This window comes from Naasia lichenicola, from assembly GCF_004801885.1.
Lineage (GTDB): Bacteria > Actinomycetota > Actinomycetes > Actinomycetales > Microbacteriaceae > Naasia > Naasia lichenicola.
The window spans coordinates 115,093-172,763 of record NZ_SSSM01000006.1 but is presented as its reverse complement, the minus strand read 5'-3'; the positions used below and the strand labels follow the sequence as shown (position 1 = coordinate 172,763).

Sequence of the window (57,671 nt, the reverse complement as noted above, 5' to 3'; positions counted from 1 at the left end):
TGTCGAGACTGCCGGATTCCTCGAGACCAGCGCGCTGTTCGCGCAGTCGGTCACCGAGGTGCACGGCATCGCGGTGATCGAGCCGGAACGCGCACGCTCGCTGGTGATGGCGATGATGCTCGGCACCGGCGGACAGGACCTGGTCAAGCAGTTCGCGGGGTCGATCGGCCGTGGCGGTCCGGGCCGCTCCATCTACTGGGGAGAGATGATCACGAGCAGCCTGCCGAAGGCGCTCGTCGGACAGCTCACCGATCGGCTCAAGAACACCTTCCTCAAGCACTTCGTCGTGCGTCAGGGCGGATCGGTCATCGGCCGCCTCGTCCCGTTCGGCGTCGGAGCGGTCATCGGCGGTGCGGGAAACCACATCCTCGGGCGTCGGGTGATCAAGAGCGCACGGACGGCGTTCCCCCCTCCCCCATTCGACTTCCCGTCGGAGCTGGCGCCCGTCATCAAGCTGCCCCATGAGCCGAAAGCGGTGAAAGCGCCCAAGGAGCCGCGAGCTCCACGCGAGGGTGGATCGCGTCTGCGGTCCCTCGGCCAGGGCGCCCGTCGGGCACTCCCGGGTGGGAAGGCGAAGACCGACTCGGCGGACTCCTCCAACGCGTCCGCGGACCAGCCGTCGCTCGATCGCTGACCATCTCGGCCTCCGTGTCGAGGGCCTCGATACGGCGCCGGCGCGCCTGCTCGACCACCGATCCGCGCCGTCGCCCAAAGCGCCGTGATGGTTGGTCCAAGGCTTGGGCCGACGGCCTCGTCCCTCAGGTGGCGGAGCGGATGCCTGCGACGGTCATGAACTCGGAGACGGCCTCGCGGTTGTACGCGACGTCGTCGAACTCGGCGGCCTCGACCTCACCACGGAGGTAGGCCATCATGCCCTCGGCCAGCGCCGAATCCGTCTGAGCCACCACCGTGGCCGCTCCCGCGGGAAGGGCATCCCGCACCGAGGGGAAGTCGACCGTGACGATGGGCAGCCCGAGGACTGCTGCCTCCAGGAGCACCATCGGCTGACCCTCGTAGTCGCTGGAGAGCACGAAGCAGTCCCCGGCGGCGAGGAAGGAATAGGGGTTCGCCTGCTGGCCGATGAGATGCACGCGATCGGCGAGGCCGAGCGACGCCGCAAGGTCCGACAACGACGCGCGCAGCGGTCCCCCGCCGACGATCACCAGACGCGTATCGGGCTGTGACGCATGCACCCGCGCGAACGCCCGGATGAGTCGCCCGAAGTTCTTCTCCGGCGAAAGACGTCCAGCCGCGATGAAGATCCGTTCCGACGCGGAACTGCGCGGCACCCCGAGGCCGGGCGGCGCCGGCACGGAGTCATCCATCCACTCGATCGGCAGTGAAGCACCTGCGCGGATCCCCGCACCGTCGATGCAGTTGCGGGCATAGCGGAACTTGTCCGCCGGAGCGCGATCCGAGAGGCTCCGCCGGTTGATCTCGGAGAGGGACTTCGAGACCGAGACGAGATTGTCGTAGGAGCTGTAGTGCGCGAACACCGCGCTCAGGCTCCGGAAGTGGATCAGCCTGCCGTGCACGGATCTGCGCGCGTCCGCCGCCATGTCGTTGTGCAGCCAGATCGAGCGCGTCGCCTGTGGCGAGTGCAGCAGCAGTCGCGCCCAGAGCGGGCCGTAGCCGCTGAAGTCGATGACGTCGTCGAAGCGGAAGTCGCCGAAGCAGCGCGTCCACTCGTCCTCCCAGACCTGCTGCTCGGCGGGGTCGGTGAGGTCGAGCTCGCCGCGTCCGCGCCGATCGGCGATGGTCCTCCGGAGGTGCTGGGTCTTGGACCCGTTGAGCCCGCCCACCCTCGGCATGTGCCGGACGGATCGGTTCATGAACCGCGTCTCGAGCATCTTGGTCGCGGCAGGGCCGCCCGGGTAGGTGACGGTGACGTCGAAGTGCTCGTGGTCGAGGCTGTTGACCAGGTTGAACGCCGACGTCGTGATGCCGTTCGGGCGCATCGCTCCGAGGTGGAGCAGCAGGCTCGGACGTCGCTGCTGCTCACGGTGGATACGATGCCCCGCGGTGTTGCCGCGGAAGACCACATCGATCACCCGATCGCTCGCGCCGCCGTCGTCGAACGGGGTGAACTCCTTCTGAGCCGCCGCGTATCGGGCGACCTCGTCGGGGTCGCCGAGACCGTCTGGATCGCCGAGGCCGTCGATCGCTCGGCGCACGGCCTTCGCCGCGTCGCCGGCATCGATGAACTGCGGACCGGGCAGCTGCTCGGGCGAGCGGTAGAGACCGCGTCCGAGCGCGTATTCGGTCTGGTCGGGCGTGTAGAAGACGATCGGCCGACCGGTGGCCAGGAAGTCGAAGAAGATGCTCGAGTAGTCAGTGACGAGGACATCGGCGAGGCCGAGCAGCTGGTTGGTCGGCAGCGAGTTCGGCACCAGGATGTCCGCCACCCCTGAGCGCCGAGCGGCGAGGGCGTAGGCGGCCTGATGCACCTTGAGCAGGACCCGCCACCGGTCGGGGTCGAGAGCGCGAGCGAACTCGTCGCGCGCCTCGAGCATCTGGTCGATGTTGTCGTCCGGACGTTGGAACGACGCACCTCGCCAGGTCGGCGCGAACACGACGATCCTGCGGGCATCGGGCTCGAGATCGGCGCCGACGCTGGGGTCGAGCGCCCTCCGCACGTCCCGGACCTGCGTGTCGGACAGCGTCTGCCGGTCCACCCGCGGGTAGCCCTCTTCGATGATGGCGCCGTTGTAGAGGCCCTCGAGCTTGTAGGCGCTCCGATACATCGTCTGCGTCATGAACGGGTTCTGGGCGAGCAGGTAGTCGGCGGCCGCGAAGTTGCGCATGGTGTTCGCCGAAGCGGACGGGCCGTCGGGCGTATCGAAGCCCATGTGCTTGAGCGGAGTGCCGTGCCAGGTGTTCAGGTAGATCTGTCCCGGCCGCTTGCTGAACTGCGGGGGGAAGGTGGCGTTGTTGACGAGGAAGCCGCTGGTCGCGAGTGCCCGGTGGTAGTCCGACGATCCACGGCGCACGAATCGCACATCGGAGCGGCCGGCGAACTCGGCCAGCGTGCCGGCGTAGTCCTCCGGGTGGGCGATCGCCCAGATGTGGGTGAGGTGCGCGAACTCGGGCAGCTCCAGCAGTCGGCGGAAGATCGCCTCGGGGTTGCAGAGCATGCCGTTGCCGGCGAACGACTCGTAGAGCACGGTGTCGGGCTGGATCGGCTGACGCCGCCAGTGCGCGTGCACCTCGGACATGCCGGCACGATGCAGTCTGCGGGCGAGCCCGCGAACGGGCAGTCTCATGATCCGCTCCCCCGGTCGTCGTCGTTCTGCTGCTCGCCCGTCGGACGTGACCCGTCATGCGATCTGCCGGATGGCTCCGTGCTGGCACCACGGCCGAGGTAGGCGGAGAACCGTGCCGACGCGACCTTGCCGGCCGAGATCGACCACTGGTGCGCCCGCTTCTCGAAGGCCCACCAGAACAGCGTGCCGACGATCAGCGACACGACGATGCCCACCACCTGGGCCACGATCAGCGGCCGACCCTGCAAGGCGTAGAAGAAGAAGATCACGATCGGCGCGTGCACGAGGTAGAGGCTGAACGAGATCTTGCCGAGGAAGCGCGGCACCGGGGAGCTGAAGAACGCTCGCAGAGCGGTAGAGCCGATGACCGACAGCACGATCAGCATCGCCGCGAGCGGCGTCAGACCGCGGAGCAGGAATTCGAGTTCGGGCACCGTGTCGAGCACCGGGGAGGCGAGCCAGCGGCCGACGAGCATGAGTCCGCCGAGCACGCCGATCCCGGCCCAGGTGGCGCGGCCCTTGGCGGTGCCGCTGAGTCGGGTCGACAGCTCACGGACGCGATCGAGATTAACGGCGAGCAGGGCGCCGAGCAGGAAGGCGGGCAGGTAGCTGAGCGATGAGGCGCCGACCCGTTCGCCCAGCCAGGTCAGCAGCACGACCGCGGCGGTGACGAGCACCCAGCGTCGGGCGAGCACGACGGCGAGGATCACGAAGACGGGCAGGAGCAGGGAGAAGATCATCTCCCAGCGGAGGGTCCAGAGCGGGTTGTTGATCTGCCCGTCGCCGCCGAACAGGTCTCCGGCCTTGACGATCCACTCCCAGGAGAAGTCCGGTGTGCTGGAGGAGCTCAGCCAGGTGCCCTCGTCCTGCGGACTGATCTGCGGCAACGCCATCACCCAGATGGCGGCCAGCACGACCGATCCGAGAACCGGCGCGAGCAGGCGCACCGCCCGTCGTGGGTAGTAGGCGATCCAGTCGAACGGCTTCGGCCGCAGCACGGGGAGCGTCACGACGAGGCCGCTGAGCACGAAGAACACCATCACGGCTTCAGTGCCCGCCGAGAGGAGCTTGAGCGGCGTCTCGTTCGCCCACCAGATGAAGGAGAACGGGGGGGCCGCAGCGGGCGCCGCGTTGCCCGGCCAGAGGGGCGAGAGCAGGGCCGCGTGGTGGATCAGCACGACGAAGGCCGCGCAGCCGCGGAGGCCGTCGAGGGACTGCAGGCGTCCGACGGGCGCGGGCTGAGCCGCGGGAGCACTGCGCACTAGGCGGGTGTCTTCGGTCATCGCGCCACGCGCCATCGCGACGAGGACAGGGAATCCACTGCCGGGGTCGGCGTTCGATTCACGTCGACCTCATCCTCACGTCGGGTGTCTCAGTGGCCGGCGGAGCACGTGCTTTCCGCCCGCGCGGTGCGGGCCACTGACAGGTTCTGGCCACCCCCGGCGGTCAGTATGGTCCAGTGTACGCAGGCGCCCGTTCCGCAGACCGGGCTGCGCAGCGCCCTGCGGAAGGTTCGCAGGCAATCGTTATCGCTCCGATGCAGAGGCGCTCCGACGGCTGCGAGACGGGGTGACGGGCGCCTCCACCCGGACCATGGCCGCCGTTGCGGGTCTCGTCGCGACGATCGTCAGCGTCTCGGGATCGTGGATCCCGTCGTTCTGGGGCGATGAGGCGGCGAGCATCATGTCGGCCCGTCGCCCACTGTCGACCCTGCCCGAGCTGCTGCACACCGTCGACGCGGTGCACGGCAGCTACTACGTGCTTCTGCACTTCTGGATCGATCTCTTCGGCTTCTCGCCGGTCATGGCGAGGCTGCCGAGCTCCATCGCCATCGGAATCGTGGCGGCCGGGGCCGTGGTGCTCGCCCAACAGCTGGCGGGTCGACGGGCGGCGCTGTTCACCGCAGCGGTGGTCGTGCTGCTGCCTCGTCTCACGCTCGTCGGAACCGAGACCCGCTCGTTCGCCCTGTCCGCGGCGCTGGTGATCTGGGCCTCGGTGCTGCTCGTCGCCATCCTCGGCTCGGCTTCACGACCGTCCGCGCGACCGATCCGGCATGGCCTCCTCTGGCTGCTGTACGCCGCCCTGATGACGGGCGCGTCATACCTCTTCCTCTTCGCCGTCCTCGTGCTGCCCGCCCATGCCGTGGTCGTGGCGCTCCAATGGCGTCGGGCGCGCGCGAAGAGCACACGCGGAACGCGAGATCGATGGATCGCCCCGCTGAGCTTCCTCGCCGCTGCGGTCGGCACGCTGATCGCGCTCGACCCGCTGATCCGACTCGCGATCGAGCAGCGGAACCAGCTCGACTACCTCTACGAGCGCGATGCGGCGAACCCCTATGCCGTGCTGGTGACGACCTGGTTCGGCAATCCGGTCTACGCGGCGCTCGCGATCGCGGCGATGCTGCTTCCCCTGGTCGCCGTCCTTGTCCACCGGGCGGGCGGCCGACCGTGGCTCGAGTCGGCGCGCGACGATCGGGGCGGACCGGGCATCGCGGCCGCCGTCGCCATCGCGCTCACGCCGATGGCGCTCCTCCTGTTGCTGAACATCGCCGTGCCTGTGTTCACTCACCGCTATCTCGTCGGATCGGCGCCGGCCGTCGCCGTCCTCATCGGGGCGACACTCGCCCGGCTGCGCCCGCGAGTGGCGATCGCCGGAGTGCTTCTCCTGACCCTGGCCGCGCTGCCGAGCTACGTGCAGCAGCGCACGCCGTTCGCCAAGGTCGGCAGCGACTGGGCGCAATCCGCGGCGATCATCCACGCCAACGCATCGCCGGGAGACGCGCTGGTGTTCGACGAGCTGACGCCGGTGTCGGCGCGCCCACGGCTCGCCCAGAGGGTCTACCCTGCGGAGTTCACCGGGCTGCGCAACATCCTGCTGGACGTGCCATACGACGAGAACGACTACTGGTGGGACCGTACCTACAAGGTGCCGACCGTCGCGGGTCGGTTCGCCGACGTCGACACCGTCTGGGCCGTGCAGTATCGCGCGCCGGGGAGCCCGCCGGACCAGTACCAGATGGCGGAGCTCGCCGACCTGGGCTTCGCCGTCGAGCAGCAGTGGGACTGCCACAGTTCGGTCGTCTACAAGCTGACCCGCCAGCTCTAGCTCTAGCTCCCTGCCCCTGCCCCGAACTGCCCCGAATTGCCACAAATGGCTCGCAAACTGCCGTGTTGAGAGCCATTTGTGGCAATTCGGCGCTGTTCAGACGATGGGTGGGCGGCCGGCCAGGGTCATCCGGAGGATGGTGCGCCACCGGAGGGGGCGGCGCACGCCGGGATCGGCGCGCCAGCCCTCGAGCCAGCCCGCGATCCACGGTCGGAGGCCGCCGCGGTTCCGGGCGAATCGCAGCGCCTGGATGCCCGTCCATGACGCGACGTAGAGCGGGATGAGCGGGGCCGGCAGGTTGCGGCGCGCGAGCCAGACCCGGTTGCGGGCGTTCAGCCGCCAGTAGTACTCGTGTCGGGTCTGCTGGATCACCGGGTGATGCGCGACGAGATCGCCGGCGTACCAGGCGCGGTGTCCGGTCTCCCAGACGCGCCAGGCCAGATCGATGCCTTCATGGGCGTAGAAGAACTCGTCCGCCCAGCCGCCGGTCTGATCGAAGACCTGCCGGGGCAGCACGACCGCCCCCTCCCAGAGCGAGAAGACGGCGCTCGAGCGGCTCGGATCGCCCTTGCGGATCCGCGGGATCCAGCGCCGCGGCGAGGTCAGCCCGGTCGGATCGTCGACTCTCGGCTGCAGAGCTCCGATGGTCGGATCGCGCTGGATCACCGCGATCGCATCGAGCACGAATCGGGCGGAGGGCAGGGACGCGTCGTCGTCGAGGAAGACGATCCAGTCTCCCGAGATGACGTCCGCACCCGCGTTGCGTCCGGCGGGGATGCCGAGATTCTCCGGCAGCGCGACCACGCGTGAACCCGCGGGCAGCCCCTCACCGAGCTCTGCCGGATCCCACCCGTTGCCGACGACGGCGAGGTCGAGCTCGATCCCGTCCTGCGCCGTCAGGCTCGCGAGCGCCGCGCGCAGGTCGTCGAGCCGGGTGCCTTGGGTGAGCACGACGGCTCCGACCCGCGGCAGCGGGTTCACGAGGGAGGTCATGCCCTAAGCCCGGACGCGGCGCGAGGCGAGGATCGCGACGAAGTGTCCTGCGAGCGCCAGCAGCGAGAGCGGAGCGAGGATGCCGACGAGCCAGCGGTCGGCGATGATCTCGCCGTCCGCGACGCCGGCGAGTGCGAGCACTCCCCCGATCACCGCGGTCACGAAGGCGAGGATCGTCAATTCGACGGAGTGGTACAGCCGGTGGAACGGCACGAAGCGCGCGGCGCGACGGAGGCGGGCGACGAGGCGCTGCGACGGAACGGACTCCTCCTTGCGATCGGCGAGCTTGACCAGTCCGGCGTTGGCGCGGGCGACGTGCACCATGTCGTTGAGCGCCTTGTTGAGCACGATGGTCAGGGCGAGCGCGAAGCCGATCGTGGTCCACAGGAAGTCGGCCGGCGCCTCGAACGGATAGCCGGCCGCGCGGATGCCGAGGGCGATCGGGATGAGCGCCTCGGTCGTGTAGTGGCCGACCTTGTCGAGGAAGACCCCGGCGGGCGACGACTGGTTGCGCCAGCGGGCGACCTCGCCGTCGCAGCAGTCGACCAGCATCTGCAGCTGGCCGAGGATCAGCGCGAGCACGGCGCCGCCGATCCCGGGGATGAGCAGCGCGGCGGCGGTCGACCAGCCGACCAGGATCATCAGCCCGGTCACGCCGTTGGCCGAGATCGAGGTCTTGAGCAGGAACCAGGTCAGGTAGGGCGACAGGTCGCGGAGGTAGAGCGACGCGGTCCAGTGCTCGGCGTTGGCGCGTTGGCGCACCTCGGGAGGCTGTGCGACGCGGCGGAGTTCGGCGATCGAGGTCGGATGGGCGCCATGGGCGGGCACGGGTGTGCCGAAGCCGCCGGATGCCGCTCCATCCGGATGGCGCAGCGGGGCGGTCGGGTCGAGCGAAGGAGGGGAATCCCCTTCGTCAGGGGCGCCGAGGGACACGGGTCACCTTCCGGTGTAGGCCTGGATGTTGCTGGTGAGCTTGGCGACCCCGAAGAAGAAGCCGATCCCCCAGCAGAAGTGGATGCACGGCAGCACGACGAGGAACTGCAGGGCGGTGCGGAGGCCGTGGGGCAGCGCGACGGTCACCGTCGCGAAGACGAGGAAGCCGAGGTAGAACAGGGGCGCGAACAGGCCGAGCAGCAGCCATGGCGGATTCTTGGCGATGGCCTGACCGACGCCGAACAGTCCCAGCACGAAGCCGACGACGACCGAGAGCACCATGACGGGCGGCACGTAGTAGCGGATGCTGTTCTGCGTCGGGTTGCGGCGGGCGAGCTCTCCACGCCAGAGGCCGGTGCTGAGGAACTGCCGGGCCAGCTGGCGCAGCGTCGAGCGCGGCCGGTAGGTCACCTTGAGCGCGGGGTTGAACCAGATGGTCTCGCCCATGGTTCGCAGCCGGCGGTTGAGCTCCCAGTCCTGTCCGCGTCGCACGCCCTCGTCGAACAGTCCGGCGGCCTCGAGGCGATCGCGACGGAAGACGCCGAGATAGACGGTCTCCGCCGGCCCCTCCTGTCCGCCGACGTGGTGCGGGGTCCCGCCAAGCCCGAACTTGGAGCCGTAGACGAGGGCGACGGCCTGCTCGAAGGGGGTGACACCGACCGCATCCATCACGCCGCCGACGTTGGCGGCCCCGGTGCGCTGCAGAGTCTCGACGGCGATCCGCGCATAGTCGGTCGGCAGGGCGGAATGCGCATCCACCCTGATCACGACCGGATTGCTGGTGGCCTGGATGGCGAGGTTGAGGCCCTCGGGGGTGGTACCGAGCGGATTCTCGACGCTGCGGACACGCGGATCGGCGGCCGACATCGCCTCGACGAGCTCGGTGGTGCCATCGGTGCTGGGGCCGAGCGCGAGCATGATCTCGAAGTCGCCGGAGTAGTCCTGGGCGGTGAGACTGGCGACGGCGGCGGCGATATGGGCCGCCTCGTTGAGCACCGGCATGACGTACGACACCGCCGGAAGGGCCTGTCCCGAATCAGGATCCCCGGGCATCGGTGCAGGCGCGGATCCGAGGTGCTGTGCCATCGTCCGGAGTGTATCAGCGGCTCCCCCGGCGGCTCGGTCGACCAGCGGCCGCTCGGCGATGCGACAGGTGGCTCCCTGCTCCGAACAATCCCGGAGCAGGGAGCCGCTTGGTACCGCGGTGAGGCTGGGACTTACGGGGTGTAGGTCCCGAGGGTGACGTCGGCCTCGTAGGTGGTGCCGTTGCGGACGTAGGTCAGCGTCGTGGACGCGCCTCCGGCCAGGAAGCGGATCTGCGCGGTGAGGTCGGTCGCCGATCCCACTGCGTTGCCGTCGACGGCCGTGACGATGTCGCCCGCCTTGATGCCCGCGTCCGCAGCCGCGCCTCCGTTGGAGACCTGCGCGATGTACGCGCCGGCGATGCTGGAGGTGTTGTCCCCAGTCGAGGCGTCCTGCACGCTGGCGCCGAGCAGGCCGTGGGTGGCCGATCCGTCGGCGATGATCTCGTTCGCCACGCGCTTGGCGAGGTTGGACGGGATCGAGAAGCCGACGCCGATGCTGCCGGACTGGCTGCTCGAGCTGCTCGAGCCGCCGGCGCTGGCGATAGCGACGTTGATGCCGATCAACTCACCGGCGCTGTTGAGCAGCGCGCCGCCCGAGTTGCCGGGGTTGATCGCTGCGTCGGTCTGGATGACCGGCAGAGAGATCGATGCGGTGGCCGTGGTGGTGCCGCTCTGGCCGGGCAGGTCGAAGTTCCAGAAGTCGTTGCCCGAGCCCGAGTCTCCGGAGTCGGTCGAGTCGCCCTCGGTGGTCTCGGGGACGGCCGACGAGGCGACCGTGATGCTGCGGTTGAGCGCGCTCACGATGCCGTCGGTGACGGTTCCGCTGAGGCCGAGGGGTGCGCCGATCGCGATGGCGCTGTCGCCGACGTTCAGTTGGCTGGAGTCGCCCCAGGTGACCGGGGTGAGCCCGCTGGCATCGGTGAGCTTGATGACCGCGAGGTCGACGATCGGGTCGGTGCCGACGACGGTGGCATCCCAGTACTTGCCGTCGCTGGTCTGCACCTTGATGGTCGCGTCGGCGGCTGCGCCGTCGAGGGTGACCACGTGGGTGTTGGTGAGGATGTAGCCGTCGTCGCTGAGGATGACGCCCGATCCGGTGCCGGCGGAGCTGCTGCCGCTCACCTCGATGGTCACCACGGACGGCGAGACGGCTGCCGCCACCGCCGTGACAGTCGTGGCGTCCGACGCCCGGTTGACGACGACGTTGGACGACGAGCCGTCCGATTCGCTGACGACCCGAGTGCTGCTGGAGTCTGCGCCGGTGGCGAGGACGACGCCGGCGCCGGTGGCGCCGCCGATGATCGCTCCGACGGCGAGCGCCGCCACGAGCGGGACGATGAGTCGGCGTCCGCGGCGTGCCTTCGGAGCACCGGGACCGGTCTGCGCGGAATCGGTGGTCGGCGGAGCGGCGACCGCTGCCGGGCCGAACGAGGCGCCCTGGGGAGCATGCGGCGCGATGTGGGCTGCGTAGACGGCCGTCGGTGTCGCGTCTGCGGCGCTCGGTGCTGCAGGCTGCGCTGCGGGTGCGGCCTGTGCGGCGGGGGCCGCGAAGTTGGTGGGGTTCGTGGGCGTTGCCGACGCCTCGGTAATTCGCGCATCGCTCGCCGCCGTGTCGCCGGCGGCGGGTGCCTGCGCGGGAGCGGCCTGGGGTGTCGCGGGCTGCGTGGTGCTGTCGCCGGTAGCCGAGCCAGCCGCGGATGCGGCGGAATCGGGGCTGACGCCCGGCTGACCCTCGGGGTTCTGCGGGGTCTCGGTCATGGTGGTGCTCCTTCCGAATGGACCAAGCATCCCGGGTGAAACTGACCGAACAGCTAAGCAGCGCTGTAGGCGTGCTGACCGTTGTCTATGACTCGGCTAGCAGCCGAGGGACGAATCCTCGCCGCACGAACCGCCCACGAGGACGGTCGATTCCGTGGCGACCACGATGGCCAGCGGGTCGTCGGTGACATCCAGGATGCCGACCACGGGGTTCCAGGTCGGCCCGCCGAAACGATACTCGGCCTGGTAGGAGATGGTGAGGACCGCCGAGACCGCGCCACGCGATTCATAGCTGTGGCTTGTCGAAGTCACAGCGAACCAGTCGAGGCCGAGTGCCTCCCACGTCGATCCGCCCCCGGTCGATCGTGCGCTGGAGCCGTCGCCGTAGTCCCACAGGTAGCCGGTCGGAGTGAAGCGGACTTCCGCCGGGAGGCCGAGAAGCGTTCCGGGAACGACATGCTGTCGGGCGTCGGCGACGAAGTTGGCCGGTAGGCCCACGATGGCCCAGCCGTCGGGCTCGGCGGCCTGCTCGGGGTCCTCCGGCAGGAAGCTGGCGATGTCCGCGAGCGTGATCTCCTGCCACGGCAGGTCGGTTCCAGCGAGGTTGATGATGAACTCGTCTCGACAGGCGATCAGGCCCCCCTGTGGGTCGCAGGGCGCATCCTCCTGCACGGGGTCGAGCGGATCACCGTTCGAGTCGTCATCGAGGCCCACGTTGGGCTCATGCTCACCCGTATCGCCGTGCACCCCGGCGGAGAGGTCGACGTGGTCGTCGTCGACGCTGCCGGAGGCGGCGGGCGGGTTTGGAAGGTCGCAACTGCCAAGCTGCGCGTCCACCGCGTTACATGAAGTTGGCCACGCGGACGCTGGTTGCGGTACTGCGAGCGCCAAGAGCGCGAACGCCATCGCGCCGCTCAGCAGAAATTGTCGCCGGACCATACGGAGCTCTGAGAAATCAACAAAGACTCGCCTTCCGACGCGAAAGCAACCTGCAGAGGAAGTCTGTCCATCCTGTCGACCGGAGTGTTGTCTACTCCGGCGTCATCCATCAGACGAACTTCGCTGACATCGAGGCAGAGGTAGATAGACACATTTCCGACAACCAAATTTGCCTGTTCTAAACGCTCCGAATCGACTTGGGATGAACCCTCCGCGTGCAGACCACGTTCGGTGAAGCCCAAAAAGGACTGTTCCTGGCGTTCGTATTCCTCCACGGAGACCAGCGGCTTAAGTGCTGTTGGGTCTGCTCCCCCATCCGCGGCGATCTGGTCACTGACCTCCAGATACGACTCATACGCAGCGGTCGCGGCGGCCAGGGCCTCCTCGTCGCTCGCGAAGAACGGGGTCGGGGCGGTCGATGACGCCGTGGGAGTAGGCGCCTCCGCCGTCGGCGCGCAAGCCACGAGCACCAGCACTGTCGCCAGCCCCGCGATGAGGACGGCGGCCGTCCGGCTCCGAGAGCGCTCGCTCATGGCTTCACCGTAGACAACTCCGCGGCACAGCGGGGAAGTTATCCACAGGCGAGGCGCCTGTAGCGTCTCTTCCGTGACGATCAGCGGTTCCTGGCAGCGCGCGGCGCGCGGCGCCCTCCTTCTCGACGCGGACGGCTCGGTGCGGTCCACCATCTTCGCCGAGATGAGCAACCTCGCGACCCGCACAGGGGCGATCAACCTGGGGCAGGGGTTTCCCGACTACGACGGCCCCGCCGAGGTGCTCGACGCGGCGCGTGCGGCGATCTCCGCGGGAGCCAACCAGTACCCGCCAGCGACCGGCATCCCCGCGCTCCGTACCGCGATCGCCGAGCACCAGCAGCGCTTCTATGGGATCGGTCTCGATCCCGACCGGGAGGTCCTCGTCACCGCCGGCGCCACGGAGGCCATCGCCGCCACGGTCCTCGCCCTGGTCGACGAGGGCGACGAGGTGCTCACCTTCGAGCCGTTCTACGACGAGTACGGCGCCGTGATCGATCTCGCCCGCGGCACTCATACGACCGTGCCGCTGCGCCGTCCCGACTTCCAGCCCGACCACGACGACCTACGGGCTGCGGTCACGGATCGCACCCGCCTCATCCTGGTCAACGACCCGCACAACCCGACCGGCGCCACCTTCTCCCGCGAGACCCTCGCCCTGCTCGTCGAGCTGGCGCATGAGCACGACGCGATCATCGTGACCGACGAGGTCTACGAGCACCTCGTGTACGACGGCACCATCCACACCCCGATCAGCACCCTGCCGGGCGCGCGCGAGCGGACCGTGACCATCTCGTCCGCGGGCAAGACGTTCAACACGACCGGCTGGAAGATCGGCTGGATCACCGCTCCGCCGGCCATCCTGCAGGCGATCATCGCCGTCAAGCAGTTCCTCACCTATGTGAACGGGGCGCCGTTCCAGCCGGCCATCGCGCTGGGCCTCCGCCTGCCCGACGAGGTGTTCACCGGCATCGCCGCAGAGCTGCAGTCCAAGCGGGATGTGCTCGCGAACGGACTCACCGCCGCCGGCTTCACCATCACGAAGCCCAAGGCGGGCTACTTCATCGTCGCCGATGCCGCCCCGCTCGGCTTCGATGACGGAGCCGAGCTCTGCCGCACCCTGCCCGAGCTCGCGGGCGTCGTCGCGGTGCCGATCTCCGCCTTCTGCCATCCCGAGCTCGCGGGCGAGTACCGATCGCTGGTCCGCTTCGCCTTCTGCAAGCGCCTGGACGTGCTGGAGCGCGCCTCCGCCCAGCTGAGCGCCCTGCGCCGCTGACGCGCACGCCCAGCCGCTCAGAAGCATCCGCGCGGATCAGGCGATCGACCGCCGATCAGGCCGACCGGATCATTTCGACCGCGGATCAGGCCGGTGCGACCTGATCGACGCGGGCGAGCCTGATCGGCGGGACTAGCCGATCGGTTCGACCTTGAACCGGCGCAGCTTCAGGGCGGGGTTCTTGGCACGCACGTCAGCGAGCCGCTGGGTGGAGATCCATGCGACGGCCACATCGGTCGCCTCGCCGATCTCGACCATGTGCACGCCCATCGGTCCGACGATGAGGCTGTTGCCGACTCCGATGGGTGGCGCGTGATCGGCCGCGGCGACGTAGATGGTGTTCTCGATCGCCCGCGAGGTGACCAGCGTCCGCCAGTGATTCTCCTTGAGCGGCCCGCGCACCCATTCGGCCGGGACCAGAACCAGGTCGGCGCCCGCATCGACGAGCACGCGCGTCACCTCCGGGAAGCGGATGTCGTAGCAGGTCTGCATGCCGACCCTGATGCCGCCCACCTGGAAGATCTCGGGCGGGGTCAGCTCGCCCGGCACGACCCAGTCGCTCTCCCGCTCGCCGAACGCGTCATAGAGGTGCAGCTTGCGGTAGGTGGCGAGGATGCCCGTGCCGTCGACCGCCACGAGGGTGTTGGAGAACTTCTGGCCCTGAGGCATCTGCTCGACGAAGCCGGCGACCAGGGTGACCTTGAGGCGCGCGGCGAGCTCGATGAGGCCGGTGACGAAGCGGCCCGTCAGCGGCTGGGCGTTGCGCGAGTAGCTCGCGTCCATCGGGGTGGAGAAGTAGGACGAGTACTCCGGGAAGACCACCAGCTGGGCGCCGCGCTGCACCGCAAGCTGCGCGAGACCCCTGATGCGGTCGAGGTTCTCCACGGCATCGCGGCCAGGCGCGAACTGCGCGACTGCGACTCCCAGCTGCGCGTCCGTCGTCATCGCGCCAGCCTAGCTTCGGCGATGCCCCCGACACAGGGTGCATGACCGTTCTCCGACCGGGTTCGGGTGTCGGGGGCCGGCACTAGGTTCTGCCTATGGATGCGGGATACGCGAGCACGCCGCTATGGAAGAAACTGGGCCTGAAACCCGGCACCTCTGCGCAGCTCGTCGATGCGCCCGACGGCTGGACCGTTCCGAATCCGCCTCCGGAAGTCCGCTGGCTGGACGAGTCGGGGTCGTCCGCCGATGTCGTGGTCGCCTTCTACCGGACCGCGGTCGGGGTGATGCCAGGCCTGGTCGACCTGGGTAAGCGCGTCTACCCCAACGGCGCGGTGTGGGCTGCTTGGCCGCGCAAGGCAGCGGGCCATATGAGCGATATCGATGAGAATCTGCTCCGAAACTGCGCACTGGCCCTGGGCATGGTCGACGTCAAGGTGGCGGCGCTCGATGTCGACTGGTCCGGTCTCAAGGTCGTCTGGCGTCGCGAGAATCGACGCGACTGGGCACTCACCGCCAAGCGCCCCTGACGGCACGGCAGTCAGGAAAGCGTGTGGACGATCGTCTGGCTCACGTCGAGCCTGTCCAGCGCCTCCTGGGTGGCCGGCTTGGTCTTGCCGCAGCCGTCCACTGGCCAGGCCATCCGCACCGAGTCGCCCGACGAATCGACGATCCACAGCTCGGGCACGATCTCGTAGTCGGCCGAGCACGCTCCTGAGGTCGGCGCGTCGCTCCGCACAGCGAGGGCCGCCCGAAGCTCGGACATCGGACCGGAGAGGTGCCTCTCGGTGACCGAGAACGAGCCGTCGACGACATCGCCCGAGCAGAGCACCGCCGACGCTGGGACGAACCCGGGCGGCGTGCGACCCGCCTCGGGCGCGGGCAGGTGGGCCGGGTCAGGCGATGGCGTGGGAGTCACTGTGTAGTCGGCGAAGTAGCGCATGTTGGGCGCCAGGCAGTCCACGGCCGAGACGACCTCGCCCGTCGGGGTGTTCGGTCCCGCGGACGAGCAGCCGGTAAGCGCAGCCGTGATCCCGACCACACAGGCCAGGACGATCCCGAGCCTTCTGGCTCCTGGCCTCAGCGTCACACGGGCATGCTACGTCGCCCAGGCGTCCTCCGGCCGAATCACGGCGGGTTGGGATGCGAAGCGCTGGACGAGGCGGACGCGCCGCGCGGTGCATCGAGCGCGACGCACTGCCCCGACCCGCGAACTAGCCTGGGCTCGGAGGCACAGATGACGCACGCAGCCCGATGAGCACCATCTCTGCCATCCCGGCCGCCCGTCGCATCCAGCGGACCTACCTCACCCTGATGCTCGGCAACACGTTGGCGTCGTCGTTCATCTGGGGCATCAACACCCTCTTCCTTCTCGACGCTGGCCTCAGCAACCTCGAAGCGTTCGCCGCGAACGCCTTCTTCACGGCCGGGATGGTGATCTTCGAGATCCCGACCGGAGTGGTCGCAGACACTGTCGGCCGACGCGCCTCGTACCTGCTCGGCACGGTCACCCTCTCCGGAGCGACGGTGCTCTACTGGCTGATGTGGCTGTGGCACTCGCCCTTCTGGGCGTGGGCGCTGGTCTCGGTGCTGCTCGGCCTCGGATTCACCTTCTTCTCGGGCGCGGTCGAGGCGTGGCTCGTCGACGCGCTCCGCGCGTCGGAGTACGACGGTCCGCTCGAGCCCGTCTTCGCCAAGGGAACGGTCGTCGGTGGGGTCGCGACGCTGCTCGGCTCCGTCGCCGGCGGCGCCATCGCGCAGGCGACCAACCTGGGCGTGCCCTTCCTGCTCCGCGCCGGGATCCTGCTGGTGATGTTCGTGGTGGCCTTCCTGGTGATGCGCGACATCGGATTCACGCCCGACAAGTCGGAGGGGCCGGCCCGAGCCGTCCGAACCCTGTTCCGCTCGTCGATCACCCATGGACTCGGCAATCCGCCGGTGCGGTACCTCATGCTCGCGTCGCCGTTCACCGCAGGTGTCGGCGTCTACGTCTTCTACGCGCTGCAGCCCTACCTGCTCGAGCTGTGGGGCGATCCCAAGGCCTACTCCGTCGCCGGGTTGGCTGCAGCGATCCTCGCGGGGGCGCAGATCGCCGGCGGCGCCCTCTCCCCCGTCATCGCCCGCCGGTTCCGGCGCCGCACGACCACCATCCTGCTCTCGGCCGGACTCAGCACCGTCCTGCTGCTCAGCCTCGGCGTCACCGGATCGTTCTGGCTGGCGCTCTCCCTGCTCGTCCTCTGGGGGCTGGTGTTCGCGATCAGCGGTCCGGTCCAGCAGTCGTACATCAACGACCTCATCCCGTCGAAGCAGCGCGCGACGGTGCTGTCATTCAACTCCCTGATGGGCAGCGTCGGCGGAGTCGCCCTGCAGCCGCCCCTCGGTCGGATCGCCGACCTCAACGGATATGCGTTCTCGCTCGCCGTGAGCGGGGCGATCAGCGCGGTCGCGATCCCCTTCCAGGCGCTGAGCAGGAGGCAGAAGGCGCCCGCGGACGTCTCGGGCAGCACCCCGGCGCCCGTGCCGGCAGCCGAGGCGACCGCGCCCCGCGAATGAGATGTGAACTGCCCACTTCTGCCGCCTGAAGCGCCTCTCAAGCGGCAGAATGGCAGTTCATCCACCTATCGGCACACGCAAGAAGGCCCCCACCTTGCGGTGAGGGCCTTCTCTTCTGTTGCGGGGACAGGATTTGAACCTGCGACCTCTGGGTTATGAGCCCAGCGAGCTACCGAGCTGCTCCACCCCGCGGCACGAAGAGAAACGTTACCAGACTTCCGGCGGCCTCACGACCCGAGCTCACCGGGCGACCGACCCGACGGCCAAAGGAAATGGACGCGGATCAGGCCAAATGCCTGATCCGCGTCCATCTCGAAATCACTCGCCCGAAGGTCAGCCGGCGGAGGCCGCCAGCGCTGCGGTGATGGCTGCCTGGAGACGCTGGTCAGCCTGCGCGGCCGCGACCAGGTCGTTGGCCGCATAGGCCGCCTGACGGTCCTGCAGAGCCTGGTTGGCGTCGGCGAGAGCTGCGGTCAGTGCGGCGTTGGTCTCCGGCGTGGTTGTACCGCCATCCGTTCCGCCGTCCGTTCCGCCATCGGTGCCCGTGTCGGTGCCGTCGCCCGGAGTCGTGTCCGAGGGCACGCCCGTGTCACCGGCATCCGCGCCGGAGTCTCCGCCGAACAGCGAATCCAGCGCGAGGTCCAGAGTGTCCTCGAAGGCGATGTTCTCGCCGAACGACACCAGGACCTTGCGCAGCAGCGGGTACTGCGTCTCACCGCTCGACCTGACGTACACCGGCTGGACGTAGAGCAGACCGCCACCGACCGGAAGGGTCAGCAGGTTGCCGTAGTCGACCGTCGTATCGCCTCGCGTCAGCAGCGCCAGCTGGTTCGCGACGCTCGTATCCGACTTGAAGATGTTCTGCACCTGACCGGGGCCCGGCACATCGTTGTCCGCCAGGGAGAGCAGCCTCAGCTTGCCGTAGCCGGCAGACTTCTCCCCCGCGGTCGCCCCGGCATCGGAGTCGACCGCCAGATATCCGGTCAGGATGCTCCGGCTCGCCGAGCCCGACTGGTTCGGGATGAACGTGGAGTACAGCGAGTACGACGGATCATCCGCCCCCGGCACCTTCATCGTCAGGTAGTACGGCGGCTGGAGAGTGGGATCGGTCTGCGGCGACGTCGGGTCGTTCGGCGCGCGCCACGAGTCGTTCTTCGAGTAGAAGGTGCCCGGATCGGTGACGTGGTACGTCCCCAGCACCGTGCGCTGCACCTTGAACAGGTCGGCCGGGTACCGAACATGGCTGATCAGCTGAGCGGACATGTCGCTCACCGGCTTGATCGTGTTCGGGAACACCTTCTGCCACGACCGGATGATCGGATCCGTCGGGTCCCACGCGTAGAGGGTGACCGAGCCGTCGTACGCGTCGACCGTGGCCTTGACCGAGTTGCGGATGTAGTTGATGTCATCCACCGCATAGGCGGGCTCGGGCGTGTAGGTGTCGGCGATGGCCGAGCTCAGCGACTGCACCTCGGAGTACGGATACGACGACGAGGTCGTGTAGCCGTCGATGACCCACTGCAGACGGCCGTCGACGACCGCCGGATAGGCGTCCGAATCGAGCGTGAGGTACGGCGCGACCTTCTGCACGCGGGTCTTCGGATCGCGGTCGTAGAGGATCTGCGAGCTCGAGGTCACCGCGTTGGAGAGGAACACCTGCTCCGACTGGAACTTGAGGGCGTAGACGAGCCGGTTGAACCAGTTGTCGAGCTTGGGGCCGCCGTCTCCGGTGAAGGTGTTGTAGATCTGGGAGTCGCCCGTACCGCCACCCGACGGGTAATCGAGCTCGATCGGATCGGCGCCCTCTGGGCCGCCGACGATCGAGTAGGCGGGCGAGTTCTCGCCGAAGTAGACGCGCGGCTCGAAGTCTCCGAGGGCGCCACTCGAGGGGATGCCGCTCTCGATGAAGACGGGCTGGCCGTCGGCCGAGCGCTGGTTGCCGTAGGCGGCGACCAGGCCGTAGCCGTGGGTGTAGACGACGGTGCGGTTGTACCAGGTGGTGCCGGCGCCGAGGCCGTCCTGGTTGAGCTCGCGCACGGCGACGACGGCGTCGGTCGTCTTGCCGTCGATCGTGTAGCGGTCGACGTCGAGATCGTTGGAGAACAGGTAGTACTGCTTGAACTGCTCGAGCTGGCCGAACGACGGCGAGACGATGGCGGGGTCGAGGATGCGGATGTTCGCCGTGGTCTCGGCGTCGTTGCGCAGGGCGCCAGCTGTCGCGTCGGTGCTCGCCTCGTAGGTCGTCTCCTCGACGCCCGCGATGCCGTATGCGTCGCGCGTGCCCGCGATGTTCCGCTCGATGTAGGCCTTCTCGAGCGTGGCCTCGCTCGGGTCCACCTGGAAGCGCTGGACGACCCAGGGGTAGATCGAGCCGACGACGATGCTCGCGATGACCAGCAGCGCCGTGCCGATCAGCGGAAGCCGCCAGCGGCCGATGACCGCGGTGACGATGAAGAGGATCGCCACGATCCCGGCGGCGAGCGCCAGGATCTGACGTCCGGGGATGACCGCGTAGACGTCGGCGTAGGTCGCTCCTGTGACCAGCTTTCCGGCGCCCTGGGTGAGGGTGAGGAACTGGTCGAGGTAGATGCTCACGGCCTGCAGCGCCGCGTAGAGCGCGGCGGTGACGGCGACCTGAACGCGAGCGCCCTTGGAGATGCGCACCTCGCGGCCGGCGACGCGGAGGGCGCCGTAGAGGTAGCTCGTGCCGAGGCCGGCGAGTCCGGCGACGAGGACGATCGCGGAGGCGAATCCGACCACTCCGTGCCAGAACGGCAGATCGAACAGGTAGAACGAGACGTCCATCCCGAACTGCGGATCCACCGTGCCGGTCTGGGTCCGGTTGAAGTAGAGCAGCACCGCTTCCCAGCGGGTGGAGGCCGAGACGCCCGAGAAGAGCCCGATGACGATGGGGACGCCGAAGGTGGCCAGGCGGCGCAGCGGCTCGATGACCTGCTGGTAGCGATCGAGTTGAGAGCCGAGGCGGGCGTAGATGGGTCGGAACCGGTACGCGGCGGAGATGCTCACGAAGACGGGGATGGCCATGCCGAGGAAGCCGACGAAGAAGAGCGCGATCCCCGTGCCCCACTGGGTGAGGAGGACTCCGAGGTAGTGCAGCTGGTCGAACCAGAGGATGTCGGCGTAGAGGCCGGCGAACACGAAGAAGAGGATGAGGAGTGCTGCGACGATGCCGGCGGCGATAGCCAGAGTGGCCCGATTACGGCGACGTGGCGCGGTTGCTGTGGACGTCACGGAGCAGAGCCTACCCGGCGGTGCATGTGGGAAGTCCGGACGCGTCCCCGCCATCTCCGAGCGTATCCAGGACGTCTATGGAGTCCTGAAGGGTCCCCACTGCGTACACGCTGAGTCCGGCTGGGATATGCCCGACGACCTCGTCGCAGTTGGACTCCGGCGCGAGGAAGATCGTCGCGCCCGCATCACGGGCGCCGTAGAGCTTCTGGCGGATCCCGCCGATGGCTCCGACCTGGCCCGCGCCGTCGATCGTGCCCGTTCCCGCGATGGTCGCGCCGTCGGTCAGCGATCCGGGCGTCAGCTTGTCGTAGATGCCGAGCGCGAACATCATCCCCGCGCTCGGGCCGCCGACGTCGGCCAGGTCGATGTTGACGTCGAACGGGAAGGTGTAGTCGGCCGCGACGCCGACGCCCAGCACCGTGGCGCCGTTGCTGTCGAAAGGAGTGACCTCCTCGGTCACCGGGTCGCCGTCGCGGAGGATGCCCACCTCGGCAGGGCTGCCCGTGCCGTGCTCCTTCAGCGCGGCGCGCAGCTCGCTGAGGTTCGCCACATCCTCGCCGTCGACGCTGACGATCTGATCGTCGATCTCGAGGACATCCGCCGCAGACGTGCCGTCGCTGATCGCGAGCACGGTGATCGTGCTGGGAATGTCGTAGCCGAGCTCGGTGAGGGCGGCGGCCACGGCTTCCTTCTGCGAGTTCTCCATCTGGATGCGGCTCTCCTCGCTCCGATCCGTCGAGGAGACGCCGACCGGATAGATCGACTCGAGCGGCTGGATGGACTTGCTGGGGTCGAACCAGGCGAGGGCGAGGTCGAGCAGCCGAGGCGTGCTCCCGGGAGATCCGACGATCGACACGGTGAGCAGATCGAGCGACCCCGTGGTGTCGTAGGTGGTCTCGGAGGGGATGTCGATCAGCGGGACGGCGTCGCCCGAGTCGTCGTTCGAGACGCCGAGGGTGTCGAAGACCGGCCCCGGCTGTTCGATGACATACGCGGACGGCAGCAGGGCGAGCACCAGCGTGATCACGAGTGCGACCAGCACCATCACCCATCCGATGCTCACGGTGTCGAGCGGGCGTCGCTCGCGAGGTGCGTCGAGATCGTCGGTCGATGGCAGATCGAGGAGGCTCACACGAGTCTTTCTGGCAACGGGGCGGTCGAGATGCGGGCGCATCCCCGCGCATCCATGGCCCGCCGTCCGGATGCACGCGGCGATCCGGACCGGTGCGGAGATGTTCGCCGCGGGCAGAAGAAGCAGGCCTCACTGTAAGCCGAATAACCTCTGAGCCGCGTGAAGCGGCGACTACCGTAGGAATTCAGCGGGCGACACGAGAAGGAGTCCACTCATGGCGGAAGGTGCGGCGGACGACGCCGAGCGCGATCCTCGCGACCAGGAGGAAGAGCTGCGCGAGATGCTTCGCCAGATCATGAGCGGCGAGGGCGGCATCGATCCGTCCAAGCTCGTCGGACTTCCCGGCCTGCCCGGCGACGCTGCGGGGATCTCGAGGCTGATCAGCCAGTTCCAGGGCGCCTTGGCGAACGCCGGCGACGGGATCAACTGGAAGCTGGCCACCGATCAGGCGGTGGAGTTCGCGAAGCAGACCAGCTTCACGCCCACCGACCAGCAGCGCGGCGATCTCGATCAGGCGATCAACGTGGCCGGCCTCTGGCTCGACGAGTCGACCGTCATCTCCCAGCTCGTCGAACCCGCCAAGCTGATGACCCGCGTGGAGTGGATCCAGCAGACCATGCCGTTCTGGAGCCAGCTCGCCGAGCCGGTGGCCACGGGCATCTCCGATGTGCTGACCCGACTCCTCCGGGAGCAGGCTCCGGAGGAGCTGAGCGAGATGGGCGGCATGTTCCAGGACGCCAGCCGCCTTGTCAAGGGCGTCGGCGGCACGCTGTTCGCCTTCCAGCTCGGCCAGGTCGTCGGCCAGCTGAGCAGTGAGGTGGTGTCGGGCGGCGACGTCGGCATCCCTCTGCTCGAGGAGCGTGCGGCGCTGCTCCCCCAGAACCTCGGCTCGTTCGGCGAGGGACTCGACATCCCCCAGGACCAGATCGCGCTGTACCTGGCGGTTCGCGAGCTGGCGCATGCCCGACTGTTCAAGCACGCGCGCTGGCTCCGGCTGCAGCTCATCACCTCGATCACCGAGTTCGCCCGAGGGATCAGCATCGACACGTCCGCCGTCGAGAGCCTCGTGCAGAGCTTCGACCCCAGCAATCCGGAGGAGCTGCAGGCGGCCCTCACGCGGGGCGACCTGATCATGCCGAAGAGCGAGCAGCAGCTAGCCGCGCTCGCCCGGCTCGAGACCATGCTCGCGCTCGTCGAGGGGTGGGTCGACGTCGTGACCGCGCACGCCACCGCGCGACTGCCCAGGTCGGACGCGATCGGCGAGTCCGTCCGCCGACGCCGGGCGACAGGCGGCCCCGCGGAGTCGGCGTTCGCCACCCTCGTCGGGCTGGAGCTGAGACCGCGGCGGCTCCGCGAGGCGGCCAGGATGTGGCAGATCGTCACCGACACGATGGGCGCGGACAAGCGCGACGAGCTGTGGTCGCATCCCGACCTGCTGCCGACGGCCGCCGACATCGACGACCCCGAGGCGCTCGTGCGGCGCCTCCAGGGCGAGGGCGGCGACGGCGACGACATGGATCAGGCGCTCGAAGAGCTGCTCCGCGACCCGGAGTAGCACCTCCCTTCTCGGTGAGCTGCCCAGTTCTGCCGCCTGCGATGCCCGCAGGCAGCAGATTTGGGCAGTTCGCGCAGCTGGGGTGGGGATAACCGGACGAGGGTGGCGACGTCGCGCGCACCATGTCGCGCATCGTGCAGATCGATCCATCCCTCGCGTGCGTCTGGCGCTCGCCGAACAGCTTCCAGCTCGGCGTCGACCCGGTGCGGGTCCGCCTGGATTCCGTCTCATCGGCGGAGGAGCGCATCATCGTGGCCCTGCTGGCGGGCGTCGACGATCGGCGCCTGAGCGAGATCGCGGTGAGTGCGGGCTCGTCCCCCGACGGACTCGCCGAGCTGATCGCGCTCCTCGGCCCTGCCCTGATGACCACTCCCCGGCGGCGCGGCCTGCGGGTCGCGATCGAGCGCGCGGTGCCCGACGAGCCGCAGAGCACGCCGATCGGCACCTCGCGCTACGACGACCGGCTGCTGGCCCACCATCTCGGTGCGCTCGGCCACGAGCTGGTCCCACGACACGGGTCGGCACGGCGGCGGCAGCCTCAGCTCGCCCTGCTCGTGGCGGATCACGTCGTCTCGCCCGGCGCCGCGCAGCACTGGCTCTCCCGCGGAGTCCCGCACCTGCCGGTGGTCACGTCCGACCAGGCGGTGCGGATAGGCCCGCTCGTGCTTCCGGGGATCACTCCGTGCCTGCACTGCGCTGCGCTCCACCAGATCGACGAGGATCCCGCGTGGCCGGCGGTCGCCTCTCAGCTGACCTCGCCGCAGAGGAGGAGGCCGACACCGGACCTGCCCGAGCTCGCCCTCGAATCCGTGCTGTTCGTCGGCCGGTTGGCCGATCGGCTGCGCCCGGACGGCGCGAATGGTCCTGCAGGCATCGCCCGCGCGGCCGTTGCCGGAGTGGATCTCGCAGGCGTCGCGGATCTTGCCGGAATCGTCTGGCGGATAGCCTCCGACGGCTCCGTCAGCGAAGCGGAGCTGGCGCCGCATCCTCGATGCGGCTGTCAGGCGCTGGCAGTCGCAGCTCACTCAGGAACCGCGACGGCTGCCGCGGCGACGACCGATGGGGCGAGACGCTCACGAACGACAGTCGCAGAGTCTCGCGCGCGCGAGTGACCCCGACGTACAGCAGCCGGCGCTCCTCGTCGATCGCGGCCTCATCGGTCGCGTAGGTGATCGGCAGATAGCCCTCCGAGAGTCCGATGAGGTAGACCGTCTGCCATTCGAGTCCCTTGGCGGAGTGGATCGTCGCGAGGTTGACCGCCTCGAGCGTCGGCTCGTGCTGCGCGGCCTGACGCTCCACGAGGTCGTCGACGAACGCCGCCAACGTGGTGCCGGGAGGCGACTGCTCGGCCAGGCCCATGATCGTGTCCAGCGACTCCCACCGATCGCGCACCGCGCCGCGCGCCTCGGGCGCGTCCTGCGCCCATCCGAGGGAGCGCAGGACATCGCTCACCGTCTTGAACAGGGGCTCGGAGGAGAGGGTCATGACCGCCGCGCGGAGCATCATCATCGCCTCCTTGACCTCGCGCAGCTCGAAGAACCTCCCCGCGCCGCGGACGGTGAAGGCGATCCCGCGCTCGTCGAGAGCCGCTTCGAGCGCCGCAGACTGCGAGTTGATCCGGTAGAGCACCGCGATGTCGCGCGCGTGCGCCCCGGCCTCGATCCGCAGCGCGATGTCGTCGGCGATGCTGCGCGCCTCGGCGACCTCGGATGGGTACTCCTTCAGCGCCACCACCGGCTGCGGCACGGCCCCGGAGTGCTCGGCGGCGGGCGTGAGCGACAGCGCGCCGGGCCGTCCGCGCATCAGGCTGTTGGCCGCGGCGATCACCTCCACGTCGGAGCGATAGTTGCGCTCGAGTCGGATCACCTCGGTGCCCGGGTACCGGCTGCCGAACTCGAGCAGGTAAGCCGCCTTGGCGCCCGCGAAGGAGTAGACCGTCTGGCTCGCGTCGCCGACGACGCACACGTCGCGTCGATCGCCGAGCCAGCTGTCGAGCAGCTGCTGCTGCAGGGGCGACACGTCCTGGTACTCGTCGACGACGAAGAACCGGTACTGCTCGCGCACCTGCTGGGCGATCCGCGGCTCGTCCTCGATCATGCCGATGGTGGCGAGCAGCACGTCCTCGAAGTCGAGCTGGCGCCTGGCGTCCTTCACCGTCTCGTACGAGCGCTGGATCGAGGTCGCCCTCCGCGGATCCAGGTTGCTGGGCAGCGCGCGATGCGCGGCCTTCTCCTCGTACTCCTCGAGCGACAGGCCGCTCACCTTGCGCCACTCGATCTCGGCGGCCATGTCGCGCAGGCCGGCGGTGTCGAGTCGCACCCCGGCGCTCTCGGCGGCCTGCGCGAGCAGACGCGCCTTGCCTTCGAGCACTCGGGGAAGAGTGCCGCCGATGACCTGCGGCCAGAAGAAGCTGAGCTGGGCGAGGGCCGCCGAGTGGAAGGTGCGAGCCTGGACGCCCGCGGCTCCCAGCATGCGCAGCCTGCTCTTCAGCTCGCCCGCGGCGCGAGTGGTGAAGGTGAGCGCCATGACCCGGCCCGGCGGGTAGGCGCCACTTGCGACCCCGTAGGCGATCCGGTGGGTGATCGCCCGCGTCTTGCCCGTGCCCGCTCCGGCGAGCACGCAGACCGGACCGATCAGCGCCTCGGCGACCCGGCGCTGGTCGGCATCGAGCCCGTCGAGCAGGGAATCGGCGGATGGCAGGGGCTGCTCGATCGCCGCTCCGCCGCGAGCCGCAGGGCTCACGGTGCGTCCAGCGGGCCGCCGAACCACTGCTCGATGATGGCGCGCGCGATCGAGGCCCGACCGGGGATGCCGATGGTGCGGACGCCATCGCTGAGATCGTGGCGGGTGAACCAGCGGAGGTCGATGATCTCCTCGCCGTCCGGAACGGCGTCGGGGCTCCCGGGCGCGAGCCGTGCGCTGAAGCCGATCATGATCGATGCCGGGAACGGCCATGGCTGCGAGCCGAGGTACACGGGGTCGACGACGACGATGCCGGCCTCCTCGTTGATCTCCCGGATGACGGCCGCCTCGAGCGATTCGCCCGGCTCGACGAAGCCGGCGAGCAGGCTGTAGCGATCGCCTCCCCACAGCGCGTTCGCGCCGAGCAGGAGCCGGTCCTGGTCGTCGAGCACGCCGACGATGATCGCGGGATCGGTGCGCGGGAAGATGTGCTGCCCGCTCGACTCCTCGTCGTGGCCGTCGGGATGCCGGACCCAGCCGCCCTTGGCCGGCACGGTCGCCTCGCCGGTGCGCGGCGAGAACGTGTGCGAGGCGTGGAAGTTGGTGATGGCCAGAGCCTGGGTGAACAGCCCGGCGTCGAGCGCGCTCAGCTCGGCGCCGATTCGGCGCAGATCTCCCCAGGACCCTCGGTCGGCCTGGATGGCATCGGCCTGCTCGTCCGAGAGCACGACCGCGACGACACCGCTGCCGACGATGCCGCTGTCCACCAGCGCATCCTCCGCGATACGGCCCAGGTACACGGCCGTCTCGGCACGGGGGACGTCGGCGAACGGCACGAGGTCGAGCGCGACGGGGTCGGTGGACGACAGCAGGGCCTGCCCCCGGGAGAGCAGCAGCGCACGGGTCGCGGCATCGGCGCGCAGCTCGTCGAGGAGGCCGGGCGTGGCTCGGGCGAGGTAGTCGCGATCCACCCCGGATCGCGAGAGCGGGAGCCGCGCTGAGAAGGAGTCCGGCATCATGCCTGCCATTCCGGGAGCTCATGCGTCCGCGTGCGGACCGCCGACGAAGGGTTCGAGATCGGGAACGGGGATCGGGCGCTGGCGGCCTGACCTCGCCAATCTGCGTGGCGAACGGGGGCGGAGGAGCGCGCTCGACCTACCCTGTTCGACATGGCCAGATCCCATCTCACTCTAGCCGCGTTGGCCACGTCGGCCGTGCCGGGACTCGATGTCGCCGCCGCGCAGCCGTTCACCGCCAACCGGCACGGCGAGTACGACTCTGCGTTGATCACCGCCCGTGACGGGCACCATTTCCTCGTCCGGGTGCCCACCTCCGACCAGGCCGAAGTCGCCCAGGCCGCCGAGCTCACGGCGCTCGCCGCGCTGAGCGCCGGAGTGCGCAGCCGCCTTCCGTTCGCGCTGTCGACGTTCGTCGGCACCTCGCCTGTCCGCGACCCGAGGGGTCTCCCCCGGGCCGCCAACGTCTACGAGTTCGTGTATGGCCGACGCGTCGTGGTCGAGCGGATGAGCCAGGAGCTCGCCGCCTCGATCGGCCGCGCGATGGCCGCCCTGCATGCGCTGCCGGCGAGCTTCGTGATCGACGCGGGCCTGCCCGTGGTCAGTGCCATCGACAGCCTGCGCTCCGTGGTCACCGTGATGGACCGGGCCGCCGCGACCTCGCTGGTGCCGGCCGTGCTGCTCTCCCGCTGGGAGACCGCCACGGACGACACCTGGCTCTGGCAGTACCAGCCGACGGTCATCCACGGCGCGATGTCGGCCGATGTGCTGCTGCACGCCGATTCGATGGACGGCGATGAGATCGTCGGGGTGCTCGGCTGGGCCGATCTGCGCATCGGCGATCCCGCCCGCGACCTGTCCTGGACCCTGTCCGCCCCATACGGCGACCTGGTCGACACCGTCTTCGAGTGCTATGCGGCCGCACGGCACACCACGGCCGACCGGGGCATCCGGCGGCGAGCGATGCTCTATGCCGAGCTGGAGCTCGCCCGCTGGCTGCTGCACGGGGCGGACACCCGCGACACCGAGATCGTGGAGGATGCCGTCGACATGCTGGAGTCGCTCGCGGCGAGCCTGCAGGGCGACGTCGGCGCGGGCCTCGCGCACGAGACCGGACCGGTGCTGAACGTCGACGAAGTGCAGCGGATGCTGGATGCTCACCCGACCTACCCGTTCGACCAGCACCCCCGCCGCTCCCTCACGGAGTAGCACCCACCGCAACCGGTCTCGAGACGCGCCGTAGACGGCGCTCCTCGACCAACGAAGGATGCCCCCGCCCGCAACCTCGTTGGTCGAGGAGGGCGCCCCGCGCCCGTCTCGAGACCGGCCCGCCATGCCTCGAAGGCTCGAGACGCGCCGTGAGCGGCGCTCCTCGACCAACGAGGTATGGCATTTTGCTGTTCGAGGACGGCGCCCTGGGCCACAGCGAACGCGTGCGCTGGGTACTCGAGACCGGTCGGTTCAGCCGACCGCCGAGAGCCAGCGCTGTTCGAGCTCCGCCTCGTCGAGCAGGGACTCGGGTCGGATGATCAGGTCGTCGGCGACGTAGTAGAACGCGGCGTCGATCTCTCCCGTCGGCACGTCGAGGTAGCGCGACAGCGCGAGCCGGTAGAGCGCCAGCTGATACTGCTTCTGCTCGTAGTCGGCTGCGCCCTTGGGCGGCGCACCGGTCTTCCAGTCGACGATCTCCCACCGTTCGCCGCGCCGATACACCGCGTCGATCTTGCAGACGACGATCTGGCCCGCGAACGGAAGGTGGATCTCGAGCTCGACGTAGCTCGGCGCGAGGCTCGCCCACTCGGACCGCTCGAAGATCTCCTTGAGCCGATCCAGATCTGCGGACTCCGCGAAGTCGTCGAGATCGAAGTCGTCGTCTTCGGGGAGCCCGTCCACGATGTCTGCGGTCGCGGCGGATTCCGCACGCTGCTCCACCCAGCCGTGGAAGACGGTGCCGAGTCGGGTCTGCCGGTAGGGACGCTCGGGCATCGGTCGACGCAGCGCTGTGGCCACCTCGCCAGGGGAAGTCACGTAGTCCTTGAACCGGGACGCCGAGATGCGCACGGGCAGCTCGATGGCGCCCGCCGCAGCACGACGTGCGTTCCGCTCACGGATGAGCACGTCGAGGTGCTCGCTCCACCTCGTCACCCCACTCGGGTCGGCCGAGCGAACGGCCGCGGCGGCGGCCTCGACCCGTGGGCGGCGAGCGCCGAGCGGATCCTTCGGCCACGAGATCGTCGAGCCGAGCGACTCGAGCGGATTCTCCTCCGCCTCTGGCGCCTGGGGCAGCGGCTCATCGAACAGCCCGGCCTCCTCGAGGTCGCGGAGGAACACCCCCGGCTTGCGAGCATTCTTCTGAGTCGACCAGAACGATCCGGTGAGAAGCAGGTCGCGCCGGCTGCGCGTGATGGCCACGTAGGCGAGCCGACGCTGCTCTTCGAGATGACGGGTGTCGACCTCGGTCTCGAAGGCGGCCTTGGCGTCGATGAACTCCTTCTGCGTCGCGGCACCGCGCCAGTTGAGCGTCGGAAGATCGAGCGCGTCGCCGCGGAACTCGTAGGGCAGCGCTCCGAAGCTCAGCCAGCCCTGCTTGCTGCGGATCTTCTCGGGCAGCTCATCAGCGACCATCCGCGGGATGACCACGGTGTCCCACTCAAGGCCCTTGGACTTGTGGATCGTGAGCACCTGCACGGTTCCGGCCTGGGGGTCGTCCTCCCCCACGCTCAGCCTGTCGCGCTCCTCGGCGAGGTCGAGCCAGTCGAGGAAGGACGCGAGGCCCGCGGACGGGTCGCTCGCCGCGAAGTCGACGAGGTGCTCGACGAAGGCGTCGAGGCTCGCCCGTCCGGAGGTCGTCGTGTCGTTCGCCGCGACCTCGATATCGAGCAGCAGCTCCTGCTCCACGACGGTCACGAGGTCGGGCAGCGCGAGGCCGACCCGTCCGCGCAGGCCCGCGATGAGCCCGCCGAGGTCGCGCAGCCGGGCGACCCCCTCTTCGGTGAACGCGTCGAGCTGCGAATGCTGAGGCGCTCCCGACGAGCTCGGCTTGAGGGCGGCGATGAAATCGAGGGCGTCGATGAGCGACGCGTTCTCGTCGACGGCGACCGATCGCCGAACCCGCTGGGATACGTCGTCGGTGAGCTTCTGCTGCCGGTAGTCGCGCTCGACGAGCCAGCGCGCGACGCCGCGGAGGGCGGCGATGTCGGAGACGCCCAGTCGCCAGCGCGCGCCCGCGAGCAGACGGATCAGGTAGGAGCCCGCCGTGGGGTCGCCGATCACCTTGAGCGCGCAGACCAGGTCGGCGACGGCGGGCTCCTCGAGCAGGCCGCCGAGACCGAGCACGACGTAGGGCACGCCCTGGGCGTCGAGGGCTCGAGTGAAGACGCCCGATTTGCGCAGCGAGCGCATGAGGATGGCCGCGGTCGGCGGCTGTCCCTTCGAGGTCGGCTCGGTGAGGCGCTCCTTGAGCCAGAGCGCGATCCGCTCGGCCTCGACGGCGACCGTCTCGTCGTAGTGCACGTCGAGGCGGCCCTCGGGAGCCGCCGGCCGTGGCTCGAGGCGTTCGACCCGCACCGCGGATCCTGCCGTGAGGGGCGCCGCAATCGTGTTCGCCGCCATCAGGATGCGCGAGGGATTGCGCCAGCTCGTCGAGAGCGCGTGCTCAGGGACCGCATGGCGATCCCGGCCGTCTTCCGCGGGATCCGCAGCACCGGGGCGCACCCCGAAGTCGCGTCCGAAGCGCGCGAGGTTGCTCGCGCTGGCGCCGCGCCAGCCGTAGATCGACTGATGCGGGTCGCCGACGGCGGTGACGGCGACGCGGTCCGATCCGCCGAACAGCGTCGAGAGCAGCGCGGTCTGCACGACGCTCGTGTCCTGGTACTCGTCGAGCAGCACGACCGGGTAGCGCTCCTGGTACGACTCGACGACTCCGGGCACCTGGCGGCAGATCTGCAGCGCGAGGGCGACCTGGTCGGAGAACTCGATCACGCCGGCCGCGATCTTGCGCTCGGCCAGCTCGACGCCCATCTCGACCAGCGGCGGCAGGGTCTGCAGGATCGCGTTCGCGCTCACGAGGTCGGCGTAGGGCGTGACCTTCTTGCCGCCGGGCGGCAGGTTGAGCAGCAGGGCGAACTGCTCCGCCATCCGCTCGACCGCCGCGGGGTCGACGAGGTTCTCCGACATCGTGCGACTGAGGTCGAGCATTGCCTCGATGATGTTGTCGAGCGATCGCCCGAAGTCGACCAGCCGCGGGTCGAGCGAGTCGATGACCGTGCGCCTCGCGAGCTGCCACGCCGACGCCTCGGACAGCACTCGGGCTTCGGGCTCGCGGCCGATCGAGACGGCGTGCTCGGTGTGCAGCGCACTCGCGAACGAGTTGTAGGTCGAGATCGTCGGCGACTCGAAGATGTCCCAGCTCTCATGGGCGAGACCCGTCTCAGCCAGAGCGTGCACGCGCTCGCGAACGCGGACGAGGAGCTCCCCCGCCGCCTTGCGGGTGAAGGTGAGGCCGAGGATCCCGGATGGCCGCACCTTGGCGTTCGCGAGCAGCCAGACGACCCGCCCGGCCATCGTCTCGGTCTTGCCGCTGCCTGCACCCGCAATGACGAGACTCGACACCACGGGTGCCTCGATGATCGCCTTCTGCTGCGGCGTGGGTCGCGGAAGCTCGAGTGCGTCGGCGATCTCGTCCGCTCCGATGGGAGCCCGAGTCGGGACCTCCACCGCGGTCGTCTCGAGGGAGTCGAAGTCGAAGGCGGCCATATCGGCAGGGCTTCTCCCTGCCCTCCTGGTGTCGGCGCCGCTCACGAGCTGACCTCCCCCAGCAGATGGATGCGCTTCGCGTACTCGGCGAGCGGATGACGGTCCCCCACCACCTCGGTGCCGGGGAAGCTGTCGGCCGCCATGCCTGCTGCCGCCGCCGCGATCCGCGCTCGGAACCGCTCGACGGCCTCGTCGTCGTACGCGCCCTGGACGCCCTGCCAGTACATCCGGCCGGCCTGAGGAGACGAGACGAAGAGCAGCTTGGCTCCCGCCTGCTCGGCACCGGCGGGGATCACGTCGAGGACACCCGCCTGCGCCGCGAGCTGGTAGGCGCCGAGCTGGGCGTGGTCGGGCAGGTCGGCCGCGGCGGGCTTGGTCGCACCCGTCTTCAGGTCGACGATCTGCACCCGGCCCTCTCGATCGCGTTCGATCCGATCGATCGTGCCCGAGAGCAGAGCGCCGCCGATCGCGAGCTCGAAGCGGGTCTCGGCGCCGAGCAGCTCGCTGCCGCTGTCGCGGAAGTCCACGAGGTACTGCGAGATGCCCTCGATCAGGCGCTGGGTCTTGGCACGCTGCGCGGTCTCGAGCCACTCCGACTCGAACTCGAGCTCGCTCCAGCGCTCCTCGATGGCTGCGACGAGCGCCGGAACGCTCACATCGGCGTCGGGATCGAGCGAGAACTCCTCCATCGCGGAATGCAGCACGGTGCCGAGGTTGGCGGCGAGCCCGGACGGCGATGCCGCCATGGCATCGAGGAACCAGTTGAGCGGCACCTTCTCCCACTTCTCGAGCTGGGAGGGCGAGACGCGCACGACAGCGCCTTCGGCGGCGAGATCGACCAGCGGCGCGGTGGAGCTGATCGGCTCGAGCCCATACCAGCTGGCGGGGTCGGCGCCGGCGACGCCCTCCTGAGCGAGACGGGCCAGCGCGTATGAGGCACGCGATGTCGGATCCGCCACCAGCTCCCGGCGGAGCGAGCCAACCATGCCCCGCAGGGACAGGGGGTACGGGGCAGGCACGCGCAGCGGCGCCTTCTCGACCAGCCGCGTGAACGCCGACGGCTGCTCGTCGGCGCTCATCACGGCGCTCACGACGAGCAGTCGGGTGGCGCGTGAGACGGCGAGCGCGAACATCCGCAGCTCGTCGTTCAGCACGGCACGGCGCTCGTCGAGGTCGATGATCGGCAGACCGGCGGCGACATCGACCAGGGCCTGCGGGTGCAGCAGCGATCCGCGCAGGCGGAGGTTCGGCCAGACCCCCTCCTGCACCCCGGCGACCACCACGACGTCGAACTCCGCACCGATGACCGCGGTCGGGGTGCAGACGATCACCGAATCGGAGGTCGAACGCGGAGCGAGGCTGTCGTCGGGCACGTCGGTCTCGAGCTGCTCGGCGAGGAACTCGGTCGGAGTGCGATGAGGCGAGCGCTCCACGTAGTTGCGCGCAGCGGTGAACAGCGCGACCACGCCGTCGAGGTGATGGTCGGCCTCGTCGCCGAGGACACCGGTGCGGCGGGACTGCTGCTCCCAGGTGCGGGCGAGGCCGCTGCGATCCCAGGCGAGCCAGAGGAGCTCCTCGATCGTGTCCTCCGCCTCGGTCGCGGCGCGCAGCCGCGCGATCGAACCCGCCAGCCGGCCGGCGGACCGGGCGGCCGCGAGGTCGAGCCCGGCGAAGCCGTCTTCGGTCGCCATCGCCTCTTCGAGCAGCGCGTCGGCGGATCGGCTGCCGCCGTCCGCGAGTTCGACGTGACGGAGCGCGAGACGGAGCCTGCGCAGCGAGACGCCGTCCAGTCCGCCGAACGGACCGAGCAGCAGCTCGGTGAGGCGCTCTGCGGTGGCGGGGAGCAGGCCGCTTCCGACGGCCACCAGGGTCATCAGGTGCCGGGGTGCCCACTGCTCCCGAAGGGGCCTGCTCGCGAGCGACGCGCGGCTCGGCACCTCGTGGACGGCGAGCCCGCGGGTGATGGTCGGGATCGAGCGCCCCGACCGCACGACCACCGCCATCCGGTGCCACGGCACGCCCTGCAGGACGTGCTGCTCGCGCAGGAGCCGGGCGATCTGGCGGACTTCATCAGCCCCTGTCCCCGCGCTGATCCGCTGCACCGAATCGGACGCCGGCACCGACGGCGCGACGGCAGCCGAGGCGCCCGCGACACCGCCCACCGGCACGCTGGACGCCTCGCGATGCGCGACGAGACCGACCGACCCGATCAGCCGGGTGGTCTCCTGGACGAGGCTGCGCAGGGTGGCGTCGTGGCGATGCACCTGACGCAGCACGAGGGTCGGCAGGTCTCCGAGTCCGAGATGCTCCCCCAGGTCGGAGAGGAAGCCGGGCTGAGCACCCCGGAACCCGGTGCTGGAGACGTCGGGGTCGCCGAACACGATCACCCGCGCGCCGCGCGAGGCCCATGCACGCAGCAGACCGACGCCGGCGCTCGTCAGCTCGTGGCCGTCGTCGACCACCACCAGGCGCGGGATGGACGACTCGTGGCCGGCGAGTATGGCGGCAGTCGCCTCGGCGAGCAGATCGGCGGAGTCGAGGGAGGTCTCGCGGGCCTGGTCGAGCACATCCTGGTACTGGGCGACGAACTCGGCAGCGGCGACCCATTCCGGATGATCGTGGGCGCGACCCAGGCGTGCGAGCTCGGGGGTCGTCATCGCCAGCTCGGTGGTGCGGCCGATCAGCTCGCGCAGCTCGGTACGGAAGGCAGGCAGCGCGCGCACCTCGGCGGGGAGCGTCGGCGGCCAGACCGGACCCGTGCCGTCTGCTTCGTTGCCCTCGAGGAGGTCGGCCACGATGGCGTCCTGTTCGCCTCCAGTCAGCAGGCGAGGTGCTTCCCGTCCCATCCGCAGCGCCTCGGATCGGGCGATGGAGTAGGCGGCCGAGACGATCGTGCGCGCGAGAGGGCCGGTGGTGGGGATGCCTACCCGCAGACCGAGGCGATCGCGCAGAGCGGTCGCCGACTGCCGGGACGCCGCGAGCACGAGCAGGTCGGTGGATGCCCAGTCCCGCTCGAGGAGGTGCTGCGCGACCAGCTCGACGAGCGCGGTGGTCTTGCCCGATCCGGGAGCGCCGATGACCGCTGCCGACATGGCGTCGGGCAGTCGGAGGACCGCACGCTGGGAGGGATCGAGCTGCACGGCATCCGCGAGAGCGGGGCGGGGCGGGCGCAGTTCGAGGGACATCGCCACCACGCTAGTTCCGGCGTCCGACACCCGGTCGGCGAGTCGCCGAAAGCGGCTCGGATCCGATCGCAGATGCGCGCGAGCGACGTCCGCCCGCCCAGGCGATGCGGGATCTGCCGTGAGCGAAAGGCCGCCGGAGGGCGAATGCGGGTGTCGTAGTCTGGGCGTCGAAGTCGAGGAGCGGCGTCTGTCCGCCTCCGGCTCCGCTACGACGAAGGGCACCCCGTTGGAAATCCGCATCGGCATCCAGAACAGCGCACGCGAGCTCAGCTTCGAGACGGCCTCGACCGCGACCGAGATCGAGCAGGCCGTCTCCGACGCCTTGTCCGGAGCCGCTCCCTTCATCAAGCTGACCGACGACGCCGGCAAGGTCTACATCGTCCCCACCGCCACCTTCGCGTTCATCGAGGTCGGCAGCGAGAAGACGCGTCGCGTCGGCTTCGTGGCCTGAGCCCAGCCGAGCACTCGGACTCCGGGCATGGAACTGCTGTTCGTCGCACTCGGCGGCCTGCTTGTCGGCGTGATCGCGTACTACGCGCTCCCCCAGCGCACCGCGAAGGGCGCGGCGCTGATCCCCGCCGTCGGAGGCGTTCTCGCCTCGGTGATCTGGGTGGCGCTCACCTGGGTCGGCCTCGCCTACGACGAGCCCGTGATCTGGCTGATCACCGCAGCCGCGACGATCGTGGGCACTGTCGTCTCCTGCATCCTGGTGAGCCGGAGTCGAGTGCGCCACGACGACGAGCGCTTCGCAGAGCTGAGCTCGCGAGCCGTCTGATTCCAGCGTTGCACGGATCCGGAGAAGTTGCACGGATCCGGAAGCGTGCGTCGATCGGGGGTCATCGGCGGTGCGTCAGGACCGATCAGCGCTGTGCATGGGGTCACCTCCGGATCGGCGAGAGATCTCCGGATCCGTGACAGGAGCTAGGCGGTGAGCCCGAGCCGATCCATCCGGCGGGTGTGATCCGCCATCAGCTCGGTGAGCACCGGCTCGATCCTGGCCTCGCCGGCGGGCGGGTTGACCGGGTGCGGCAGCGCCGACCGCGCCATCAGCAGGGTGTCGCCGACCAGTCTGCGTCCCCAGACCGCCAGTCGCGAGGCGAGTCGCGGATCCTTCGACATGCCGTCGGCGAGCAGCTGGACGATGTCCTCGGAGCCCGCGTCCGACGAGATGCTGGCGCTGATCTTGGCGCCGCCGTCGAGGTTCCCGGTGATGCGGCCGAAGAAGTCGTCGAGCAGGCCGCTGGTGAAGTAGATGCTGGCGAGGTCCTCGTACCAGTCGGCGCCCTGCACCATCTCGAAGTACCTGTCGATCGCTGCGGTGTGGACGGACATGGCGGCCGACGAGTCGGCTCCACGGGAGTCGAGCTCCGCGATGATGGCCGAGTGCTTGGCCAGCACCTTGCCGGCGGCCGCCGAGAGGCTGCCCTTCGCCTCGAGGGTCGGGGCGGTGGATGCGGCGCGTGAGAGCGCCTCGAAGTGCCCCAGCTGGAGGTAGGCGGCCTGCCCGAGCACAGCGATCGGATCGGGCGTCAGATCGTCGAGGCCGACGCGCTCGACGCGCTGCGGTTCGCGGCCGCGCCCTCTGGGGCGATGCTCGGCTCCGTCGCCGTGCCGTCCGAACCACGCGATCACACGTCGAGTTTAGGGTGCGCGGCGCGTCCGCTCCTGACGAACGGCATCTGAGCGGGCCTCATCGTCAGCCCCAGCCGTTAGACTGCTGGGGACTTCCGTGCTCTATCCGGAAGGGAATGCGCCCCAGTCTCAGAGGGCGCGACTATCAGACAGGCGCTCAAACCTCCGTGACTTTCCGTGAACTCGGGGTCGACACCGATATCGTCGACGCCCTCGCAAGCAAGAACATCCTCGAGCCTTTCCCGATCCAGCAGCAGGTGATCCCCCTCGCCCTCTCGGGTCAGGACATCATCGGCCAGGCCAAGACCGGTACCGGCAAGACCTTCGGCTTCGGCCTCCCGATCATCCAGCGGCTGGGCCTCGAGCCCGGCCCCGGCGTGCAGGCCCTCGTGGTCGTGCCGACCCGCGAGCTCTGCGTCCAGGTGACCCAGGACCTCGAGGACGCCGTCGCCAACCGCGGCACCAAGATCGTGTCGATCTACGGCGGCAAGGCGTACGAGGGTCAGATCGAGCAGATCAAGGCGGGTGCCCAGATCGTCGTCGGCACCCCCGGCCGCCTGCTCGACCTCGCCGGCCAGCGCCTGCTGAACCTCAAGGAGGTTCGCGAGATGGTGCTCGACGAGGCCGACAAGATGCTCGACCTCGGCTTCCTCAGCGACATCGAGAAGCTCTTCGCGCAGACCCCGCCGACTCGGCACACCATGCTGTTCTCCGCCACGATGCCGGGCCCGATCGTGGCGCTCGCCCGCCGGTTCATGAACCGTCCCGTGCACATCCGCGCCACCGATCCCGACGAGGGCCTGACCCAGGCCAACATCAAGCACCTCATCTACCGCGCGCACTCGCTCGACAAGGACGAGGTCGTCGCCCGCATCCTCCAGGCCGAGGGCCGCGGCAAGACCGTCATCTTCACCCGCACCAAGCGGGCGGCGGCCAAGCTGGTCGAGGAGCTCGGCGATCGCGGCTTCAACACCGCCGCCGTGCACGGAGACCTCAGCCAGGAGCAGCGCGAGCGCGCCATGGCCGCGTTCAAGGCAGGCAAGAAGGACGTCCTCATCGCCACCGACGTCGCCGCGCGCGGAATCGATGTCGACGATGTGACGCACGTCATCAACCACACGATCCCGGATGACCCCGACACCTACCTGCACCGCGCTGGCCGCACCGGCCGCGCGGGCAAGACCGGCATCGCCGTGACGTTCGTCGACTGGGACGACCTGCACAAGTGGGCGCTCATCAACCGCGGGCTCGACTTCGGGCAGCCCGAGCCGACCGAGACCTACTCCTCGTCGCCGCACCTCTTCACCGATCTGAACATCCCCGCAGGCGCACGCGGGCGGATCGCTCCCCCGCCCCCCGTCCAGCAGGCCGTCCGTGAGCACATGCACGACGACGGCTCAGACGGCGACGCGGGTTCGGCGGGATCCGGCGCCGATGCAGCCGCCGACCGCTCCTCGCGCGGCCCCCGTCGTCGCGGACGCGGCGGATCGGGTGGTTCCGGCGGATCGAGCGGCGGATCGGCTGGCGGCTCGACGAACCATGCCGGTTCGACCTCGCAGTCCGCTCCCGCGAGCACGGCGGCTGTCGACGCGCACGCCGAACACGCTCCGGGCTCCGGTACCCACGACGGCAGCGGCGCCCCGCGCCAGCGCCGTCGGCGCCGCCGCGGTCCCCGCACCACCCCTACCGCGTAGCAGCGATACCTCGAACTGCCCAGTTCTGCCGCTCGGAGACACCTCCAGGCGGCAGAACTGGGCAGTTCATCGTTCAGGTGCGCGTGGACTGCTCGGGCAGGACGGGCTTCCAGCCGGTGGCCTCGGCGATGATCATCTCCGCGACCTCCGGATCGGTGGTGTTCTCCCCGAGCCGGTTGTGCTTGCCGGTGCCGTGATAGTCGCTCGACCCCGTGATCTGCAGCCCGAAGTGGTCAGCCAACCGCAGCAGCTCACGGACGCCGTCGGGACTGTTGTCGCGGTGCCGCGCCTCGACGCCGAAGAGCCCTGCGTCGACGAGCTCGGCGAGGTAGTCGACGGGCGGGAGCCTGTCCCGGCTGACGGCGGGGTGCGCGATGACGGGGACTCCCCCGGCCGCGCGGATCAGCCGCACGCCTTCCAGGGGCTCCGGCGCATAATGCGGCTCGTAGTAGCCCGCGCGCCAGTGCAGGATCGTCGCGAAGGCCTCGCCGCGATCTCGCGAGTGCCCGCGCGCGACCAGCGCATCGGCGATGTGCGGACGGCCGACCGTCGCGCCGGGTGTGGTCTGAGCGACCACATCGGCCCACTCGAGCTCGTAGTCCTGGGCGATCCGATCGACCATGGTCTCGGCTCGGGAGAGGCGATCGGTGCGGATGCGCGTGGTCTCGGCCAGCAGCGCCTCGTCCGCCGGATCGAAGAGGTAGCCGAGCATGTGGATGCTCGCCCAGCCGCGGCGGGTGCTGAGCTCCATGCCAGGGAGCAGGCCGACGCCTGTTCGCTCTGCCGCTTCTGAGGCCTCGGCCCAGCCGGCGGTCGAGTCATGATCGGTGAGCGCGACGGTGCCGATGCCCGCAGCGGCGGCCGCTGCGATCAGCTCCGCCGGCGTCTCGGTGCCGTCGGAGACCGAAGAGTGCGTGTGCAGGTCGATGGGGCCTGGCACGCGCATCCGCTCATGCTACGTCGTTCCCGGTTGCGCCTCGTCGCAGGCCGTTGGATCACCGATGCACGGGCACGTCGGGCGCACTCGGCCGCCCGGTCTCCGCTGCATCCTCCGCGCCCGAGCCGGCCGACGACTGCGCGCCCTCGGGAACCGAGCCCGCGGCTCGGTTACTGTTCTCGCGTGTTCCGCCGTGCGTTCGCCGCCCTCGTGGTCCTCGCGGTCGCCGGCCTGCTCTTCGTGCTGCTCTGGCCGCAGTTCTTCGGCCTGCAGCGCACCTTCGGCGTCGCGCAGCTCGTCTCGCTGCGTGCCGTCTGCATCGTCGTGGCGGTGGTCGCGGCGGTCCTCTCCACCGTGCTGGCCCTGCTGATCCGGGCCGGGCGCCGGTTCCTGGCCAGCCTCGCCGTGATGCTCCTCGTCTTCGGCGCGCTGAACACCGCGGTGCTCGCCACGCGCGGATTCGGCAGCGCCGGGTTCCAGACCGCGACCGAGAGCGACGTCACCGTGCTGAGCTGGAACACGCTCGGCGATGCGCCAGGGGTGGATGCGATCGCCGACCTCGTGCTGCGCACCTCCCCCGACATCGTCACGCTGCCCGAGACGACGAAGGCGACGGCGGACGAGGTCGCCCGACGAGCGCAGGCGGCGGGCAACCCCCTGATCGCGTACACGATCGCCTTCGATCAGGTGTCGAAGGCTCGCTCGACCTCGCTGCTGATCAGCCAGAATCTCGGCTCGTACGTGATCAGCGACAACTCCTCGAACACCGCGGTGCTGCCGAGCGTGGTGGCCGTCCCGACGAGCGGCGGGCCGCTGATCGTCGCCGTGCACGCCGTGGCGCCGACCAGCGGCAACTTCGCGGACTGGAGGTCCGATCTCGCCTGGATCGCCTCGCAGTGCGGAGGCGCCGACGCGATCATCGCCGGTGACTTCAACTCCACCCTCGACCACTTCACGGGCTTCGACGCGGATGTCGTCGCCGACGACGGCACGGTCCTCGCCTCGGACACGGTGCTGGGCCACTGTCGCGATGCGGCGGCGCAATCCGGCAATGCGGCTGTCGGCAGCTGGCCCACGTCCATCCCGCCGCTGCTCGGCACACCCATCGATCATGTGCTCATGACGCCCGACTGGAGGGTCACCGGGTTCCGGGTCATCCAGGATCAGGACGGCGCAGGCAGCGACCACCGCCCGATCCTCGCGCAGCTCACTCCCGGATAGCGCCCACTTCCCGCTGGACCGCACTTCCCGATAGCCCTCCGCTCCGTCCTCCTCTGCTCAGCTCCTGCGAGGCAGAATGGACGAATGAACGACGACGCCGCCGCGCAGCTGTCCCAGCCCGAGCTCGACGAGAGCGCGGAGCCCTCCGAGCCCTCGGCGGAGCAGGCGACCCTCGCCGCGACCACGAACCGCGCGGCCGCCTTCCCTGACTCGTTCGCCGAGTACATCGGCAGCGGATGGGCGGATCGGGCCATCGTGCTGCCGCCCGCGCGGGATGCGGCACCCTACGCCGCCGAGCGACGGCGTCGGCTGTCCGCCGACTTCCCCGGACAGCGACTCGTCATCCGCGCCGGAGAGCCGAAGGTGCGCTCCAACGACACCGACTACCCCTTCCGAGCGGATTCCGGGTTCTCCTGGCTCACCGGCTGGGGCGCGGACAGCGAGCCCGGCGCCGTCCTGGTGCTCGAGCCCGCGGGCGACGCCCACACCTCGACCCTGTACTTCCGGCCCGCGGCCGGCCGCGACTCGGACGAGTTCTACGCGAACTCCGCGGTCGGCGAGTTCTGGATCGGACCGCGCCCGACGATCGACCAGGTCGCCGCCGAGCTCGGCCTCACGACCCTTCCGCTGTCCGATCTCGAACTCGACGGCGAGGAGCTCGACTCCGCCACCTCCCCTGAGCTCGGTCAGGCCCTGAGTGAATACCGACTGGTCAAGGACGAGTACGAGATCGAGCAGATGAGGCTGGCGATCGACGCGACTGCCCGCGGCTTCGACGATGTGCTGCGCGACCTCGATCGCGCCACCCGGCACGCTTCCGGCGAGCGCATCGTGGAGGGCGTGTTCTACACGCGGGCGCGCAGCGACGGCAACGCCGTCGGCTACGACACGATCGCGGCGTCCGGCCCGCACGCCTGCATCCTGCACTGGACCCGCAACGACGGCCCCGTCGTGCCCGGGGATCTCATGCTGATGGATGCCGGCATCGAGCTGCCGAGCCTGTACACCGCCGACATCACCCGCACGCTGCCGATCGCCGGCCGCTTCACGCCGGTGCAGCGCGAGGTGTACGAGGCCGTCCGTGAGGCGGCGGACGCGGCGTTCGCGATCGTGCGGCCGGGCATCCGGTTCCACGAGATCCACGACGAGGCGATGAAGGTCATCGCTCGCAAGACGGCCGAGTGGGGCCTGCTGCCCGTGTCCGCCGAGGAGGCGCTCACGCCCGAGAACCAGCAGCACCGCCGCTACATGGTGCATGGCACGAGCCACCACCTCGGCATCGACGTGCACGACTGCGCGAAGGCCCGTCGTGAGCTGTATCGCCAGGGCGAGCTGAAGGCCGGGATGGTGTTCACGATCGAGCCCGGCCTCTACTTCCAGCCCGACGACCTGACCGTGCCCGAGGAGTTCCGTGGGATCGGAGTGCGGATCGAGGACGACATCCTCGTCACCGAATCGGGCGCGGAGAACCTGTCCGTCGGCATCGCGCGCTCAGCAGACGACGTCGAGGCCTGGATCGCCCGTCTCCGCGGCTAGCCCCCCCCCGGAACCTCGTGTCCGCGAACTGCCCAGTTCTGCCGCCTGGGACGCGTTCCGGGCGGCAGAACTGGGCAGCTCACACCTGGGTCGAGGACTCCCAGCAGCCTCCGCCGTGACCTGACCCGAATGGTGGGTTCCCGCGCCATGCACTCGCCATTCGGGTCAGGTCACCGGCCGAACACCCGCCGTCCGCGTCATGTCGCAGCGGGCGACCATCGACGTGACGCAAATGGCTGACTCGCGCGCCTGAAGCCAGCCATGCAGGTCACATCGGCAGGAGCAGCCAGCCATTCACCGCTCACGCGGACCCGCCCCAAACGTGAACGAGACGAGTCGCCTACTCCCCTGGGATCTCCGCGACGGGCAGCGGCTGGTCCACGTTGAGCAGCGACCGGGCGCGGCCGGCGGTCTCGGTCTTCACCAGGAGCGAGTAGCTCGTCGCGATGACCTCGCGGGTCGAGGTGAAGTCACGGATCCGGCGGGTCAGCGCATAGCTGGCGATCGCGAACAGCATGCCGAAGGCGGCGCCGATCAGCGCGGCGCCGGCGATGAAGCCGTAGTTGGCGTCCGGGCTGAAGAAGATGAGCAGCACGCCGAAGAACAGGCCGAGCCAGAGGCCCGAGATGGCACCCGCGCCGGCGACGCGACCCCAGGTCAGCTTGCCTGTTACGCGCTCGACGCTCTTCAGGTCGTTGCCGATGATGGCGACGTCCTTGACGTCGAAGTCGAGGCGCACGAGCGCGTCGACGGCCTGCTGCGCCTGCCCGTAGGTCTCGTACTTGACGACCTCTTCGCCGCGGGGCAGCACGGGCTCGGCGGGCGGGCGACGGCGGAAGAGGGGCGACGGGTTCGACATGCCCTCATTCTCGCTGATGACCGCCTGATTCGCCCGTCTGAGAGCTCTGAACGGACCCTGTCCGAGCCGAACGCGCGTCCCAGGCAGGCCGCATGCAGGCCGCGCACAGGCCGAGCGCGGGCCACCGCCCGGCGGATCTCCTGCTGTTCTCACTGTCACCCCGGACCAGGCGAGTAGATTTGACCCCATGAGTGCGCCTCGAGTCTTCGTCGCACGACTCGTCGGCTGCACCGTATTCGACCCGCAGGGTGATCGTCTGGGCAAGGTCAGGGACGTGGTCGTGGTCTATCGACGCGCCGACCCGCCTCAGGTGGTGGGACTCGTCGTCGAGATCCCCGGCCGCCGTCGCGTGTTCGTCTCCATCGGTCGGGTCACCAGCATCGGCTCCGGCCAGATCATCACGACCGGCCTCATCAACGTCCGCCGCTTCGAGCAGCGCGCCAGCGAGACCCGCGTGATCGCCGAGATGCTCGGCCGCCGCGTCGTGCTCGCCGACGGCTCCGGCGAGGCGACCATCGAGGACGTCGCCATCGAGGAGTCCGGCCTCGGCGAATGGGAGGTCGGCCAGCTCTTCGTGCGCAAGCCGAAGACCGGCGCCAGCCCGTTCGGCAAGGGTCCGACCGTCTTCGTGCAGTGGAGCGATGTCCGCGAGCGGGTGAAGCTCGGCGAGAGCCAGTCGGCCAGCCAGCTGATCGCGACCTACTCGGACATGAAGCCGGCCGACCTCGCGAACACCCTGCTCGACCTGCCGCAGGCCCGCATGCTCGAAGTGGCCGAGGAGCTGCCCGACGAGCGCCTCGCCGACGTGCTCGAGGAGATGCCCGAGCACCAGCAGGTCAACATCCTCGGCACCCTCGATGACGACCGTGCCGCCGACGTGCTCGATGCAATGCAGCCCGACGACGCCGCCGACCTGATCGCTCAGCTGTCGGATGAGCGCGGCGAGGCGCTGCTCGAGCTCATGCAGCCCGAGGAAGCCGACGATGTCCGTCGCCTCCTCGAGTACGAGCCCGACACTGCGGGCGGTCTCATGACGCCCGAGCCGATCATCCTGTCGGCCGATGCGACCGTCGCCGAGGGGCTCGCCCTGATCCGTCGGCACGAGCTCGCGCCGGCTCTCGGCGCCGCCGTCTGCGTGACGCTGCCGCCCTACGAGCCGCCGACGGGCCGGTTCCTCGGCATGGTGCACTTCCAGCGGATGCTCCGCTACCCGCCGCACGAGCGCCTCGGCACCCTGATCGATCAGAGCCTCGACCCCGTCACCACCGACACTCCCGCGGCGGAGGTCACGCGCATCCTCGCGAGCTACAACCTCGTCAGCGTTCCCGTCGTCGATCACAATCACCGGCTCGTCGGCGTGGTGACGATCGACGATGTGCTCGATCATCTGCTGCCCGACGACTGGCGCAGCAGCGAGTCGACACGGGCGCACAAGCGTGCAGCCGCGGTGCGTCGCACCGTGACCACGGCGACATCCAGCATTCCCATCAAGACGAGGACCGGCAGGGCGAGGAGGTTCGGAAATGGCACGACCGACTGATACCCGTTCCCGCAGCAGCCGCGGTCCGCGTCTGGACGCCCCCAAGGGCCTGCGCACGTCGATGCTCGGCTCGCGCAGCAACCGTCCGAGCCGCGATCGCTTCGGCCGCTTCACCGAGTTCATCGCCCGCGCGATGGGCACGCCCTGGTTCCTGCTCGGCCTCACCCTCTTCTGCATCGCCTGGATCGCCTTCAACTCCTTCGCGCCGGATCGCGTGCGATTCGACGACGCGGCGCTCGGATTCACCGCGCTGACCCTCGTGCTGTCGCTGCAGGCGTCCTACGCGGCCCCGCTCATCCTGCTCGCCCAGAACCGTCAGGACGACCGCGAGCGCGTGCAGATCGAGCAGGACCGCCAGCGCTCGGAGCGCAATCTCTCCGACACCGAGTACCTCGCCCGCGAGGTCGTCGCGCTGCGGCTGCTGGTCAAGGACATGGCGTCGAAGGACTTCATCCGCGCCGAGCTGCGCTCACTCCTCGAGGACCTCGAGAAGCGCGACAGCGGATCGGGCGACGAGCGTGCCGACCGCGGCGGCGACCAGCGGACCGGCGATCGGGTCGCCAAGGGATCGAGGACCGCGTGAGCGACGACATCGACATCCTCGAGGACCGCGTGCTTCCCGCAGACGACCCGGAAGCGGTTCTCGCCAACAAGATCATCCTCTCGCTGCGCTCGGTCATCGATCCGGAGATCCGCAAGCCGATCATGGACCTCGGCATGGTGGACGGGGTCAAGATGGACGCGGCCACCGGCCTGGCCAAGGTCGCGATCAAGCTGACCATCGTCGGATGCCCGGCCGCCGATCGGATCGAGGGCGACGTGCGCGCCGCGACCCTCGCGGTCGACGGAGTGACCGACGTCGAGGTCGCCGTCTCGGTGATGTCCCCGGAGCAGCGCAAGGCGCTCACCGCGCAGCTGCGGGGCTCGCGGGTCTCGGGCTCGCGCTTCGGCCCCGACTCGCTGACCCGGGTCTACGCCATCACGAGCGGCAAGGGCGGCGTGGGCAAGTCGACCGTCACCGCGAACCTCGCCGTCGCCCTCGCGGCCCGCGGTCTGCGCGTGGGACTCGTCGATGCGGATGTGCATGGATTCTCGATCCCCGGGCTGCTCGGCATCCCCGCCGACGCCACCCCGACCAAGGTCGGCGACCTCATCCTGCCGCCCGTGGCCTACGGGGTGAAGGCGATCTCGATCGGGATGTTCCTCACCGCCGAGCAGCGCGGCACGGCCGTCGCGTGGCGCGGGCCGATGCTGCACCGCACCGTGGCGCAGTTCCTCACCGATGTGTTCTTCGGCGACCTCGACGTGCTCCTGCTCGACCTCCCGCCCGGAACCGGGGACATCGCGATCTCCGTCGGACAGCTGCTCCCCCACGCCGAGGTCATCGTCGTGACCACCCCGCAGCCGGCCGCGGCGGATGTCGCCGAGCGCTCGGGCATCGTGGCGCGCCAGACCGGCCAGCGCATCCTCGGGGTCATCGAGAACATGAGCGGGCTGCTCCAGGCAGACGGAAGCACCCTCGACATCTTCGGTCGCGGTGGCGGCGTCGAGACGGCGAAGCGGCTCTCCGCCGGACAGGACGAGACAGTCCCGCTGCTGGGCTCGATCCCGCTCAGCATCGCCCTGCGCGAGGGCGGCGACACCGGCCTGCCGATCGTGCTCGGGTCACCTGAAGATCCTGCGGCGGCTGCCATCCTGACCATCGCCGCCCAGCTCGCCACCCGCAGCCGCAGCCTTGCCGGACGCAGCCTCCCCGTCGCCGTCCGCTGAGCCTGTAGTTCTCTGGTTCTGTCCCGACGCGCACCGAGCCCGTACGCATCAGCGGACTCGAGGACGGATTCGGCTCCGAACCGCCCGCAATCGGCCTGAAGTCCGCTGATCGGTACGCCTGCTCCGCTATCCGGTACGCCGATCCCGACGGCGCTGCGCTCGCGGAATGACGAAGGCCCCGCTGCGACGCAACGGGGCCTCCTGACGCTCTTCGCTCAGAAGCGGGGCGGAACCGCGCGGTAGCCGTCACGGGCCACCGACTGGACGGTGCCGACCGCGGAGGCTAGCGCCGCTGCGGAGAGGAGAACGATGAGAATGATTGCCGCGAACATCTGGATTCCTTTCCCTCGCGGTTGGCGCGCCTTCTGGTGCGTACCTTCAGGAAACACCCTCAGTGGATTTAGCACAAGCGAATAAAACTGCCGTCATTGTGTAGACGCGCTACCGAGTTGTACCATCAGGCCATGGATGTCCGCCGCCTCGAGCTATTGCGTGAGCTGTCCGAACGCGGTTCCGTCGCCGCGGTGGCCATCGCCACCCATCGCACGCCATCGGCCGTGTCGCAGCAGCTCAAGGTGCTCGAGCAGGAGATCGGCTTCGCGCTCACCGAGCGCAAGGGCCGCGGGATCCAGCTCACCGAAGCGGGTCGCGCGCTCGCTCGGACCGCGACCGACATCGCGGTCGCCATCTCCCGCGCCGAGTCTCTCTGGAACGCCTACGTCGAGGCACCCGCCGGCAACGTCACTCTCGCCACCTTCCCGACGGGTGGACAGATGTTCCTCCCCGGACTCATCGACGCCGTCGCGGCCGTACCGGGGCTCACCCTCACGGCGAGCGATCGCGATCCGAACCTGGCCGGCTTCGCCGCGCTCACGAACGACTACGACCTCGTGCTCGCCCACTCGCCCAACGGCGCCCGCGCATGGCGCGAGAGCGGACTCACGGTCGTCGAGCTGATGATCGAGCCCCTCGACGTCGCGCTCCCCCTCGGCCACCCTCTTGCCGGGCACTCCTACGTGACCCCGACCGATCTCATCGGGCAGTCATGGATCGGAGTCCCGCTCGACTTCCCGTTCCAGCAGGTGCTCGTCGAACTCGAGCGGATCTCCGAGGAGCCTCCTCGCGTCGTCCAGCGCTTCAGCGACACCCGCATCACCGAGGCACTCGTGGCGTCGGGCCACGGCGTGGCCATCCTGCCGCGCTTCACGGCGGTACTCTCGCCGTCGATCGAGCTGCGGCCCCTCGTCGGCGTCGTCGCCGAACGGCACATCTGCGTGCTCATGCGACCCGACCATGCCGAGCGCCCGTCGGTGCAGCTGCTCGTCGCGACGCTCCGCGCCGAAGCGGAGCGAATCCTGCAGGGCGGCGCGGCCGCCTACGTCATCGACTACTGACCCGGCAGGACCGGATCCGCTGATGGTCGGGTCGGGTTGGCCAACCTGGCCAGCAGCTCGGTGAGCAGCCCCTCCGACGTCTCGGCGGGCAGCGCGCCGATCAGCGCGATCAGCGGAGCCATCCGCTCGGGCAGCGGGCCGTCGACGACGGCTGCCGGATCTCCGCCCAGCGCGGCCATCGCGGCCAGCGGATCGACGGCGGGGATGCCGCGCACCCGATCGGCCGCGAGGACCATCGCGGCCGAGAGCTCGGGCAGGATGCGCGAGGTGACCGGGGTCACCGTGAGGTGGGTGGTGTGCGGCAGGATCTCCTCCCCCTGCCTCAGAGACGGCTGCAGCTGCACGAGCCAGCCCAGCGCCCGCAGCTCATCCGCCCAGTGATGCGGATCGACCTGCCGTCCCTGGTCCGCCCGGGGGTCGCTCGCGACGGCGAACAGCGGGCCGACCGGCGAACCGATGACCCGCAGTCCGTCGATCCGCTCGACGACGGCCAGCAGCTCGCGCGTCGACGCCATCGTGTCCTCGGCGAGGCGCGCGAGCCCATCCCGACCGAGACGATGGAGGATCGCCCAGGCCGCCGCGAGCGGGCCGGCGGAGCGCGATCCGAGCATCGTCGGATTGACGACGGGATATCCGGGCCAGCGGGTGGTGGCGAAGTACTGCGCCCCGAGACGGCCGCGTCCTCGGTGCAGCAGCACGCTGGCGCCCTTCGGCGCGTAGCCGTACTTGTGCAGGTCGGCGGAGATGCTCGTCACACCCCGCACCCGGAAGTCCCACGGGGGCAGATCGGGCAGGAACGGCAGGGCGAGTCCGCCGATGCAGGCATCGACGTGGCAGGAGATGCCCGCGTCGGCGGCGGCGGCCGCGACCTGCTCGACGGGGTCGAGTGCGGCGAAGGGATAGGACGGAGCAGAGATGACAACCAGGGCGACGTCGGCGCCGAGCCGCCCGATGATGGCGGACGGCTCGCAGCTGCCCGTTGCGGGATCGACCGGGACGAGGTCGAGATCGAGTCCGAAGTAATGCGCGGCCTTCTGGAACGCGGCATGCACGGTCACCGGGGCGACGAGTCGAGGCGTGCCCGAGCCACCTCCCAGCCGCCAGAGGTCCCGCGCCGTCTTCACCGCCAGCAGGCAGCTCTCCGTGCCTCCGGTGGTCACCGATCCCACGACCTCTCGGTCGCCCTGATCATCGGCGGCGTCGGCGGTCGGGCCGGCTCCTAGGAGGTCGCGCATGAAGTCGATGACCTCGCGCTCGAGCACGGCGACCGATCCGAAGGTGGTCGGGTCCAGTCCGTTGACCGGCTGCATGGCCGCGATGGCCGCACCGGCGAGCTCGTCGAGCTCGGCCAGCCCCGAGTCGTAGACGTAGCTGAGCACGTGCCCGCCGTGGGTCGGAGCATCGCCCGCGCGCAGCTCGGACAGCCGCGCCAGGATCGCATCGGCGCTGGGCCTGCTCTCGGAATCGCCGCTCAGCCCGGTGCTGTCCATCGCGTCTCCATCTCTCGTCACGTCGTCGACCTCGACGCTCATCCGATGCCCTCCGCGACCGGAATGGCAGCCTGGTCGATGTCCGCACGCCGGACCCGATAACGGCGGAGCGCCAGCAGGCTCACCGCGATCAGCACCGCCGGAACGACGCTGAACGTGACCACGATGCCGAGGATCGCTCCCGGCGACTGGACGACGTTCTGGCCTGCGGCCGACTCGACATATCCGGATGCCGCGAGCCCGAGCGTCAGCACGGTCGCTCCGAGCGCGGCGCCCGTGGTCTCCCCGGCCGTCCACACGCCGCCGAACGCCCCGGCGGAGCCGTTGCCGTGAGCGGTCGCGTCGGACGAGATGACATCGGGCAGCATCGCCATCGGCAGGGACTGCATCCCCGCGTAGGCGGCGCCCGCGACGGCGACGGGCAGGTACGCCCAGTCCCCCGGTGCCCAGGCGAGGCCGAGGAGGCTGAGCGCGGCGATGCCGAAGATCACGCTGGCGATGGCGAAGCCGCGCTCCTTGCCGATCCGTCGGGCGACCACGCCCCAGACCGGCGTGAAGACCAGCGCGGGAGCGATGAGGGCGAGGAAGAGGAACGTGACCGCGTCTTCGGAGCGGAGCACCCAGGTCGCCACGTACTGCGCGCCGGCGAGCATCATGCCCGTCGCCAGCGCCTGCAGCGCGAAGGTGAGCAGGAGCGCGCGGAACGGCTGGCTGCGGCGCAGAGCGCCGAGCCCGGCGCGGTAGCCCTCGATGATCAGCGCGCGACGCGCGCTCCGGTCGACCGCAGGAGCGGCTCGTCGCCCGGTGCGAGGCACGACCGCGATGGAGAGCAGCATCCCCACCGCCAGGACGACGCCGGCGATGACCGCCATGAGGAGGTAGCCCTGGCGCTCATCCGCTCCGAGCGAGCGCAGCGCGGGTCCGCCCGCGCCGAAGAGCAGGATCGCGAAGGTGAGCACCACGACGCGCCAGGTGAGCAGCCGCGTGCGCTGGTCGTAGCCGTCCGCCAGCTCGGCGGGCAATGCGATGTAGGGCACCTGGAACAGGCTGAAAGCGGTGGCCGTGAGCACGAACGCGACGAGCACCCACACCCCCGATGCCGTCGGCGAGAAGCCGTCCGGCACGGCGAAGGTGAGCGCGAACAGGAACGGCAGCGCGATCGCCCCGAGGATCATGCCGCGACGGCGCGAGCCTGTGCGGAGAAGGTCGCGATCGCTCGATCCGCCGATGACCGGGTCGATGAGGACGTCCCAGATCTTGGCTGCGCCGACCAGGATGCCCGCGGCGAGCGCAGGGACCGCGAGCGTGTCCGTGAGGTAGTAGACGAGGACGAGCCCTGGGAGGGTGCTGAATCCGCCCGTTCCCAGCGAGCCGATCGCGTATCCGGCGACCGTCCGCCGGTGGAGTCCCCCGACCTCGGAGCGGGCAGGTGATGTGCTCGTCATTTCCGCAGTGTATTGGCCGCCGGTCACGCCTCGGATGCCGACGGCGCACCCACGCCGAGATCCGGCGGTCTCAGCCCCTTCGATCCCCGCATCAGCCCGAAGCCCGCATGACGGAGGGCGGATGCGCGTGCAAGGGCGACCCGAGGGTCAGGTGGCCTCCGTGTCGAATGGCGCCACCTCGGGGGCAGCAGGCTTCGCCTTCGGGATGTAGGGCTTGGGAGCGCTCGATGAACGGACGAACGGCGCAGGCGGATCTGCTGACGCCTCGCCGGCGGGCGCACCGGGCACCGAAGCAGCCGCGGCGCCTCCCGCAGCTGTCGCTCCCGGCGGAGTCGTCGACGAGACGGGCTTGCGGACGACGGGCGTGTCGTCGATCAGCGCCTCACGGATGATCCGGCGCGGATCGTACTGCCGCGGATCGAGCTTCTTCCAGTCGACCTCGTCGAACTCGGGACCCATCTCCTCGCGCATGCGGCTCTTCGCGCCATCGGCCATCCCCCGCAGATTGCGGACGAGGTGGGCGAGCTGAGCCGCATAGCGGGGCAGGCGATCGGGGCCGACGAGGAGCACAGCGACCACTCCGATGAGCAGCAGCTTCTCGAAGGTCAGCCCGAACATGGGGCAACACTAGTCCAGCCGCTCGGAGCATTGCCCCTGATCGGCTCCGCAGTTCCTGTGCGCGAGCCCCCAAAGCGGACGATCCTCGATCGGGCGGGCGGCCGCGTCCCCCATAGTCTTGAGCCGATGTCTCCGATCGATGATTCCCGTGCGTTCGCCGAGCAGTACGTCGTCGAGCCGGAGAACATCGCGACCGCCCGGCACTTCTCGATCGAGCTGGGCATCGATCCCGTCTCGCCGGCGGTGGGCGCGCAGCTCGCCCTGCTGTCCGCGTCCCTCCGGGCGAAGACCATCATCGAGATCGGCACGGGCGCCGGCGTCTCAGGACTGTGGCTGCTGCTCGGCTCGCCCCAGGCGCAGCTGACATCCATCGACAACGAGCCCGACCACCACCTCGCCGCGCGCCAGATGTTCACCGAGGCGGGCTTCGGGGTCGGGCGCATCCGGCTCATCTCCGGACGAGCGCTCGATGTGCTCCCTCGGATGAACGAGGAGTCCTACGACCTGGTCTTCATCGACGCGGACGCAGGGAGTGCGATCGAGTACGTCGAGCACGGCCTGCGGCTCGTCCGGCGCGGCGGCATGGTCGTGGTCGGCAACGCGGTGGATCACGCGATCGGCGAGGACGTCAGTCCCCTCGACGCCAGCGCGTTCCGGTCGATGCTCGACGAGATCGGCGCCACTCCCGGAGTGCTCAGCGTCATCTCCCCCGCAGGCGCCGGCCTGCTGCAGCTGATCCGCCCCTGATCCTCGTTCGTGTTCCGCACCTGTGCTCCGGTTCCATGTGCACGAAACCGGCACCGCGTGCGCGGAATCTCGTGCACATCCGGCCGGAACGTACACATTCAGAGGCGCGGGGGCGCAGAACAGCCCAGCTGACGTCCGACGATGTCGGTCCGGGCTGGGCTGTTCGGTGAGCGGTTCGGGTGTGCTGCGGCTTCTCTCGGGGCGTCTTTTCGGAGCGTCAGGCGCCGACGACAGCGCCGAGTGCTGCGTGCAGCTCTCGGGCTTCTGCGTCGTTCACCGACACGACGAGACGACCGCCACCTTCGAGCGGCACGCGCACGATGATGAGTCGACCCTCCTTGACGGCCTCCATTGGTCCGTCACCGGTCCTCGGCTTCATCGCGGCCATCGATAACCCCTTTCCAAGGTGTAGGCACCTATTATCCCGTACCTCATAGAGTTCCTCAAAAACGAGGGGTTGCGGGGCCGTTGTCGAGGCCGCATCCTTTGCGTCGCACAGCGCCCGATCCTGGCTCATGGGGTGGTCCAGTAGGCCTGGATCGGACCCCACGTCACCGACAGCCAGAGCAGCTGCAGCCCCTGCAGCAGCACGACGATGCCGATCCGATATGCCCGGGAGCGCGGCGCGGCCAGGGCGCCGACGAACGGGAACATCGGCACCAGCAGCCGCACGAGCGAGGTCTGCGGGAAGAACACGGCGAGCAGGTACAGGCCGTAGCTGGCGAGCCAGAGCCGGAGCTCTATCGCGAGGGCGCGCACCGAGGGCAGGGCGAACGACAGGGCGAAGGCGGCCACGAGGGCCACGACCACCACCACGACCACCGGCCCACCCGGGTTGGCGAACCACATCGCGGCGGCCGCGAACCAGGGAGTGAACAGCTGGAGCTCGTCCTGTCCGATCCAGCCCGAGCGCCAGGCGAGCTCGGTATCCGTGTAGGCGTGCAGCGATCCGGTGACCGCCCAGGCGATCGCGGGCCAGGCCAGTCCCATCGCCAGGCTGTAGAGCACGAGCCCGCCGGTGACCAGCATGGTCCGGCGCGGGAACGGATCCGATCGGCGTCGGAGGTAGCGGACGATCCAGTAGCAGCCGAGCGCGAGTGCGAAGGCGAGGCCGGTGGGCCGGGTCAGCGCCATCACGGCGACGACGGGGAAGAGCGGCGCCCATCTGCGCTGGATGAGCAGCAGCAGGGCGAGCGCCAGCAGGAACAGCTGCATGGATTCGGCGTAGGCCATCTGCAGGATGAAGCTGGCCGGCCCGATCGAGAACAGCAGGACGCTGAACAGGGCCGACGCGTGCGGAAGGCGCAGCCGCATGATCCGATAGATCACGAGGGCGGCGCCGAAGCCGAAGGCGAGCGAGACGCCGACCGCGGCGACCGACCAGCGCAGACCGGTGATGGTCACGAGCGCGCGCACCAGGAAGGGGTAGACCGGCATGAAGGCCCACGGGTTCTGCCGGACCGCTCCGCTCAGGTCCACCGGAAGCTGAGCCGGATAGCCGTAGTAGGAGATGATCCGGTACCAGTCGCCGTCCCAGATGGCGCTGTAGTCGAAGAACTCGGGGTCCACTCCCCCGCGTGACTGAGCTGTGAGCGTTCCCCCGAGGATCAGCAGCGCCGCCGTGGTGATCAGCCGGGCGCAGGCGAAGATCGCCACGACCTGCAGCCACGGGGGCCAGCCGGCCGGGTGCAGCACGCGGTGGAGCACAGGGTGGAGCGGATCCCGCCGAGGAGCGAGATCGGTCGCCGGTTCGTGGATCGTCATCCGCGTGCTCGTGGAGGTGGTGTGTTCGGGCTTCAGTCGGTGGCGGTCAGCCAGGCGCGCAGCCCGTTCTCGCAGTCGGTGATCTGCTGGAGCGCGACGCGCTCGTCGTCGGCATGGGCCTTGAGCGGGTCGCCGGGCCCGTAGTTGACGGCCGGGACTCCGAGCCGCGAGAACCGCGCCACGTCGGTCCAGCCGTACTTGGGCATCGGGACGCCCCCCACGGCCGCGACGAAGCCCTGCGCGATAGGAGCGTCGAGGCCGGGGCGCGCGCCGACCGCGAGGTCCACGATCTCTATCTCGCCGAGCTCGCCGAACAGCTCGTGCATGTGCGCGATCGCCTCGTCGCCGCTGCGGCTGGGCGCGAAGCGGTAGTTGATGTGCACCATGCACTCATCGGGGATGACGTTGCCGGCCACCCCGCCCGTGATGCCGACAGCGTTGAGTCCTTCGCGGTACTCGAGACCGTCGACCTCGACGGTGCGCGGCTCGTAGGCCGCCAGCAGGTCGAGGATCGGTGCCGCCTTGTGGATGGCGTTGTCGCCGACCCAGGCACGGGCCGAGTGCGCCCGCAGTCCGCGGGTTCGGATCTCGGCGCGGAGGTTGCCGTTGCACCCGCCCTCGATCTCGGATCGGGTGGGCTCCCCGAGGATCGCGAAGTCGCCCTTCAGCAGCTCGGGGTTCGACTGGGAGAGGCGGTTGAGGCCGTTCTTGGCCTCCGACACCTCCTCGTGGTCGTACCAGATCCAGGTCACGTCGACGATGGGCTCCGAGAGCTCCGCGGCGAGCTTGAGCTGCACCGCGACGCCCGCCTTCATGTCGACGGTTCCTCGGCCCCAGAGGTAGTCAACTCCGTCGAGAGTCTCGAACCGGCTCGTGAGATTGCCGTTGAGCGGCACGGTGTCGATGTGCCCCGCGATGACCACTCGCTGCGCGCGACCGAGGTTGGTGCGCGCCACGATGGTGTCGCCGAAGCGCTGCACCTCGAGGTGATCCAGGCCCACGACGCTCTGCTCGATGAGGTCGGCGAGCGGCCCCTCGTTGTCGATGACGGAGTCGATGTCGCAGATCGCGCGGGTGAGGTCGATCGACGATGCGGTGAGATCGAGCGGCATGGCCTCAACGCTAGCCTGGTCGCATGAACCCTGCCTCTCCCAGAGATGCGCGGCTGGCGTGGGGATACGGCCTCGCCACGATCGCGCGTGACGGAACGGTGCTCGACACCTGGTACCCACGGCCGGCTCTCGGCCCCTTCCCCGCTGGGCGCGATCGCTGGATCGTGCCGTCCGATCTCGAAGAGCACCTGATCGCGGACCCGCGCCGCGAGGTCACGACGAGCGCGGTCACCACCGAGATCGATCTCGATCGTCCGCCGGCATCGACATCGGACGCCTATCTGCGCCTGCACCTGCTGTCGCATCTGCTCGTCCGCCCGAACGAGCTCAACCTGGACGGCATCTTCGCCCAGCTGCCGAACGTGGCCTGGACCTCCGCCGGCCCGATGCACCCGGACGACGCTGAGCGCCTCCGCCCATCGCTGCGTCGCCACAGCATCCAGATTCAGGCGATCGACAAGTTCCCGCGGCTGACCGACTACGTCAGCCCGCCGCGCGTGCGGATCGCCGACGCCTCTCGGGTTCGTCTCGGCGCGCACCTGGCGCCGGGGACCGTCGTCATGCACGAGGGCTTCGTCAACTTCAACGCGGGCACGCTCGGCACCTCCATGGTGGAGGGTCGGATCAGCCAGGGCGTCGTGGTCGGCGACGGCTCCGACATCGGCGGCGGCGCATCGATCATGGGCACCCTGTCGGGCGGCGGCACGGCGCGGGTGACCATCGGCGAGCGCGCGCTGCTCGGCGCGAACGCGGGAATCGGCATCTCGATCGGCGACGACTCCGTGGTGGAAGCCGGGCTCTACGTGACCGCCGGGACCAAGGTGCACCTGGTCGGATCGGTCGGAGACAGCGGCGAGCCACGTATCGTCAAGGCCCGCGAGCTCTCGGGACTGCCCAACCTCCTCTTCCGCCGCAACTCGATGATGGGTGGCGTCGAGGCCGTCTCGCGCACCGGCACGGGCATCACCCTCAACACCGACCTCCACACGTAGGTCGCGAGATCGCTAACCCCGTTGGTCGGCCGGTCTCGAGACGCGCCGCAGACGGCGCTCCTCGACCAACGAGATTCGGCCGGAAGCGCTCCCTCTCGATGGTCGAGGAGGCCGTTCACGGCCGTCTCGAGACCGGTTGCCGCAACTGGAACGCGGCAACAGGCCTCGATACGCTCGCAGACGGCGCTACGCGACCACCGACGTGGGAGCGAACTCCGTTGGTCGAGTAGGGCGCCCCGCGCCCGTCTCGAAACCGGTTGCCGCAACTAGAACGCGGCAACAGGCCTCGATACGCTCGCTGGCGCTCGCTACTCGACCACCGACGTGGAAGCGAACTCCGTTGGTCGAGTAGGGCGCCCCGCGCCCGTATCGAGGCCCGCTGCCGCATCCCTACCTAGATCGGCCGGTCTCGAGACGCGCCGCAGACGGCGCTCCTCGACCAACGAAACTCGAACGGCTACTCGACCATTCCTCGTTGGTCGAGGAGGCCGTTCACGGCCGTCTCGAGACCGGTTGCCGAAGCCACAACGTGGCAGCGGGCCTCGATACGGGCCTGGCGGCCCTACTCGACCACCGAAAATGGCCTCGCTACGTGCCGCAGCTGGAACGCGGCAACAGGCCTCGATACGCTCGCTGGCGCTCGCTACTCGACCACCGACGTGGTGGCTGATCGGCGATTATCTGTCGAGGTGGCGTTCCGGCGGGCCGATGTAGAGCTGCTGCGGGCGGCCGATCTTGGTGGCCGGGTCGGCGTTCATCTCGCGCCAGTGCGCGATCCAGCCGGGCAGGCGACCGATCGCGAACAGGACGGTGAACATCCGGGTCGGGAAGCCCATCGCCTTGTAGATGACGCCGGTGTAGAAGTCGACGTTGGGGTAGAGCTTGCGCTCGATGAAGTAGGGGTCGGCGAGCGCGATCTGCTCGAGCTCGCGGGCCAGGTCGAGCAGCTCGTCCTGGACGCCGAGGGCCTCGAGCACCTCGTCGGCGCTCTCCTTGACCAGCTTGGCGCGCGGGTCGTAGCTCTTGTACACCCGGTGGCCGAAGCCCATCAGGCGCACGCCCTCCTCCTTCTTCTTCACCCGCTCGACGAACTTGGCGACGCCCTCGCCCGAGTCGCGGATGTCGGCGAGCATCTTGAGCACGGCCTCGTTGGCGCCGCCGTGCAGCGGGCCGTAGAGAGCGTTGATGCCCGCGGAGATGGAGGAGAAGATGTTGGCCTCGGTCGAGCCCACCAGGCGGACCGTGGAGGTCGAGGCGTTCTGCTCGTGGTCCTCGTGCAGGATGAGCAGACGGTCGAGCGCCTTGGACAGCACCGGGTTCACCACGTACGGCTCGGCCATGGTGCCGAAGTTGAGCTTGAGGAAGTTGTCGACGAAGCTCAGCGAGTTGTCCGGGTAGAGGAACGCCTGGCCGAGCGCCTTCTTGTGCGCGTAGGCGGCGATCACCGGCAGCTTGGCGAGCAGGCGGATCGTCGAGATCTCGACCTGCTCGGGGTCGTGCACGTTGAGCGAGTCCTCGTAGTACGTGGATAGCGCCGACACCGCGCTGGACAGCACCGACATCGGATGCGCGGTATGCGGGAGCGCGTCGAAGAAGTGCTTGAGGTCTTCGTGCAGCAGCGTGTGCCGACGGATCTTCTCGTCGAACTCGCCCAGCTGGTCGGGTGTGGGCAGCTCGCCGTAGATCAGCAGGAACGCGACCTCGAGGTAGGTCGAGCCCTTGGCCAGCTCCTCGATCGGATAGCCGCGGTAGCGCAGGATTCCCGCGTCGCCGTCGATGTAGGTGATCGCCGACTTCGTGGAGGCGGTGTTGACGAAGCCCTGATCGAGCGCGGTGTAGCCGGTGGCTCGGGTCAGGGTCGAGACGTCGATGCTCGGCCAGCCCGCTGTGCTGGGCTTGATCGGGAACTCGGCTGATCCACCGGGGAAGCTGAGGGTGACGTGCTCGGTCTTATCGGGGCCGGCAT

General features: G+C 69.5%; 44 protein-coding genes and 1 tRNA gene (2 of these 45 only partly in view). 18 read left to right on the top strand and 27 right to left on the bottom strand.

Annotation, left to right across the window (positions count from 1 at the left end; all coding sequences use genetic code 11):
- Positions 1-634 carry the 3' portion of a hypothetical protein gene (locus tag E6C64_RS16980; protein WP_199241084.1) on the top strand. It extends 248 nt beyond the left edge of the window, so the window shows 634 of its 882 coding nt (coding positions 249-882); its start codon lies beyond the left edge, outside the window; its stop codon occupies positions 632-634.
- A gap of 124 nt (positions 635-758) precedes the next feature.
- Here E6C64_RS16980 and E6C64_RS16975 read toward each other — a convergent pair whose 3' ends face one another.
- Positions 759-3,263 (bottom strand): glycosyltransferase, encoded by a 2,505-nt coding sequence (locus E6C64_RS16975; RefSeq protein WP_136428872.1) that lies wholly within the window; start codon positions 3,261-3,263, stop codon positions 759-761.
- On the bottom strand, positions 3,260-4,546 hold the full coding sequence (locus tag E6C64_RS16970) for an acyltransferase family protein (protein WP_158437913.1): 1,287 nt from the start codon (positions 4,544-4,546) through the stop codon (positions 3,260-3,262). The genes E6C64_RS16975 and E6C64_RS16970 overlap by 4 nt, the downstream gene beginning before the upstream one ends.
- A gap of 286 nt (positions 4,547-4,832) precedes the next feature.
- Between E6C64_RS16970 and E6C64_RS16965 the strand changes: the two genes are divergently transcribed.
- Entirely contained in the window at positions 4,833-6,368 is a 1,536-nt protein-coding gene (locus E6C64_RS16965; protein WP_136428870.1) for a glycosyltransferase family 39 protein, read from the top strand.
- Between the two features lie 96 nt (positions 6,369-6,464).
- Here E6C64_RS16965 and E6C64_RS16960 read toward each other — a convergent pair whose 3' ends face one another.
- The 6 genes from E6C64_RS16960 to E6C64_RS16935 form a co-directional block, all read right to left on the bottom strand.
- On the bottom strand, positions 6,465-7,361 hold the full coding sequence (locus E6C64_RS16960) for a glycosyltransferase family 2 protein (protein ID WP_199241083.1): 897 nt from the start codon (positions 7,359-7,361) through the stop codon (positions 6,465-6,467).
- A gap of 3 nt (positions 7,362-7,364) precedes the next feature.
- Entirely contained in the window at positions 7,365-8,189 is an 825-nt protein-coding gene (locus E6C64_RS16955) for a CDP-alcohol phosphatidyltransferase family protein (RefSeq protein ID WP_136429309.1), read from the bottom strand.
- 108 nt (positions 8,190-8,297) lie between these two features.
- Complete coding sequence (locus E6C64_RS16950; RefSeq protein WP_438941873.1) at positions 8,298-9,380, bottom strand: glycosyltransferase family 2 protein; 1,083 nt, start codon at positions 9,378-9,380, stop codon at positions 8,298-8,300.
- Positions 9,381-9,511: 131 nt separating this feature from the next.
- Positions 9,512-11,137 (bottom strand): S1C family serine protease, encoded by a 1,626-nt coding sequence (locus tag E6C64_RS16945; RefSeq protein WP_136428869.1) that lies wholly within the window; start codon positions 11,135-11,137, stop codon positions 9,512-9,514.
- A gap of 96 nt (positions 11,138-11,233) precedes the next feature.
- On the bottom strand, positions 11,234-11,974 hold the full coding sequence (locus tag E6C64_RS16940) for a hypothetical protein (RefSeq protein ID WP_136428868.1): 741 nt from the start codon (positions 11,972-11,974) through the stop codon (positions 11,234-11,236).
- Between the two features lie 77 nt (positions 11,975-12,051).
- Positions 12,052-12,609, bottom strand: coding sequence for a hypothetical protein (locus E6C64_RS16935; protein WP_136428867.1), 558 nt, complete (start codon positions 12,607-12,609; stop codon positions 12,052-12,054).
- A gap of 73 nt (positions 12,610-12,682) precedes the next feature.
- On the opposite strand from E6C64_RS16935, the gene E6C64_RS16930 reads away from it, so the two are divergent.
- Positions 12,683-13,882 (top strand): aminotransferase class I/II-fold pyridoxal phosphate-dependent enzyme, encoded by a 1,200-nt coding sequence (locus tag E6C64_RS16930; RefSeq protein WP_136428866.1) that lies wholly within the window; start codon positions 12,683-12,685, stop codon positions 13,880-13,882.
- A 132-nt stretch (positions 13,883-14,014) separates the two neighbouring features.
- Here E6C64_RS16930 and E6C64_RS16925 read toward each other — a convergent pair whose 3' ends face one another.
- A complete protein-coding gene (locus E6C64_RS16925; protein ID WP_136428865.1) occupies positions 14,015-14,827 on the bottom strand; it encodes a carbon-nitrogen hydrolase family protein in 813 nt (270 codons plus the stop codon).
- A gap of 95 nt (positions 14,828-14,922) precedes the next feature.
- Between E6C64_RS16925 and E6C64_RS16920 the strand changes: the two genes are divergently transcribed.
- Positions 14,923-15,354 carry a DUF3052 family protein gene (locus E6C64_RS16920; protein WP_136428864.1) on the top strand — a complete coding sequence of 144 codons (432 nt, stop codon included), beginning with the start codon at positions 14,923-14,925 and terminating at the stop codon, positions 15,352-15,354.
- Between the two features lie 11 nt (positions 15,355-15,365).
- On the opposite strand, the gene E6C64_RS16915 is transcribed toward E6C64_RS16920, so the two are convergent.
- Positions 15,366-15,914 (bottom strand): hypothetical protein, encoded by a 549-nt coding sequence (locus tag E6C64_RS16915; protein WP_136428863.1) that lies wholly within the window; start codon positions 15,912-15,914, stop codon positions 15,366-15,368.
- A 164-nt stretch (positions 15,915-16,078) separates the two neighbouring features.
- On the opposite strand from E6C64_RS16915, the gene E6C64_RS16910 reads away from it, so the two are divergent.
- Positions 16,079-17,377: an MFS transporter gene (locus E6C64_RS16910; RefSeq protein ID WP_136428862.1), complete on the top strand. Its 1,299-nt coding sequence runs from the start codon at positions 16,079-16,081 to the stop codon at positions 17,375-17,377.
- Positions 17,378-17,495: 118 nt separating this feature from the next.
- Here E6C64_RS16910 and E6C64_RS16905 read toward each other — a convergent pair.
- The 3 genes from E6C64_RS16905 to E6C64_RS16895 form a co-directional block, all read right to left on the bottom strand.
- Positions 17,496-17,569, bottom strand: a tRNA-Met gene (locus E6C64_RS16905).
- Between the two features lie 141 nt (positions 17,570-17,710).
- The gene (locus E6C64_RS16900) at positions 17,711-20,629 is read right to left on the bottom strand and encodes a UPF0182 family membrane protein (protein ID WP_233255694.1); all 2,919 of its coding nucleotides are present in this window, start codon (positions 20,627-20,629) and stop codon (positions 17,711-17,713) included.
- Positions 20,630-20,639: 10 nt separating this feature from the next.
- On the bottom strand, positions 20,640-21,761 hold the full coding sequence (locus tag E6C64_RS16895) for a YlbL family protein (protein WP_233255693.1): 1,122 nt from the start codon (positions 21,759-21,761) through the stop codon (positions 20,640-20,642).
- 214 nt (positions 21,762-21,975) lie between these two features.
- Here E6C64_RS16895 and E6C64_RS16890 point away from each other — a divergent pair, with 214 nt between their 5' ends.
- The gene (locus tag E6C64_RS16890; protein ID WP_136428860.1) at positions 21,976-23,316 is read left to right on the top strand and encodes a zinc-dependent metalloprotease; all 1,341 of its coding nucleotides are present in this window, start codon (positions 21,976-21,978) and stop codon (positions 23,314-23,316) included.
- Positions 23,317-24,276: 960 nt separating this feature from the next.
- On the opposite strand, the gene E6C64_RS16885 is transcribed toward E6C64_RS16890, so the two are convergent.
- Positions 24,277-26,058: an ATP-dependent helicase gene (locus tag E6C64_RS16885; protein WP_199241106.1), complete on the bottom strand. Its 1,782-nt coding sequence runs from the start codon at positions 26,056-26,058 to the stop codon at positions 24,277-24,279.
- A complete protein-coding gene (gene nudC, locus E6C64_RS16880) occupies positions 26,055-27,026 on the bottom strand; it encodes an NAD(+) diphosphatase (RefSeq protein WP_136428858.1) in 972 nt (323 codons plus the stop codon). Before nudC ends, E6C64_RS16885 begins: the two co-directional genes overlap by 4 nt.
- 141 nt (positions 27,027-27,167) lie before the next feature.
- On the opposite strand from nudC, the gene E6C64_RS16875 reads away from it, so the two are divergent.
- Positions 27,168-28,223 (top strand): phosphotransferase, encoded by a 1,056-nt coding sequence (locus E6C64_RS16875; protein ID WP_136428857.1) that lies wholly within the window; start codon positions 27,168-27,170, stop codon positions 28,221-28,223.
- Positions 28,224-28,475: 252 nt separating this feature from the next.
- Here the strand turns inward: E6C64_RS16875 and E6C64_RS16870 are convergent, their stop codons facing one another.
- Both E6C64_RS16870 and E6C64_RS16865 read right to left on the bottom strand, forming a co-directional pair.
- Positions 28,476-31,769, bottom strand: a complete 3,294-nt coding sequence (locus E6C64_RS16870; protein WP_136428856.1) for an ATP-dependent DNA helicase — start codon at positions 31,767-31,769, stop codon at positions 28,476-28,478.
- A 41-nt stretch (positions 31,770-31,810) separates the two neighbouring features.
- The gene (locus tag E6C64_RS16865; protein ID WP_136428855.1) at positions 31,811-34,954 is read right to left on the bottom strand and encodes an ATP-dependent helicase; all 3,144 of its coding nucleotides are present in this window, start codon (positions 34,952-34,954) and stop codon (positions 31,811-31,813) included.
- Positions 34,955-35,180: 226 nt separating this feature from the next.
- On the opposite strand from E6C64_RS16865, the gene E6C64_RS16860 reads away from it, so the two are divergent.
- Complete coding sequence (locus E6C64_RS16860; protein WP_136428854.1) at positions 35,181-35,405, top strand: DUF3107 domain-containing protein; 225 nt, start codon at positions 35,181-35,183, stop codon at positions 35,403-35,405.
- A 27-nt stretch (positions 35,406-35,432) separates the two neighbouring features.
- The gene (locus E6C64_RS16855) at positions 35,433-35,729 is read left to right on the top strand and encodes a hypothetical protein (RefSeq protein ID WP_136428853.1); all 297 of its coding nucleotides are present in this window, start codon (positions 35,433-35,435) and stop codon (positions 35,727-35,729) included.
- A 146-nt stretch (positions 35,730-35,875) separates the two neighbouring features.
- Here the strand turns inward: E6C64_RS16855 and E6C64_RS16850 are convergent, their stop codons facing one another.
- Positions 35,876-36,586, bottom strand: a complete 711-nt coding sequence (locus E6C64_RS16850; protein ID WP_233255692.1) for a ferritin-like fold-containing protein — start codon at positions 36,584-36,586, stop codon at positions 35,876-35,878.
- Positions 36,587-36,753: 167 nt separating this feature from the next.
- Between E6C64_RS16850 and E6C64_RS16845 the strand changes: the two genes are divergently transcribed.
- Positions 36,754-38,280, top strand: a complete 1,527-nt coding sequence (locus tag E6C64_RS16845; protein ID WP_136428852.1) for a DEAD/DEAH box helicase — start codon at positions 36,754-36,756, stop codon at positions 38,278-38,280.
- A gap of 73 nt (positions 38,281-38,353) precedes the next feature.
- Here the strand turns inward: E6C64_RS16845 and E6C64_RS16840 are convergent, their stop codons facing one another.
- Entirely contained in the window at positions 38,354-39,226 is an 873-nt protein-coding gene (locus E6C64_RS16840; protein ID WP_136428851.1) for a PHP domain-containing protein, read from the bottom strand.
- A 174-nt stretch (positions 39,227-39,400) separates the two neighbouring features.
- Between E6C64_RS16840 and E6C64_RS16835 the strand changes: the two genes are divergently transcribed.
- Entirely contained in the window at positions 39,401-40,438 is a 1,038-nt protein-coding gene (locus E6C64_RS16835; RefSeq protein WP_136428850.1) for an endonuclease/exonuclease/phosphatase family protein, read from the top strand.
- A gap of 84 nt (positions 40,439-40,522) precedes the next feature.
- Positions 40,523-41,974 carry an aminopeptidase P family protein gene (locus tag E6C64_RS16830; protein WP_136428849.1) on the top strand — a complete coding sequence of 484 codons (1,452 nt, stop codon included), beginning with the start codon at positions 40,523-40,525 and terminating at the stop codon, positions 41,972-41,974.
- A gap of 340 nt (positions 41,975-42,314) precedes the next feature.
- Here the strand turns inward: E6C64_RS16830 and E6C64_RS16825 are convergent, their stop codons facing one another.
- A complete protein-coding gene (locus E6C64_RS16825; protein ID WP_136428848.1) occupies positions 42,315-42,833 on the bottom strand; it encodes a YflT domain-containing protein in 519 nt (172 codons plus the stop codon).
- Between the two features lie 187 nt (positions 42,834-43,020).
- On the opposite strand from E6C64_RS16825, the gene E6C64_RS16820 reads away from it, so the two are divergent.
- The 4 genes from E6C64_RS16820 to E6C64_RS16805 all read left to right on the top strand — a co-directional run bounded on the left by E6C64_RS16820 (position 43,021) and on the right by E6C64_RS16805 (position 47,537).
- A complete protein-coding gene (locus E6C64_RS16820) occupies positions 43,021-44,373 on the top strand; it encodes a magnesium transporter MgtE N-terminal domain-containing protein (protein ID WP_136428847.1) in 1,353 nt (450 codons plus the stop codon).
- Entirely contained in the window at positions 44,357-44,956 is a 600-nt protein-coding gene (locus tag E6C64_RS16815; protein ID WP_136428846.1) for a DUF1003 domain-containing protein, read from the top strand. Before E6C64_RS16820 ends, E6C64_RS16815 begins: the two co-directional genes overlap by 17 nt.
- 29 nt (positions 44,957-44,985) lie before the next feature.
- The gene (locus E6C64_RS16810) at positions 44,986-46,143 is read left to right on the top strand and encodes an Mrp/NBP35 family ATP-binding protein (protein ID WP_269846390.1); all 1,158 of its coding nucleotides are present in this window, start codon (positions 44,986-44,988) and stop codon (positions 46,141-46,143) included.
- Positions 46,144-46,607: 464 nt separating this feature from the next.
- The gene (locus E6C64_RS16805; protein ID WP_136428845.1) at positions 46,608-47,537 is read left to right on the top strand and encodes a LysR family transcriptional regulator; all 930 of its coding nucleotides are present in this window, start codon (positions 46,608-46,610) and stop codon (positions 47,535-47,537) included.
- Here E6C64_RS16805 and E6C64_RS16800 read toward each other — a convergent pair.
- The 3 genes from E6C64_RS16800 to E6C64_RS16790 all read right to left on the bottom strand — a co-directional run bounded on the left by E6C64_RS16800 (position 47,531) and on the right by E6C64_RS16790 (position 51,090).
- Positions 47,531-49,069, bottom strand: a complete 1,539-nt coding sequence (locus E6C64_RS16800) for a pyridoxal phosphate-dependent decarboxylase family protein (RefSeq protein WP_332908238.1) — start codon at positions 49,067-49,069, stop codon at positions 47,531-47,533. The two genes, E6C64_RS16805 and E6C64_RS16800, sit on opposite strands and share 7 nt — an antisense overlap.
- Entirely contained in the window at positions 49,066-50,472 is a 1,407-nt protein-coding gene (locus E6C64_RS16795; RefSeq protein ID WP_136428844.1) for an MFS transporter, read from the bottom strand. The genes E6C64_RS16800 and E6C64_RS16795 overlap by 4 nt, the downstream gene beginning before the upstream one ends.
- A 147-nt stretch (positions 50,473-50,619) precedes the next feature.
- A complete protein-coding gene (locus E6C64_RS16790; protein ID WP_136428843.1) occupies positions 50,620-51,090 on the bottom strand; it encodes a twin-arginine translocase TatA/TatE family subunit in 471 nt (156 codons plus the stop codon).
- Between the two features lie 126 nt (positions 51,091-51,216).
- On the opposite strand from E6C64_RS16790, the gene E6C64_RS16785 reads away from it, so the two are divergent.
- Positions 51,217-51,837, top strand: a complete 621-nt coding sequence (locus tag E6C64_RS16785) for an O-methyltransferase (protein WP_136428842.1) — start codon at positions 51,217-51,219, stop codon at positions 51,835-51,837.
- A 217-nt stretch (positions 51,838-52,054) separates the two neighbouring features.
- Here E6C64_RS16785 and E6C64_RS16780 read toward each other — a convergent pair whose 3' ends face one another.
- From E6C64_RS16780 to dapE, 3 genes are all read right to left on the bottom strand, one after another.
- Positions 52,055-52,225, bottom strand: coding sequence for a DUF3117 domain-containing protein (locus E6C64_RS16780; protein ID WP_136428841.1), 171 nt, complete (start codon positions 52,223-52,225; stop codon positions 52,055-52,057).
- Positions 52,226-52,350: 125 nt separating this feature from the next.
- Complete coding sequence (locus E6C64_RS16775) at positions 52,351-53,601, bottom strand: hypothetical protein (RefSeq protein WP_136428840.1); 1,251 nt, start codon at positions 53,599-53,601, stop codon at positions 52,351-52,353.
- 32 nt (positions 53,602-53,633) lie between these two features.
- The gene (gene dapE / locus E6C64_RS16770; RefSeq protein WP_136428839.1) at positions 53,634-54,713 is read right to left on the bottom strand and encodes a succinyl-diaminopimelate desuccinylase; all 1,080 of its coding nucleotides are present in this window, start codon (positions 54,711-54,713) and stop codon (positions 53,634-53,636) included.
- Between the two features lie 23 nt (positions 54,714-54,736).
- Between dapE and dapD the strand changes: the two genes are divergently transcribed.
- Positions 54,737-55,705, top strand: a complete 969-nt coding sequence (dapD, locus tag E6C64_RS16765) for a 2,3,4,5-tetrahydropyridine-2,6-dicarboxylate N-succinyltransferase (protein WP_136428838.1) — start codon at positions 54,737-54,739, stop codon at positions 55,703-55,705.
- Between the two features lie 677 nt (positions 55,706-56,382).
- Here the strand turns inward: dapD and E6C64_RS16760 are convergent.
- Positions 56,383-57,671, bottom strand: the 3' portion of a protein-coding gene (locus tag E6C64_RS16760) for a citrate synthase (protein ID WP_233255691.1). The gene runs 7 nt beyond the window's last position; 1,289 of the gene's 1,296 nt are visible here — the last part of the coding sequence; its start codon lies beyond the right edge, outside the window; it ends in the stop codon at positions 56,383-56,385.

Excerpts from the sequence above, each read along its gene's own strand:
- E6C64_RS16925 (WP_136428865.1), bottom strand. The coding sequence starts at position 14,827 with ATGACGACGGACGCGCAGCTGGGAGTCGCAGTCGCGCAGTTCGCGCCT.
- E6C64_RS16870 (WP_136428856.1), bottom strand. The coding sequence starts at position 31,769 with ATGGCCGCCTTCGACTTCGACTCCCTCGAGACGACCGCGGTGGAGGTC.
- E6C64_RS16950 (WP_438941873.1), bottom strand. The coding sequence starts at position 9,380 with ATGGCACAGCACCTCGGATCCGCGCCTGCACCGATGCCCGGGGATCCT.
- E6C64_RS16815 (WP_136428846.1), top strand. The coding sequence starts at position 44,357 with ATGGCACGACCGACTGATACCCGTTCCCGCAGCAGCCGCGGTCCGCGT.
- nudC (WP_136428858.1), bottom strand. The coding sequence starts at position 27,026 with ATGGCAGGCATGATGCCGGACTCCTTCTCAGCGCGGCTCCCGCTCTCG.
- E6C64_RS16825 (WP_136428848.1), bottom strand. The coding sequence starts at position 42,833 with ATGTCGAACCCGTCGCCCCTCTTCCGCCGTCGCCCGCCCGCCGAGCCC.
- E6C64_RS16865 (WP_136428855.1), bottom strand. The coding sequence starts at position 34,954 with ATGTCCCTCGAACTGCGCCCGCCCCGCCCCGCTCTCGCGGATGCCGTG.
- E6C64_RS16800 (WP_332908238.1), bottom strand. The coding sequence starts at position 49,069 with ATGAGCGTCGAGGTCGACGACGTGACGAGAGATGGAGACGCGATGGAC.
- E6C64_RS16840 (WP_136428851.1), bottom strand. The coding sequence starts at position 39,226 with ATGCGCGTGCCAGGCCCCATCGACCTGCACACGCACTCTTCGGTCTCC.
- E6C64_RS16975 (WP_136428872.1), bottom strand. The coding sequence starts at position 3,263 with ATGAGACTGCCCGTTCGCGGGCTCGCCCGCAGACTGCATCGTGCCGGC.
- E6C64_RS16960 (WP_199241083.1), bottom strand. The coding sequence starts at position 7,361 with ATGACCTCCCTCGTGAACCCGCTGCCGCGGGTCGGAGCCGTCGTGCTC.
- E6C64_RS16830 (WP_136428849.1), top strand. The coding sequence starts at position 40,523 with ATGAACGACGACGCCGCCGCGCAGCTGTCCCAGCCCGAGCTCGACGAG.
- E6C64_RS16920 (WP_136428864.1), top strand. The coding sequence starts at position 14,923 with ATGGATGCGGGATACGCGAGCACGCCGCTATGGAAGAAACTGGGCCTG.
- dapE (WP_136428839.1), bottom strand. The coding sequence starts at position 54,713 with ATGCCGCTCGATCTCACCGCATCGTCGATCGACCTCACCCGCGCGATC.
- E6C64_RS16945 (WP_136428869.1), bottom strand. The coding sequence starts at position 11,137 with ATGACCGAGACCCCGCAGAACCCCGAGGGTCAGCCGGGCGTCAGCCCC.
- E6C64_RS16775 (WP_136428840.1), bottom strand. The coding sequence starts at position 53,601 with ATGACGATCCACGAACCGGCGACCGATCTCGCTCCTCGGCGGGATCCG.
- E6C64_RS16970 (WP_158437913.1), bottom strand. The coding sequence starts at position 4,546 with ATGACCGAAGACACCCGCCTAGTGCGCAGTGCTCCCGCGGCTCAGCCC.
- E6C64_RS16785 (WP_136428842.1), top strand. The coding sequence starts at position 51,217 with ATGTCTCCGATCGATGATTCCCGTGCGTTCGCCGAGCAGTACGTCGTC.
- E6C64_RS16910 (WP_136428862.1), top strand. The coding sequence starts at position 16,079 with ATGAGCACCATCTCTGCCATCCCGGCCGCCCGTCGCATCCAGCGGACC.
- E6C64_RS16890 (WP_136428860.1), top strand. The coding sequence starts at position 21,976 with ATGGCGGAAGGTGCGGCGGACGACGCCGAGCGCGATCCTCGCGACCAG.
- E6C64_RS16795 (WP_136428844.1), bottom strand. The coding sequence starts at position 50,472 with ATGACGAGCACATCACCTGCCCGCTCCGAGGTCGGGGGACTCCACCGG.
- E6C64_RS16820 (WP_136428847.1), top strand. The coding sequence starts at position 43,021 with ATGAGTGCGCCTCGAGTCTTCGTCGCACGACTCGTCGGCTGCACCGTA.
- E6C64_RS16855 (WP_136428853.1), top strand. The coding sequence starts at position 35,433 with ATGGAACTGCTGTTCGTCGCACTCGGCGGCCTGCTTGTCGGCGTGATC.
- E6C64_RS16875 (WP_136428857.1), top strand. The coding sequence starts at position 27,168 with ATGGCCAGATCCCATCTCACTCTAGCCGCGTTGGCCACGTCGGCCGTG.
- E6C64_RS16780 (WP_136428841.1), bottom strand. The coding sequence starts at position 52,225 with ATGGCCGCGATGAAGCCGAGGACCGGTGACGGACCAATGGAGGCCGTC.
- E6C64_RS16805 (WP_136428845.1), top strand. The coding sequence starts at position 46,608 with ATGGATGTCCGCCGCCTCGAGCTATTGCGTGAGCTGTCCGAACGCGGT.
- E6C64_RS16790 (WP_136428843.1), bottom strand. The coding sequence starts at position 51,090 with ATGTTCGGGCTGACCTTCGAGAAGCTGCTGCTCATCGGAGTGGTCGCT.
- E6C64_RS16935 (WP_136428867.1), bottom strand. The coding sequence starts at position 12,609 with ATGAGCGAGCGCTCTCGGAGCCGGACGGCCGCCGTCCTCATCGCGGGG.
- dapD (WP_136428838.1), top strand. The coding sequence starts at position 54,737 with ATGAACCCTGCCTCTCCCAGAGATGCGCGGCTGGCGTGGGGATACGGC.